Here is a 55,394-nt window from a genome sequence, read left to right as displayed (position 1 = left end):
TGGCGCTACCCATAGGGCTAACGCGGCGTTGACATCGATTGAGCCCCCTCTTATCTGTCCAACGACTTGGCGTCCAGAACCGTTTTCCGGGCGCTTTTTGCGTTTGTCCGCATTCACGCGGATTTGATGGGCCCGCCAGGTGCCTGTCGCAAACGGCCAAAATTGCTATCGAAAGGGACCATTGGATGGTCAGTCTCGGCGGTCTCGCCCGTAAGGTTTTCGGTTCTTCCAACGACCGCCGTGTCAAGTCGACCCGGCCCAGGGTCGAAGCCATCAACGCCATGGAAAACGAGATGCGGGCGCTTTCCGACGCCGAGCTCGCCGGGCGCACGGAGAAATTCCGCCAGGATCTGGCCAACGGCGCTTCGCTCGAAGATCTCTTGGTTCCGGCCTTCGCCACGGTACGCGAAGCGGCCCGCCGCGTGCTCGGCATGCGGCCTTTCGACGTCCAGTTGATCGGCGGCATGGTGCTTCACAATGGCGGCATCGCCGAGATGCGCACCGGCGAGGGCAAGACGCTGGTCGCGACCTTGCCCGTCTACCTCAATGCGCTCGCCGGCAAGGGCGTGCATGTCGTCACCGTCAATGACTATCTCGCCAAGCGTGACGCCGAATGGATGGGCCGCGTCTACAAATTCCTCGGCCTGACCGTCGGCATCATCGTCCACGGCCTTTCCGACGAGGAACGCCGCGAGGCCTACGCCTGCGACGTCACCTATGCCACCAACAACGAGCTCGGCTTCGACTATCTGCGCGACAACATGAAGTATGAGCGCTCGCAGATGGTGCAGCGCGGTCATTCCTACGCCATCGTCGACGAGGTCGATTCCATCTTGGTCGACGAAGCGCGCACGCCGCTGATCATTTCCGGTCCTCTCGAGGACCGCTCGGAAATGTACAACACCATCGATGCCTTCATGCTGAAGCTCGGCCCGGCCGACTACGAGGTCGACGAGAAGCAGAAGACGACGATCTTCACCGAGGACGGCACCGAGAAGCTGGAAAACATGCTGCGCGACGCCGGCCTGTTGAAAGGCGAGTCGCTCTACGACGTCGAGAACGTCGCCATCGTCCATCACGTCAACAACGCGCTGAAGGCGCATCTGTTGTTCCAAAAGGACAGGGACTACATCGTGCGCAACGGCGAGATCGTCATCATCGACGAGTTCACCGGCCGCATGATGCCTGGACGCCGTTATTCGGAAGGCCTGCACCAGGCCCTTGAAGCCAAGGAGCATGTGCAGATCCAGCCGGAGAACCAGACGCTGGCCTCCGTCACCTTCCAGAACTATTTCCGCCTCTACAAGAAGCTTGCCGGCATGACCGGCACGGCGCTGACCGAGGCCGAGGAATTCGCCAACATCTACAATCTCGAAGTCACCGAGATCCCGACCAACCTGCCGGTCGCCCGCAAGGACGAGGACGACGAGGTCTACCGGACGGTGGAAGAGAAATACAAGGCGATCGTCAAGGAAATCAAAGACGCGCGCGACCGTGGCCAGCCGATCCTGGTCGGCACCACCTCGATCGAGAAATCCGAGCTGCTTGCCGAGCGCTTGCGCAAGGAAGGCATCAAGGACTTCGAGGTGCTGAACGCCCGTCACCATGAACGGGAGGCATCCATCGTCGCCCAGGCCGGCAAGCCCGGCGCCATCACCATCGCCACCAACATGGCCGGCCGCGGCACCGACATCAAGCTCGGCGGCAATGCCGAGATGCGCATCGCCGAGGAACTCGGCGACATGCCGGCCGGGCCGGAGCGCGAGGCGCGGGAAAAGGAAATCCAGGATGATGTCGAGCGCCTGAAGGAAAAGGCGCTGGCCGCCGGCGGCCTCTATGTTCTGGCGACCGAACGCCACGAATCGCGCCGCATCGACAACCAGCTGCGTGGCCGCTCCGGCCGCCAGGGCGATCCGGGCCGCTCGAAATTCTTCTTGTCGCTGCAGGATGATTTGATGCGCATCTTCGGCTCCGAGCGCATGGACGGCATGCTGCAGAAGCTCGGCCTCAAGGAAGATGAGGCGATCATCCATCCGTGGATCAACAAGGCACTGGAGAAGGCGCAGAAGAAGGTCGAGGCGCGCAACTTCGATATTCGCAAGAACCTCCTGAAATATGACGACGTCTCGAACGACCAGCGCAAGGTGGTGTTCGAGCAGCGCATCGAGCTGATGGACGGCGAAGGCCTGTCGGAGACGATCGCCGAAATGCGCGAAGGCGTCATCGAAGAGATCGTCACCAAGAACATTCCCGAAAACGCCTATGCCGAGCAGTGGAACGTCGCCGGCCTCAAGGAGGAAGTGGCGCAGTATCTCAATCTCGACCTGCCGATCGAGGAATGGGTCAAGGAAGAGGGCATCGCCGAGGACGATATCCGCGAGCGCATCACCGCTGCGGCGGACGCCGCCGCCAAGGAGCGCGCGGACCGCTTCGGTCCGGACGTGATGAACTATGTCGAACGTTCGGTGGTGCTGCAGACGCTCGACCATCTGTGGCGCGAGCACATCGTCAATCTCGATCATCTGCGCTCGGTCGTCGGCTTCCGCGGCTACGCCCAGCGCGACCCGCTGCAGGAATACAAGAGCGAAGCCTTCGAGCTGTTCCAGGGCATGCTCGGCAATCTGCGCCAGGCCGTCACCGCGCAATTGATGCGCGTCGAGCTGGTGCGCCAGGCGGCCGACGCGCCGCCGCCCGAAGCCCCGGAGATGTTCGGCAGCCATATCGACGGCTCGACCGGCGAGGACGATTTCCAGGGCGGCGAGACCGCGCTTCTGATGCGTCAGGACACCAGCGCCGTCGTCGCGCCGGAAAACCGCGACCCGAAGAACCCTGCGAGCTGGGGCAAGGTCGGCCGCAACGAACTCTGCCCCTGCGGCTCCGGCAAGAAGTACAAGCACTGCCACGGCGCCTTCGCCTGACGCCTATTTCCTTCTCCCTGTTCAACGGGGAGAAGGTGCCCGAAGGGCGGATGACGGGCAGCGCCGGGGCCGGCGGTTTCCTGCAGGCGCAGAAAACAAGCCTCACACCAGGCCTGACGCGCGCGCCGCGGCCGCCGCCTCGCCGCGCGAGATGACTTCCAGCTTCTCCAGCACCGCCGAGACATGGTGATCGACCGTCTTGGGCGAAATCGTCAGATGCGCGGCGATCTTCTTGTTGGAAAAGCCTCGCTCGAGAAGTTCCAGCACTTCCATCTGGCGCTGCGTGAGGCCGGCCTGGTTGGCGCGTGTCGCCTGCCTTGGCCCTCTTGCAATGTGGATCAACCCGCTCTGCCGCATGAGGCCGCGCACATGCAGCGCCACCGGCCTTGCGCCGAGCGCCTCGAAACCATCGAGCGCCTCGCGCCGCGCTGCCTCGTCGCCCTTCAGCAACGCCAGCGCCCGCTCGAAGGGGGCGCCCATTTTCGCCCAGAGCGCGGCGGCGGCACGCCAGTCACCAAGCAGTTGCAGGCGATGCGGCACAGCCATTCCGTCGGTGTCGCCGGGATCGCTTTCAGGCAGCAAAAGCTGCCGCCATACCGCCAATTCGCCAAACACCGCCCGCGTCGGCGCAAGGCTTTCGGCAAGAGCGATGAGGCGCAGCGCTTCCTCCCTGTTCCCCTCGCCCAGCCATGCCAGTTCGGCCATCACCGAGGCGAAGGGCACAAGCCGTTGCAGCTCCATGCCCTTGTCGAGAAACAGCCTCATCTCGTCGAGAACCGGCTCGGCCGACGGGTCTCCCCTGCGGATGCGCAAGCGGGCCAGCGCGACGAGTGAGGGATAGCGTACCAACGGCGTCGTTGCTTCATCGTCGACAACCTCATGCGCCATGGCCGCGGCATCGTCCCAATGGCCGAGCCTGAGCAGAAGCTGCGCCTGCACGCCGCGCATGTAGTCGCGCCAGGTCGCGAGATCGTTCTCGACGCAATAGCCGATGCCGCGATCCAGGAACGCCGCCGCTTCGTCGAAGTTAAGCCTGTTCATCTCGACGCAGGCGCAGTTGGTGAAGGCGCGCGCGGCATGCTCCTGAAAGTTGCCCGACAGCGCAATTCCAAGGCTGCGGGCGAGATCGCGCCGCCCCTTGGCGAAATTCAGCCATTGCCCGGCCGCCCCAACATTGTTGAGGGCGTGGCAAAGGATGTCCGGTCGGTTGAGCCGCTCCGCCAGTTCGACGGCCTTGCCGCCGAACCTAAGCGTCTCATCGAGCCGCTCGGCCAGCATCGCCAGCTGCGAGAGATTGGAATAGGCCATGGCGAGTTCGGGACTGTCGGGCGCCGTTTCCAGAAGCTCCATGGCCTGTGATCCGAACCGGTCCGCCGACTCGCGGTCGCCGAGCAGATAGGCGAAGCGTGACAAGCACCTGAGGCTGTCGCCTTCCTTCAGCCGATCGCCCAGCGTCTGGCGCAGCTGGCGCGCGCGGCCTTGCGCTTCCATCGCCGTGTCGACGCGGCCGATCAGGTGGCACTCGAAGGCATGGCCTTCGTAAAGCTCCGCCTGCTTGTCGATCGGCAGAGTATCCGCGTAACGCAGGGCGACCTCGTAATAGCCCGCCGCATCGCGATGCGCGCCGACGCGGGATGCCTCACGCGCGGCGACCGGCGCGAGCTCGCGCACCACGTCCAGGTTTTGCGCTTCCACGGCATGATGCACCAACCTTGCGGTGGCGACCTGCGGATTGTCCCGCAGGGCTGCCAGGGCGCGCTCATTGTACTCCCGCCGTTTGCTGGGCGTCAGCGCCATCTCGATGGCCGTACGGGCGATCTCGTGCCGGAAGGCATAGCCATCGCCGAAATCCTCGAGCAGGCCGTGGGCCACGCATTCGGCGAGTTGGCCGGCGGCGGCAATTCCGCAAAGGCCGCTCAGCGCCCAGGCATCGGCGCGGCGCGGAAACACCGAGACCGCGTCGAGCATCGAGCGGGCGCCCGGCGACAATCTTTCGGCGCGCGCCAGCACGGCGTTGCGGACGCTCGCCGGCAACGCGCCATCGACTACGGCGGCGAGCAGCTCGGTGACGAAGAAGGCATTGCCCGCCGTTGCGCGGTAGATCGCGTTGCCGTCGCGCTCGGCCGCGGCGGCAAGCGAGAGCACCGCGCTTTCGCTGAGCAGCGGCACTTCTATGCGCTGGATATTGCCGGCGGGTATCTCGCCGAGCGCCCGGCGCACGCGCATCTGTCCTTCGCTGCGGTCGGTGCGCGCCGTGATCAGAAGCAGGATGTGCGTGTTTGCAATGCGCCGGCCGAGGAAACGCACGAAATCGAGCGTCGCGTCGTCGGCCCAGTGCAGGTCCTCGATGACGAGCAGGCATGGGCCTTTCGCCTCGAAGACGTCGAGCGCCTCGGAAAACAATGGCAGCCGCTGCACCTGGCGGTCGTCGATCGCCCGCGGCGGCTCCCACTGCGCCTCGCGGGCCAGATCGTAAAGCGGCCCCAGCGGATCCGGAATGGAGAGGTCCTCGCAGGCGCTGCGAAGCACGGTCAGTCCCTCGCCCAAGCGGCTTGCGAACGCCTCGGCCAGCGCCGTCTTGCCGGCGCCGGCCTCACCCGACAGGACCACGACGCGGCCGCGGCCGCCTGTTGCATCCGCCAGCAAGGCATTCATTTGCTGCAGTTGCGTCTGCCGTTCCAGAAGCATCGTCACTCTCTCACGAAATCAGAATTTCCATCGTGGCGGGCCGCCGCCGCGATAACGCGGGAAACGACACCGAAATGTGACTTTCCACACATTGAGGTGCCATCTTCCACATAAAACGTCGCAAAGATAGGGAATCGTCCCGGCCAATATGGGGAATGGCTCCGATGCGCGCCTTCCGCGAAGGTGATTTCTGCTGGGTCGCGCTTGAACCGAGCGCAATTCACCAATGAAAGGAAATCGATCGTGCCTCGTTACCTGATTGAACGTACCTTCCCCGATGGGCTTCACGTGCCGATGAACGATGCCGGCGCAACCGCGATGGGCGGCGTCATCGCCCGCAACGCAGAGAAAGGCGTCACCTGGGTGCAATCCTTCGTCTCGCCGGACAAGAGCAAGAGCTTCTGCATTTACGATGCGCCCTCGCCGGAGGCGATCCGCAGCACCGCGCAGAAGAATTCGCTTCCCGTCGACAAGATCACGGAGGTCCGGGTCCTCGACCCCTACTTTTATCGCTGATCGGGCAGACCATGTCGGGCAGACCATACCCGTCGCCGGCGGACCTGACGCCGTGCCAGAGGACGAGGCTGTATCCGCCGCGGCGGATAATGTCCCGCCACGGCGCGGCTTCATGCGGCGGGCTGTGTCGGCGTTGCTTTCGCCCCTGCGAAACCCGCGTCGCCTTCTGCCACCGCAGGACGATTACCTGAAGCGCGACATCGGCCTGCATGAGCGGGAAAACCCGCGCGAGTACTGGGAATATTGGTGGCATCATCGCTGATCCCGCACCGGGCAATTCCAGGAAAACTGCGCAGCGGTTTTCCGTGCGGAATTGCGCAAAACAAAGACTTGGAGCGGTTCGTTCGGTGAACCGCTCCGGTCGGGATCAGCGACCATCCTTTTTATCGACAAGCGCCGCCGGCGTTCGGGGTAGGCCTTACCGGCCGACTGCCGCCGCTTGCGCACCTCAATTGGAGAGACAAATGAACATTCAGACCTTGACCAAATGCGTTATCGGCGCTTCTGCCTCGATCATCATGCTGATGGCGGGCGCGGCCACGGCAGAAACCGTCAATCCGCTCGCCGAAAAGGTGCGGGCGCTCGACAGCCGCTTCGAGGACGTCGCGGTGGCGAAAGCCGAAGGCTACGCGCCGATCCCCTGCGCCAGCGGCCTTACCGGCGGCGCGATGGGCATCCACTACGTCAATGCCGCCTATCTGAAGGACGATGCCGTTGACGTCGCCAAGCCGGAAGCGGTGATGTACGAGCCGATGGCCGACGGCACGCTGAAGCTGATCGCGGTCGAATACATCACCGCGAAGGGCCCGGCCTCGCTCGAAGGCCATCTGTTCAACTTCAACACCGCGCCCAACCGCTACGGCCTCGGCCCCTTCTACGAGCTGCATGTCTGGGCCTGGAAGCAGAACCCCACCGGCGCCTTCGCCGACATGAACCCGAACGTGTCGTGCGATGCGATGAAGGGGATGTGAGCAGCGCCTTTTCCTTCTCCCCGTTTCACGGGGAGAAGGTGGCCCGAAGGGCCGGATGAGGGGCGGCGCCGGCGTTTGCGATTGGCCGCCCCTCGTATCTGACAGAGGATAATCACTCTGTTTAGGACCCCTCCCGCAAAGAGACCTCTTCGACACGCGGTTCATCCCAAATTTCCGAGGCGGGCGCCGCCCCTCATCCACCTGTCGGCACCTTCTCCCCGTGAAACGGGGAGAAGGAAAAGCCTGCGCCCCACCCACCCTTTCTTAAGGTGTTTCGGATAGACCGAAACCTTGGAAAGAGGCGGAAAACGGAGAGTATTCGGGGTGCGCTTTTCCGCGGCAACGACTGCCGGGCGGTTCCTGCCGCAGCGCTGGGCGCTGCGCATGAGGCCGTTGCTTGGCCGCATCGATGCCGTTCTGTTCACCGCCGACGAGCGCGGCGAAGCCGGGCGCATGTCGCTGATCGCCTTTTCCATCCGTATCATCAGCGCCTTCATCGCCTTCGTCAGCCAGGTGCTGATGGCACGCTGGATGGGTTCGTTCGAATACGGCATCTCGGTGCTGGTCTGGGTGACGATGGTCATCGTCGGCAATCTCGCCTGCCTCGGCTTCCACACCTCTGTCATCCGTTTCATTCCCGAATATCGCGAGCGCGGCATGTTGGCCGAGCTGCGCGGCATCGTGCAGGCGAGCCGCCTTTTCGTGCTCGTCGCCTCGACGCTGGTGGCCGGCCTTGGCGCGCTTGGCGTCTGGCTCGCCTCGGACTGGATCGAGAACTACTACGTCATCCCCTTCATCCTCGGCGTCATCTGCCTGCCGATGATCGCGCTCGGCGATCTTCTTCAGGGGCTGGCGCGCGCCAATTCCTGGGCGCTGCTGGCGCTGTCGCCCACCTATCTGGTGCGCCCGGTGCTGATCCTGGCGTTCATGGCGCTGATGCTTGGCCTGCACTATGTGCCCGACGCCAAGACCGCGATCTTCGCCTCAATCGCCGCAACCTATGTCACCACGCTCGGCCAGCTGATGGCCGTCACCTCGCGCATGGACAAAAAAATCCCGCCCGGGCCGATGACCGTGCATTTCGGCCAGTGGATCCTCGTCTCGCTGCCGATTTTCCTTGTCGAGGGCTTCTTCTTCCTGCTCACCAATGCCGACGTGCTGATGGTGGGCGCCTATCTCGATCCCAATGATGTCGCCGTCTATTTCGCCACGGTGAAGACGCTGGCGCTGGTGCATTTCGTCTATTTCGCGGTCAAGGCCGGCGTTGCACAGCGTTACGCCCAGTTCACCCATGGCGAGCCACATCGGCTTGCCGCCTTCGCCCGCGAGACCGTCTCCTGGACCTTCTGGCCATCGCTGCTGATGGCGCTCACGGTGCTGGCGCTGGGCGAGCCGATGCTGGTGCTGTTCGGTCCCGAATTTACCGCCGGCTATCCGCTGCTCTTCCTGCTGGTGCTGGGCGTCGTGGCGCGCGCCGCCGTCGGTCCCTGCGAGAGCCTGCTCACTATGAGCGGCAACCAGAACATCTGCGCCGGCGTCTATGCCATGACGCTTGCCCTCAACATCGGCCTCAACGTGATCCTCATTCCGCTGTTCGGCCTCTGGGGCGCGGCAATCGCCACCAGCCTCGCCATGGTCTTCGAGGCCAGCGCGCTCTCCTTCACCGTCTGGCGCAAGCTCGGCATCGTGATGGCGATCTTCGTGCCTGCAAAGAAGGAAATCGCTTGATGGCCGCCGTCCCGTTGCTCGAAGAGACCAGCGGCGGCCCCGCCGGCGCCATGGTCTCCAACCTTGCCGGCCTGGCGCGCGAGGCCGATCCGGCCCATATCGAGCTCTTCGCCAGCAACAGGCCGGAACGCAAGCTGGCCATCTACCCGGCCTCGGCCGGCTTCGACCTTGTCGAGGAGCTCGACTATCTCAGCGCCCGCACGATCGAGCCCAATGTCTTCTTCAACCCGCGCTTCCTGGCGCCGGCCATGCCGCGGCTGGAAGACCGCGAAGTGCGGCTGGCCGTCATCCGCGACGGCGACGAGTACCGCAACCGGCTGCGCCTTCTGGTGCCGTTCTCGGTCGAGAGGCCGGCGATCCCGCTCGGCATTCCGGTGATGCGCACATGGTCGAGCCCGTTCGGCCCGCTCGGCACGCCGCTGGTCGACCGCGACGATCCCATCGGCGTCATCGAGGATTTCTTCTCGATGCTGTCGAGGCCGCATCTCAAGCTGCCCAGGGTCTTCGTGATGCCCGATATGCGCCTCGACGGTCCGGTGGCGAGCCTGCTCACCTCCTTTGCCGACAGCCGCGGCTTGACCATGGTGACCACCGGCAAGGTCGAACGCCCGGTGCTTGAAAGCGACGCCGACGGCGAGGACTACCTCAAGGCCTCGCTGCGCGCGCATCACTATCGCGAATTCCGCCGGCTGAAGCGGCGTCTCGCCGACCTCGGCAAGCTCGAGCACACCGTGGCGCGCGGGCCGGACGAGATCCGCCACGCCATCGAAAGCTTCCTGACGCTGGAAGCGGCCGGCTGGAAGGGCCGCGAGCGCACCGCGATGGCGATCGACCGCTACCGCGCCGCCTTCGCCCGCGAGGCCGTGCACCGGCTGGCCGAGCAGGACATGTGCCGCATCCATCTTTTGACGCTCGACGGCCGCACCATCGCCTGCCTGGTCGTCTTCGTCGAGGCCGGCGTCGCCTACACCTGGAAGACGGCCTATGACGAGACGCTCTCCGCCTACTCGCCGGGCACGCTTTTGATGATCGAGGTGACCAGGCAGCATCTCGACGATCCGAACATCGTCATGACCGATTCCTGCGCGGTTCCGGATCATCCGGTGATGAGCCGCCTTTGGAGCGAGCGCAAGCCGATGGGCACGCTGGTGATCGGGCTGACGCCGGACGCCGACCGGCTGGCCCGTCAGGCCGCCTCGCAACTGCATCTCTATCGCGAGACCCGCAACATGGCGCGCATCCTGCGCAACCGCATGCGGAGCCTGCTGAAAAGACGCTAGATGGGCGGCGAGACACCGGCTATGGCTTGCGGCGGCCGGACCCGGCCGGCCTTCACCACAAAGCACTCCAAATGATCGATATCGTCCTGCGCTTCGCCCGCCTTTGTGCGCCGCTTGTCCTGCTCGCCATGTTTCCGGCTCGAGCCGTGGCCGACACCTGCCCGGAGGATTGCTCCGATCCGGCGCCTCCCGTCGTCAACATCTACGGCCAGACCACGGCCGGCCATCTGAGCCACGCCACGGCCGGCGCGCTGCCGCGCGTCTATGTGCCGAACCGTTCCTCCAATAGCGTCTCGGTGATCGATACCGTCACCTTGAAGGAGGTCGGCCGCTTCCCGGTCGGTAGCAAGCCGCAGCATGTCGTGCCGTCCTGGGACCTCAAGAGGCTGTGGGTCGCCAACAACGGCACTGGCAGGAACGGCAGCCTGACGCCGATCGACCCGACGACGGCCAAGCCCGGCCAGCAGATCCCGGTCGACGACCCCTATAATCTGTATTTCATGCCGGACGGCAGCGCCGCCATCGTCGTCGACGAGGCGATGAAGCAGCTCGATTTCCGCGATCCGCACACAATGGCGTTGAAGTCGAGCCTACCGACGCCGACCTGCCCCGGCATCAACCACGCCGACTTCTCTGTCGACGGCTCCTACGCGATCTTCACCTGCGAATATGGCGACGGCGGCCTGGCCAAGATCGACCTGAAGAACCAGAAGGTGCTCGGCCACCTCGACCTCTCCAAAATGGGCATGCCGCAGGACATCCGCCTCTCGCCCGACGGCAAGGTCTTCTACGTAGCCGACATGATGAATGACGGCGTATTCCTGGTCGATGGCGACAGTTTTCGGGAAATCGGCTTCATCCCGAGCGGCATCGGCACGCATGGCTTCGTCGTCAGCCGCGACGGCAAGCGGCTCTATGTCTCGAACCGCGGCTCGCACAAGATGGAGCAGGGCAAGGCCAAGGGCCCGGGCAGCGTCACGGTGATCGACTTCGCCACCCGTGCGGTGGTCGCGCAATGGCCGATCCCCGGCGGCGGCAGCCCCGACATGGGCAATGTCAGCGCCGACGGCAGGCAGCTCTGGCTGTCGGGTCGCTTCGACAGCGAGGTTTATATGATCGACACCACCAGCGGCGCCGTGACGAAAATCCGCGTCGGCGCCGAGCCGCATGGCCTCACCGTGTGGCCGCAGCCGGGGCGCTACTCGCAGGGGCATACGGGGAATATGCGGTAAGGCGTTCGCGATCGCCTGCATGCGAAGCTCGTTGGGGAAACGGCCTGCCATCCGAAGCTTCGTAAAGGATGGCCTGCCACCCGAAGCTCGTAAAGAATGGCTTGCCGTCCGAAGCTCGCAGAGCGAAGGGTGGTGCCCCTAGCCGGGACAGCTGGGGATTTCTAACCAGCGCTTCCGAGAACACTTTACTCTTGAAATACAAGTAGTTGAGTAGGTCGGCGCCCAAGGCTCCGATTGCTCGGTGTACCTGTTTGGTATCCGCTTGGTGTACCTTCGTCAAGCTAAACGCTCATAGTCGATTTTTTTGGAGCGCAATGCGATGAGGGAACCGTGTTTGCTCCTGGGCAGTTGAATACATTGAGCGACTGGCAATGCCGGTTGCCCCAGAGGACTTTGGCGCAATGCCTTACACCTTGCACAATGCAAAGGTAAGCGATTACTTTGAGGGAATACCATGTTGATTCAGCTAGACGTCGGCCAGATATTGATTCTGGGCGCGGCACTTTATACCGTTTTGTGTGCCATTTGCCATTTGGCTAATAGCTTGCGGCGATGGTGGCAGCGGCGCGTATAAGTGCAAAGGCCGAAGAAGCGCGACGTGGCTTAGACCGTCCGAATTTGCCATACTATCAGTGATGAAGACTTCGGGTCTGGCTACCCAAGCGAGCGGAGGTTGCCGAGAACGGCAGGAGCCCGCCGATGGGGATGACTTCACACCGACCTTGGCTATTCGTCCCGCCAGATCACCCGCTTCTCCCAGCGGATTTCGACGAGGCGCCTGTATCGGATGGTGTGCGCCTGCTCTCCGGTGGGATGAAAGAGCTGGGCGCTCATCCACTCTCGGCTTTTGCATTCCTGGCAGCGCACCTTGTGCCGAACCTCATCAATCGTGACGTTTCCGATCACCTCCCGAAGCTCCGTCGGCTTGTAGTATCGCGTGACGTTGCAGCGAGCGCAGCGGATGCTGGCTACTTGCCCCGCGTCGTGGGCATGGGTCAGCGTCCAGGCGGCACCTCTCGGCCACTTCTCGGGTTGCTCGGGCATAATCTGAAATGAGGAACACATTCCTGTCCGGTCAAGAGGTCGCTTGACACATTCGTTCTTATTTTGTTCACTATCGGCAAAATGGAGAACGGCCCGGCTCGAGGCCGCACCGGCAATTACACGGGCGATGATGCGAACGGGCAAATCCTCGAGTATCCAGTTTTCTTTATGCACCGTGAAGGGCCGGGTGACATGCACAAGGAGTATCGGGCTGAATGGGTGGCAGCGGGCTACGACCAGCGCATGGGAAGCGCAGAGGTGGTTAGGCCTCCAGGCAATGACTTCGTTCGAGCGTACTATCTTACGTCTGCGGAGTACGCGATCAGCAACATCGCCCTTGGAAGAATAAAGGTTTCGCGATTTTCTGACTTAAATGATCCGTTTGAATTGCTCGCATTGAGAGGTAGCAAGCGGCACGTAAGGGACTTTGGCCGGCTCTTGCGCGACGAATACGACAAATCCACGGGCCTCCTATGTTTCAGCAAGAATTGGATATCCCCGCCGTTGTGGAGCCACTATGCCTTGAGGCATAGGGGCATTTGCTTGGGGTTTGATATTTCACGTGCAACCTTGGCAGATGTGGTCTACGCCGAGGAGAGAGTGCTGCCGGACAAGTCGTGGCCGCCACCAGACATGATCTCGCAGGACCTTCGATCAAAACTTGCCACCACCAAGTTTCAGCAATGGGCCTATGAAGCTGAAACTAGGATGATTTTTCCCTTAGACAGCGCACTCCGAGAGGGCGGCCTGTTCTTTAAAGAATTCGCTCCGGACCTATCCCTAGCCGAAGTCATTCTAGGACCGCTTTGCGACATTCCACTTGCGGGCCTTCGATCGCTTGTCGGGGCCGTCCAGCCAAGGGCCGTGGTGTTCAGGTCTCGCCTTGCCTGGAACAGCTTTTCCGTTGTCCCTATGGAGAGCACCGTTAACTGGTGAGGATAGGATCACGTCCACTAAATGCCCTTTGCTTGGGCATAGGTCGATGGCCCTAGCGGGGTGTCGGCGACGCATTTCGTGAACTCGTGCTCTACGCTGGCAATAGCCAGGTCTTTGCCAGCCTCTCGCCCACACCGGCCCTCATGGTTGCGCCAACGCTGGTCAACGGAGTGAAGAAGCCAAGACCAATGCCCTGCGTATCTATGACCCGTCTCAGCCCTTATCTTACCAACCTCTGATCCGAGGAAACTGGCGCAATAGTCGCTGGGGGTGGATGGGTCCGCGACGGCGCGGCTCCAGTCGAGCTGGAAACGCGCTGCAAACCCTCGCACGTAACACGCCGCGTGGACGACGGTGGCACAAATGGCGATGCGCTTGCCGTCATAGTCAAGCACCTCATAACCCTCACCCACATCGCGGATTTTCAAGCGTTCTGCTGTCATGACTTTCTCCATGGCTTTTGAGGCCGCAGACGCCCATGAGCGGGCGGCAAGCCGTTGCTGTTCAAGGAGTGATGTCGGGCAGACCTTGGGTGCTGCTTCTTGGTTCTCTTCGACGTAAGGGCTTACCCGTCGTCGGTTATCACGCGGCTTGTCCAAAAGGTGCCAAGGGCCGGTTCTCTCAAGGCACTTGCAAAGTACTTGCCCCCTATAGGCAGTCAAGAGGCTGTCGCGCCGTCAACCTTCCTCCCGAAAATCCTTCAGCGACGCGTGGCGCAGCTTCTCCTCGCCCTTCAGGAACTTGACCCGCCCAACCAGTCCCGGCTTCAGCCATTCGGCCTTCTCCTTTGCCAAGCCCTTTGGTGGCGGAGCGCCGGCCTTGCCCTGAACACGATCCCATAGGGCCTGCCGCTTGTCGGCTTTGAAGGTGACGAAAGCGCCGCCCATGTAGTGGCCCTTATCAGCCATGAGCACCATAGCCGGTTTGCCGGTCTCGCGCTTGACGCCAATGATGTCCATCTCCGCTTCGACAAAGCACTTGACCTTGCGCCAGTTCATCGTTGAGCCGCTGCGGTAGAGGCTGTCCAGCCGCTTCGAGACGACGCCCTCCAAGCCCGCCTCGCAAGCCAAATGGTAGACAGCATCGCCAGTGCCGGGCAGCGCCTCGCTGAACTGGATATGGCCGCCGGCCGGGATCAGCTCTCGCAGGATTTCCCGCCGGTCTTTAAGCGGCATGTCGCGCAGATCGTGGCTGTTGAGATGCAGAAGATCGAAGGCAACGAGATAGAGGTCTTGCGGGCGTCTTGTGATGGCCGAGCGCAGCGCATGGAAGTTCGAAAGACCGGCCTCGTTGGTGACGATTGTCTCACCTTCGATGATGAAGGTCTCCGCCTCTATCGACCCCGCCTCACTGGCGAGCGGCCGGTACTTGGCCGTCCAGTCGAAGCCGTTCTTGGTGAAGAAGCGGATGCCGTCGGCGTCCTTGATGACCTGGGTCCGGTAGCCGTCAAATTTGACTTCATGGCCCCATTCGCCACCCTTCGGCGGCTGTTCGACCAGCTCCGGCTCCATCGGGCGGATGAATGACAACCGGACCCGGACGGCAGGCTTACGCATTGGAACCCCACGCAACTCGAATTTTATTCAATATCGCACAGCCGGAAGCGTTCCGTTAGCTCATGCTAAAAGAGCGTCGGGAACATTCGTGCGCGGGTGCGGTTTCTTCTCCACCAGGAGGAACAACCATGGCCGACGACACAACCAAGCGAGACTTCCGAGACCGGGAACGAGTGTCTGCGGACGAGGAATATGAGGTCCGCTATTTCGCCAAGCAGCACCGCATCACGCCGGAGCAAGTGCGGGAGTTGATCAGCCAGCACGGCAACGCTCGAAAGACGTTGGAACGCGAGGCAAGGAAACTGCGAGGATGACCAGACTTTCCGACCTCGGACCGCCGATCACGGGCAAGCCTCACGGTGGCGAGCCAGCAAGGGAAATCGACCATTTTTACTTCTGTCGTACCTGCGGCCAGGCAGTCGACAAGCGCGACCTTCGGCAGGTGATCTGGCATGAACAGCGGGAGCATAAGCCGCTAGAATAACGCCCCGGCACATTCGCTGCGCCGGAGCCTCTTTCAATTTCCGCCTGCTATGCGCTTAGGTTGCCGTAGCTGCTGCGGACTTCCGCGGCGTATTTCTCTGCGGAGGTCAGGCGCTTGGCGGCGGGTTGCGGGATGGCAGGGCGGCTTGCGGGCTCAGGAGGCTGCGCCACCGCCGGGACGGGCGCCGGAGCGGCTGGGAAGTAGAGACGCTCATTCGAGCCCGGACGGGTGACCGTCCAGTTGCCCCGCCCGTCGTGAGAGATGCGGTAGAGGTGGGCTACCCGTGCCCTCACGACCCGCGTCTGCCAGTCAAGCAACGCGCGGGGTTGGTGGATCGTTGAAGTCATAGCGACCGAACGTTAGCCCACGCGCACGGTGCCGGCCCGGAGAGCGGCACCGAACGACATGGCCTGCCGGCCGGGAACCTTCACGACCCACTCGCCGCTGTTCTCATTGAACGACAGGGCCTTGCGTTCCTTCGCCGGCATGTCTGCGATGAGCGCCTCGAAGGCACCGGGATCTTGGTACGGAAGTGTTTCCATGCGCCCCAACGCGGTGGTGCCGAAGTGAGCGAGCTTTTCCCGGTCGTTATGAATGGTCGCCATCCTGGCTTCGCGAAGCTCGGCCGGGGAGAGCGTCTCCAGCAACATGTCCACCGATGCCACGCCAGCCGGCAGGGCGTTCAAGACGGAATTGGCCTGGGCCATGAAGCCCTCGACAATCGCGTTGACGGCGTCTTTCGTCACCCCTTGCGGGATGCTGCTTTCAACGTCGCCGGTCTCGGCGGCCTGCCAGATGCCGGTTTCGACAGCTTCGGCCCCAAGGGCACCCGCTAGAGTCTGCATAACGTCTGCGGCGAGGTCCGTTGCGTCGCCGGTCGTGCCTTCAGCGGCCGCGCCCTGGTCGCCTTTCGACTGCTGCTCTGCGCCCTGCTGGTTGCCTGCCGGGGCAGCGGCGGACTGACCCCCGACAGGCTCATTAAAACCCGGAGGGAGCAACCCAGCGGCCTTTGCAGCCGCTATGGTGGTCTCACCGACACCTGGAATGATGACGTTGCCGGGACGGACTTGCCGATCGGCCGCCACGGTGCGGGCGCTTAGGTCTTTCGCGACCTGTCGGCCGTCGCCATAGACATCCACTTGAACCTTGCGGCTGGTCTGGACGGACGGGGCGGCTGCGGGAGTGATGCGAGCCTGTGCGGCTGCGGCCATGTCGTCGGCGGCAGTGTCGGCGCTGGCCTGATAGGAAGAATAGTTAGCCATGGTGGGGTGTGTCTCTCTTGGGTTTATGCGTGGTTGTGGTTGCTGATTTGAAACGAACCGTGGGAGGGCGCTTGCCTCCGCGCGGTAAGTTCTAGCTCTGGAGTGCTCCGAGCCTCTGGAATGCCCTCACCAGACGGAAAAGGGACGTGCTTCTTACGTCTTGGGGCGCCGGTCTCGGTGTCGCTCCAATCCTCTCCGGCCCAAGTCGATAGTTTGCGGTCTCGCTTGAAGACGGGGACGCCGTCGCGGACGACGTGCATCCGGGCGGCAGGGTCGAAGCCTTGGTGAATGAGAAGGCGGGCCAACGGGCCAAGAGGGTCTTTGGGTGCCTTACGGCTGGCAAGGTCGATTGTGTGGCCGCTGTGTCGTGCTCCGTATGAGCCGAACAGCTCGACGGTGATCGGAGTCGCGGCGCGGACGCCGTGAATTTGGGTGGAGATACCTTGCTCCTTTCGAGGGTTAGGGACGGGGGTCGAAGATGTCGTGGGCCGTCTTGTAGGACGGAGGCAGCACCCGCCTTTCCGGCGTGGGGCGGGTGTGGACCACTTGGTGGTCGAAGATGGGCTCGGGGAAGCGCTCTGGCAGATGGGCCAGGGCGTCGTCCACGGTCTGCTGTGTAATGCAGTGGTCGCGGACATAGCCGCTGTGCATGAGGGGCCGCGCCACCTTGGACAAGCCCTCACGGGAGCGGACGATGGAAGCAACGGAGAACCAACGCCCGTGCCCTCCGCCCCGCGCTCGGCGCTTCTGGAGGGACCAGCCGAAGCCCTTGCGGTCTGCAATGACGCGGTAAAGGGGGCCTAAGGTGGCGACGACGGCCTTGTAGTCGTCCGACCACTCACACGTATCTATCAAGCTCATCGTGTCGCGGCCTCCAAATAGTGGTGGCGCTGTCGCTGCTGTGCCGCCATGACGCTGTTGGGGGTCTTGATCGGCTTAAGGCGGAGATTGGTGGACCGAAGGTCGAGCGGGTCGCCGCAGAGGTTTAGGACACGCTCTCCGGGCTTGGCACCCATGATCAGACGGGAGACCACGACCATGTCGCGGGAATGTCCCACGCGAACGGAGAAGTGCATGTCGTTCGTGCGCTTACCTTCCATGACGACGGCCCAAGCCATGTTACGGAGGTGGCCGGGGAGATTGTCGAAGGCCCGCTCCTCCACCTTGGCAAAGAGCATGCGGCCCCGCTTGGGGTCGTTGATGGGGACGAGGACGACGGCCTCACTCACCAATCCTCGGCGGTAGGGTCTGAAGTGATCGTTCGGGATGCGCTGGTAGGTTTTGGGGTGGCCCGGAGTGGGCCTTGAGGGGTTCGTCATTGTGTTTGGTGGTCCAATCTACGGAAGGCAAAAATATCAGGGACGGGTGAGACTACGGGCCGGGAGGAAACAGAGAGGCTCACACAGGCGCATCCTCTGCGGTGGCAGGGCCGGGAACCTCCGCCACCAACGCGCCGGCTACGGGATGCAAAAAAGAGGCGCAGGACGCTGGGGAAACTAATGAGCCATCGATTTCCCGCCGAAGGAACCTCTGGAGACACCCGAAAAGGTCGTCGTCGGCTTAGGTTTGGATGAAGGGTGAAGGGTGGCGTCCTGTGCCTGAAGGGGAAGCCATGGCTGCAACCCGTCAACATCGTCGGGGAGCCTTGGCTGATATGCGGAGAGAGGAGAGAGGGAGCAGTAGCCGTTCAGGCCACGCGCTGAAGCCGATCAGGTTCAACGCCCATACACGTGTATAGGCAACCGGGGGACGGCTGGTTCCTGAATGAGGGGGTAATCAACCGGGAGGGCCTATCCTGGGGTGCGGCCTAATCACGTTAGGTGCAACCGGAGAGCCATTCCTGGGTGGTGTCGTAATCACCCGGCAGGCTCACAGGCCACGCTCATAAGCATGTAATGCGACCGGAGGCCCCTTTCCTAAGTGGAGGGGTAATCAACCGGGAGGGCCTATCCTAGGGCTGGGGGTAATCACCTTACGGCCAACCGGGATTGCCATTCCTGAAGCGTGTCGCAATCACATTGGGAACACGCCACGGGTGCGGCATTCCTAAGGTGTGGAGTAATCACGATATGCACAACCGGGGGCACCCCTTTCCTAAGTGAAGTCGTTATCACCGAAGGCCTCGTTCCTGAAGCAGGGTGTGTACCCGTTAGGAACGCGACGGGGCGGCCATTCCTGGGGTGAGGGGTAATCGACGCCCCACTCCCATAAGCATGTTTAGACCCATGCACGGGGCCGCCATTCCTGAAGCAGGGCGTAATCGACTTCCTGTCTGGTTCGGCCCATACAGACGCGTTCGGGTCCGGCCGGTACAATCTACCCGCCGAACCCTCGAAGCCCCTGAAAGGGCCACACCAGACAGAGATTAGACCCCCCAGCGTCGCCGAACGGGCGGCGCCTCTCGACCCGACAGCTTCCGGAGCACCTCGGCGTACTCCTCCTCCGGGATCATGCGGACCACGTCGGCAAGCTGGCCATCCGCCATAACGACGTACCGAAGTCCGTCCGCCGACGACAGGGACGCCCCAGCCGCCAGCGCCTCTAGCGCCTGGGTGACTGATTCCGCGACCGCCGACAGCCGCCTAACGGCCTCCCGCGTCATGGAGCCGCCCTCTTCGGCGGTCTGGTCAATATTCCGGCCGCCCTTCTGCCGCCTCTCCCGCTCTCGGGACGCCCGCGCCAGCTTGTCATATTCAGACAGGCTCTCCCCGGTCCACCCGAGAGGCTCCAATGTGTATGGCGCGTGAAGCTCCCGGCCGGACGCCACGGCCTTAAGGGCTGTCGTTACGCCGCTTATGGCCCGCGCAAGGTGGCCTACCGCTTCGCTTTCGTGGTCCGAAAGGGGCGGGCCGGCGTGGTCGGAAACAGGCGCTTTGTCGGTTTCGTCGGTGGTGGTGTTCTGTGGCATTGCTGCGGTCCTCGCTTGTTGAATAAGACGGCCAACGGATGCAGAGAGGTTTTCGACGTCGCAAGCAATATAAACGTCCCGTTTCCGGGCCAATACTTGATATTCCCGTTTCCGGGACAAATATTCGTAAGGTCTAAGCGGCCGGTTTATCCGATCCCGGCTGACATCGTCCCGGCAACGGGAGCGTCTGATACAACCCTATTCTTGCCTCTGGACCAACATTCAAGCCGTGACTGCCCGATCGATAACACGCGAAACCTGCTTGGCGGTCCACCGTCCCCCTCTGGAGGTCGCAACGCCAGTCCGGTTGAGGGCCTCCGCGATGGCCGTCAGCGTCTCCCCTCCTGTCCGCATCGGGCCGATAACTGCCATTGCCGGCGCCGCCTCTGCCCGCGCCTTCGCTTGGATGGCGGCATTGCGGGCCATGGTCTTGTCTCGAAGACCCCCGAGCGTCTTCCCCTTGGCCTTTGCTTCCTTCAACGCCGCGACCGTGCGGGCCGAGATAAAGTCCCGCTCCTGCTCTGCCAGCGCGGCGTATATGTGGAGCTGAAACTTGTCCGCGTGGGGCATCTGGGCCACCCGAAGGCGCACCTTGGGGTCTTCCATCAGCGCCGCGATAAAGGCCACCTTGCGGCTCAAGCGGTCGAGCTTCGCCACAAGCAGCTCCGCTCCAGTCTTGCGCACCAACGCCAGCGCCTGTCCCAACTCGGGCCGATCATCCGTCTTCCCGGAGAGCACGTCGCAGAAGTGGCCGAGCACCTCGAAAGGGACCTCGGTGAACCTCTCCAGGAAGATGTCGATGTCTCGCCTCTGCGCGTCCAGCCCGTGGCCCGACTTGCCTTGGTCCTCGGTGGAAACCCGAGTGTAGATGACGTATCGCTTCATTTGTCGAACCCGCCCGTTGTGCCTGACAAGCTCTGTAGAATGGCGCTTGTCTAATGTCAACGTTCGTTGTGCCTGACAAATAACCATGGCTGGAGCAGCGTTAGGACCTGTCCGATGTCCTACACTACCCAACCCTCGGAAGCCGCTCCAGCCGCTGTCCGGGCACCGAAAGAGCGCCCTGGCGGCCGAGCGTGGCCCTCGGGTATTAGCCTGGCGCGGCCCCGGCGGGGGGGTATCGCGCTGCCGCAACTGTCGAATTCTACCCTTCGGATTTTTCCGCCAGATTGAAATTGGCCCTTGTTCATGCTCACTATGCTCCAAACAAGAGGGAGAGGATTTCATATGACGACCGCTGGGGACGAAAAGGAAAGCGAGAACCGGGCTGGTAAATCTGGAGACAGCGATGTTCCGCCGGTTGGACCGGTGAATGACTGGTTTCTCCAGAGTTTGGTCGACATGGTGAATACTGGCGGCTTGACCTTAAAGATTACACTCACTGTGGGCGGCTCTTTAGTTAGCGGCGAACTTACATCTGGAAAGCAGTATTTCGAGGAATTTGGGAAGGCGGTCGCAGATGGATTGCGGGAGAACGCTCCCGATTTGGCGACCCAGCTAGCGGAACTGTACGCAAGTCACGGCGACCTCTACAATTCAGACCCCGAAGACAGCACGCCTAAGACGCCGCCGAATTTCATTCACCTCAAAAACGCACACATATATTTTGGCCCAAGCCAGGGCATCCCAGTCAATGAGGGAGCGTGGTGGGCGCGGCAGGATTTGCGAAGTTCAAGGGTTCCTCATGGGCACCTTAACGGGAGACGAGTGAACGGCCTCCGCTAAGCCCCGTTGGCGAAGCTGGAGCGCACTAGTATTAACGGGGCATCGATCCAGCGGGGTAATGGCAATGCAACATAAAGGTCTCGTGGCGTTCGACGCGGCTGGTAATCGGCAGGGCATCATATGGGTCACGCGCGGCGACTTTGCCGACATGAACGCGGCTGAAGGAGTTGGGAATAGCAGTGCCGGCGGGCGCTACTTTCTAGGTCACATAGACGGGCCGGAATTGCATCTCGTGTCAGAGTATGTCCTTGAAAACCATGCGACCGGCGAGACGTATTCGCTTGTGAAGCCGCAGAGTTGAAGCCTCTTTGACCTGGCTCCAAACCAGCGGCCGAATCCTGCATCCTTCCCGGTGACATCGCGCACAGTCTTCGACAGCGCCCGGTACGTGACACACGCTGGCTCAAAACTTTTTTGGGTAAATCGGCTGGACCCTATTGAAATATTGCGGGCGAAATTCCTACTTCGTTCGCAGATACACTTTGAGGGCGTGGGATGGCTAACTCAAAACGTACCCCTATTGACGGGTTCTATACTGCTTACTTTTCGGGATTGGCAGGAAACTCGATTGGCATATTCGTGTTTAAGGAGGGTCTCGTCGTCGGTGCGGACGCCGGCGGGGGCCGATATGATGGCGAGTACGCCTTGACTGACGATGGCAAGCATATCGAAGCCAAAATCCATTTCACCCCGGCTATGGGCAACCAAACGATTACCGGCATATCTGCCGACGCCGAACCGGGGGGCGTAGAGGTTCCGCTACGGCTCCCTGTCGAATTCAATCGCACGGACGTACACCGGATCGAGACGCCCATCGGGCCAATCAACGCTAAGTTTGACAAAATCAGGAGCGCTTAACGTGGACGCCGTTGTGTTCCTTGGATTGCGGTGGATAGACATAGCGACAATAGCCGCAATTATTTTAGGGCCAATTCTGGCTGTAGCGATTGACCGATTTCAGCAACGCTGGACCGACAGGAAGCGGCGCCGGTTGAAGGTTTTCCAGGACCTAATGGGAACACGGAGGGCGAGGCTCGATCCGGTTCACGTCGCAGCCCTCAACCTTGTGGATCTTGAATTCTATGGCGTCGAGAATGTCATGGCGCCCTTCAGAGACTATCTCGCCCATCTATCGGCGCCCTTACCGATGCCGGAGGGACAGGATCGGCACTCTGATCAACGAGAAGACCTATTTGTCTCAATGCTACACGCCATGGGGCGGGAGTTGGGTTACAAATATGACAAGCACGATTTGGCCAAGCTGTCCTATGGGCCGAACGGGTGGAATAACGATCAGAACATGCAGCGCCACAATATGACGCTCTTGAATGAGTTGCTCCAAGGTGTTCGGGCGTTGCCAGTCACCCCGATGCAGCCGCCGTCGCAGAACCCGTTTCCCCCGGTTCCCACAAAATGACGGATGAGAGCGACGACCTACCCAACACGTACTTCGAGGCCTTTTGAAGCACCGAGAAGCCATGGTGGAGCTTCGGTCGGACCAACTGGCCACTTTGGACAAGTCGCTTCTAAGCATATCGAGCGGAGCTCTCGGCATATCGATTGTCTTCATGGACAAGATCGGGGGAGGCGCAGCCGTCAGCCACTTCCTGCTCGCTTCCTGGCTTTGTTTCGGCGCTGCCATATCGGCGAATATCATCTCCTACTTTACGGGGGGAGAAGATGCGCAGCGAGAAATCAAGAAAATAGACAAGTGCCTCATCACTGCGACGGCGTATGAAAATGGTGGAAATCCATTCAGGGGGACAACTCGGGCTCTCAATATCGCCGCGCTTGTGCTATTTCTGCTCGGCGTTTCTTTCTTGACGCTTCACGCCTACACGAGCACGAGAAATATCCCCAATGGCACAGCCACCCCGTCCGCCAAGCCCCTTTCAAAAGGGAACCCCCAGCCCAACGCCAGCCCCAGCAGTCCCTAGGGGCGGGGTGGGCGGCGGCAAACCATCATCTCCCCCGCCTCCACCACCAACTCGGCCGACAAAGAAGTAAGCTACTCGGTCGCGGCCTTCCTCATTGCTTCCATCGCCACCCTAAGCCGCGCCTCGTCACTCCCGTAGGTCTCCCCAACGCCCCCGCTTGCGTGCCCGAGGATCATGTCTTGGGTCGCCTTCGGCACCCCTCCCACCCGGAGGCGGTCCTTCATGTTGTGCCGAAGGGAATGCACCGCCGCCTTGCGATCTTTGACGACAGCCCGAACATGCTTCATGAGAGCACCAGATGCGCTCGTGGGGCCGGTAGCCCCGCCGTAGCGAGGAAACAGCAACGCGCCCTCCCCGGCCGTCTTCAGCGCGGCCTTTGCCGCCTCCAGCGCCTCGCCCACCAAAGGCACCTTTCGGCGCGAGGAGTGGGTCTTAATACGTCGCCCTTCGTGCCACTGGACGCTGATATGGGGAAGCTCTCCGTCCACTACTACGTCAACGGTCCGGGCACCCGTGACCTCCGCAAGGCGACACCCAGTCCCCTCTAGGATGCGCCAGAGGTGCTTAAGGTCATCGGTGCGGGACAGCGTGTCAATCCGCGTACGAATGGCGGCAAGCTCCGCCTGAGTAAGCGAACGCCGCTTGTCCTTGGCCGTCTCGCTGTCATCCGCGCTTCCGACTTCCAGCCCAGTGAACGGGTTAGCGATGCGGCCGAGGTCCATTTCTTTGAGGGCGTGATTGATGATCGCCCTGATGTCGTTCAAATACCGCTCGACCGTGGACGGGCTGTTGACGACGCGAAGCATGTGGTCGAGCACGGTACGGGCGTCTGCCCGGCGCAGCTCTGTAAGGTCGGGGTTCTTGCCGAGGGCCTCGATGACGTGACCGACGACACGCTCTGCCCGCTGCTCGTCTTTCTTCCGCGCCAGGTCGCCGCCCCTAGAGCGCTTTGCTCGGTCTGCTAGGTAAAGCCTCTTGGCGTCCTCCAGCGTCGGGAGCGGCGACTTTCCCAGCCCTGAATGGAGCGCCGAGATTAGGGCCGTCTCCACCGGCGCAACATCCAAGGGATAGCCCGTCTGCGGGTCCGTCGGCCTCCCGGCAACCAAGCTCTCGGCCACGGCGGAGCGTTGGAACCACTCGGCCTCACTGGCAGGTGCCTCCGGATCAAATCCCAGCGCCCTCACGGCGTCACGTGTTTTGAAAAAACGGTCCAAGGGTGTTTCGATGCGCGGCGGAATCTGACCCCGCGCCTCGGCCAGCCGGAGCTTTGCATCGGCCAAAGTCTGCTCGGCTGCCCCATGCACCCGGCCATACCGCCTGATGGCCTCCTGTTCGCTTCCACCCAGCGGCGCGACCAGTTCGCCCTTACCGAGTATCTCCCGGAGCGGACCGGGAACCTTCCGCCTGTAGCGCCAAATCTCGCCCCGCTTCTGGACGTGCTTCAAAACCAATCTCATTCGATTTGTACCCCTTGGTGTACCTGAATGTGTACCTCGGGGAACGCGGAAGTCCTTGCAACCCTTGGCTTTCAAGGCTTCTCGGGTGGGAAGTGGTGCCCCTAGCCGGGATCGAACCAGCACTCCTTGCGGAACTCGATTTTGAGTCGAGCGCGTCTACCAATTCCGCCATAGGGGCTCAGGCCGGGCGGCCTGGATGGGCGCGGACTATACGGGCGGATGGGTGTTCGTCAACTGGCCTGTTGCGGATTTGCCCGCGCGGCCAGTGGCATTGCCCATCCTTCGGCCATCGTGGCGACGCAGGACATTGTGCGGCGCGGAAAATCTTTCTAGACAGGCGAAGCGTTGAGCGCCTCGCATCCGGAAGCTGGGATGCGGCGCTTTGGGTCCTTGTCTTCCTGCCTGCCGTTGCCCAAAACCGCCAAGCGTCTCGGGTGACATTGATCAGAGCAATTCCAGGAAAAGTGCGCTGCGGTTTTCCGTCCGGAATTGTGTCGACTGCATTAGGAGAGCCGATGCTTCGCGGACTTTACGACTGGACCCTGTCGCTGGCGGCGCGCAAGTCCGCCGAATGGTGGCTGGCCTTCATCGCCTTCGTCGAAAGCTCCGTGTTTTTCATACCGGCCGACGTGCTGTTCCTGCCCATGGCGTTGGCGGCGCCCAAACGCGCCTATCGCTACGCGCTGACGGCTACGGCTGCTTCCGTGCTGGGCGGCATAGCCGGCTGGCTGATCGGCTATTATGCCTACGACACGATAGCACGGCCGATCCTGGAGCATTTCGGCGGCCTTGATACGTTCGAGAGGTGGCAGTCGTCCGGCGCGGGGCTGATGCTGGTGCTGCTCGTCACATCCGGCGCTGCACACATGCCGCCGATCAAGGTCGTCACCATTCTGGCCGGGGCGCTTCACGTCAATCTTTTGGTCTTCGTCGTCTCGGCCATCGTGGCGCGCGGCGCGCGTTTCCTGCTGCTTGCCTGGCTGCTGCGCCGCTATGGCGAGGAGATCAAGGAGTTCATCGAAAAGCGCTTGGGATTGATTGTCGGCGGCGGCGCCGCCGCCCTGATTTTGCTCTATATCCTCGTCAGATACGCCCACGGATAGCAACGCAGCGACGGACCCGATAGATGACCGCGACCATGAATGCCGACACCGGACGCCAGCGCACCCGCGCGGCGCTCTTTCTCGCCATCGCCATGGCCGCGACCGTCGGCTCCGCGCTCGCCTTCCAATACATCGGCGGCTATATCCCCTGCCATCTCTGCCTCGAGCAGCGCACGCCCTACTATATCGGCGTGCCGCTGATGGTGCTGGCGGCGATCGCCTCGATGCTGCGTGCGCCCGCCTGGGCGACGCGCGGGCTGCTTGCGATCGGCGGCCTGTTGATGCTCTACGGCCTCTATCTCGGCGTCTACCATTCGGGCGTCGAATGGGCGTGGTGGCAAGGTCCGGCCGACTGCACCGCCGGGGCCGGCCCGGTCGACACCGGCGGCAAGGGCGTGCTCGACGCGCTCGACAAATTCGTGCCGCCCTCCTGCGACAAGGCGGCGCTTCGCATCCTCGGTCTGTCGCTCGCCGGCTGGAACGCCATCGCCAGCCTCGTCCTCGCCGCCGTCGCCTTCCGCAGCGCGTTGTCTCGCGACTGAGCCAATTGATCGAGAAACGCGACGCAGAGTTCGAGCAAAAATTCGGCAGGCTGACGCGGATGGCGCGGCCGTCGACGTCCGAGCCAGGTCGACCCCCACTCCGTCTCGGCTTCGCCGAGCCACCTCTCCCCCGATCGACGGGGTAGAGGAACGGCGCGAGCCCATCGTAGCCAGCGCTCCTTCAAACAAGCTCCCTTCCTCTCCCTCCGGAGGGGGGAGAGGTGGCGCTGCGAAGCAGCGACGGAGTGGGGGAAGCCCGTCCTTAAACGCGAAGCCATCGAAAAGTAAGGATGAGCGAGCTGGTCCGGTATGGGGGTGTGTCTGATAATCACACGGTCTGGTAGGTCCGTGAGCATCGCAAGCGCAGACAATCGCTCCAGACGGCCAGCCTCCCGAATTCTCGAACGATCTCAAGGTTCGAGTTCGACATCCCAGTAGAGATAATCCATCCAGCTTTCATGCAGATGGTTGGGCGGGAACAGGCGGCCGTTGTTGTGCAGGTCGTGCACCGTCGGCTGATAGGGTTTTTGCAGCGGCCACATCTTGGCCTGGGCCGGCATCATGCCGCCCTTGCGGAGGTTGCAGGGCGAGCAGGCGGCGACGACATTCTCCCAGGTCGTCGCTCCGCCGCGATGGCGCGGGATGACATGGTCGAACGTCAGATCCTCGGGCGTTCCGCAATACTGGCACTGGAAGCGGTCGCGCAGGAAGACGTTGAAGCGGGTGAAGGCGGGATGCCTGGACGGCTTCACATAGGCTTTGAGGCTGACCACGCTCGGCAGCTTCATCGAGAAGGTCGGCGAAGAGACGGCGTGCTCGTATTCGGCGACGATGTTCACCCGGTCGAGGAAGACGGCCTTGATGGCGTCCTGCCACGACCAGAGCGACAGGGGGTAGTAGCTGAGCGGACGGTAGTCCGCGTTCAGCACCAGCGCGGGAAGCCCATCCGGAGATACGGCAACCGTCACGTCCTTCGCCTCCTTGCTTCTAGAACCGAACGGCGCGGATACTGTAAGCCCGACATGACAGGGATGTGAAGCGGATTGTCGTGCGTCGAAATCGCCAAAACCGAATGATTTTCAGGCTTTTTTGGTCATTTCGGCGGAGGGCGCCGCGTCCCTGCCCTTCAGTTCCCGATAATAGGCCCAGAAAAGCCGCGACGCGACACCCCGCCACGGGCTCCATGATTCGGCCAGCCGGATAAGCATTTTCTCCGGCGGACGCGGCTCGATGCCCAGCGCATGACCGACCGCCGTCTGCAGCGCGACATCGCGCGCAGGAAACACATCCGGGTGGCCGGCGGCAAACAAAAGGTAGCATTCGGCCGTCCATGGGCCGATGCCGGGCACGGCCGTCATCGCCGCGATCGCGTCGCCGGCGTCAAGCGTGCACAGGTGATCGAGATCGAGCCCGCCGGCCACCGCTTCGGCGACGGCGAGCAGCCCGCGCTGTTTCGGCCGCGACAGCCCGGCCTCGCGAAACACGTTCTCGCCGGCGGCAAGGATTGCTTGCGGCGTCAGCGGGTCGACGAGCTTCACCAGCCGCCCGAAGATGGCGTCGGCGCTCGCGCGGGAAACTTGCTGCGAAACGATAATGGAAGCGAGGCTTTGAAAGCCAGGTTCCGACAGCCGGAGCGGCACCTCGCCAGCCTTGCCGCGCACGGTCGCCAGCCGCGGATCGATCCGGCAGAGCGCGTCGAGCCCTGCCGCAATGTCGTCGAGCGAGGCGATGCGTTGCACGTTGCTTGTTCCCAGGGCGCCCGCGAAGTGGCAATTGATGGCTAACTAGCAACCGGCGGAAGCGCCTTTCAACCCGAATACCGCCCGAGAGATGACACTCCTGACATTCCGCTTCGCGCCGAGCCCCAATGGCGAATTGCATCTTGGCCATGCCTACTCGGCTCTGCTCAACCAGCGCATGGCGGCGCAGGTTGGCGGGCGCCTGCTGCTGCGCATCGAGGATATCGATGTCCTGCGCTGCACGCCCGAATTCGAGGCCGGCATTTTTCGCGATCTCGAATGGCTGGGGTTGCGCTGGGAAGAACCGGTGCGTCGCCAGTCCGAGCATTTCGCCGAATACAGGGACGTGCTCGAGCGGCTGATCGCCGAGGGACTCGTCTATCCCGCCTTCATGAGCCGGGGCGAGATCCGCGCCTTCATCGCCGAGACCGGCGGCCGCGACTGGCCGCGCGATCCGGACGGCGTGCCGCTCTACCCGCCGCTCGACAGGGCCCTGTCGGCCAGCGAGCGCAAGCGGCGCATCGCGGACAACATGCCCTTCGCCTGGCGGCTCGATGTCGAGGCGGCGATGGCGCGCGTCACGGCCGGCCTGTCATGGGTGGAGTTCACCAATGAGACGATGTCGGCGACGCGAGCGATCGAAGCGCAACCGCGGGCCTGGGGCGACGTCATCGTCGCCCGCCGCGACATCCCGACCAGCTACCATCTCGCCGTCGTCGTCGACGACGCTCTGCAGGGTGTCAGCCACGTCGTGCGCGGCCAGGATCTTTATTCGGCGACAAGCGTGCAGCGTCTGCTGCAGCAACTTCTCGGGCTGCCGCAGCCACGCTATTTCCACCACCGCCTGATCCTCGGTCCGGACGGCAGGAAACTGTCCAAGAGCTTTAAGGACACCGGCCTTGCCTCCCTCCGGGCGGCGGGCATGACGCCGCAGGACGTCAGAAGATTGATCGGCTTTTAGCTGGCTAGAGGCGCGCCATCCCGGCCTTGATCAGCGCCAGCACGCTGATGAAGGCAAAGGCGCCGCCCAGCCCGCAGGCAACCGCCAGCTTGAGATCGCTCAGGCTGATGCCGTGCTTGTTGGCTATCACCATCGCGACGAAAAAGCCGAAGATGAACAGCAGTGTGTTGCCGGTCGGGCCGAAGCCGCTCTCCTTCATGATCGCGTCGAGCGCAGTGCCGAAGAAGAAGCCGAAGGCGGCGATGATCGCGAAGGCGAACAAGAGCCAGGTCGTGTCCAGATGCAAAAACATGCCTCACCATGGCGCGGCGACGCGCCATGCCCCTCTTGGCACGGTTTGATGAATTCAATTTAGCTTATGGATCAACCGTTTCGTTTTGCTTGCGCGATTGAACAGCATTAGAGCAATTGCCGTCATCAACCGTTCACCCCGGCAGCCTCCCCCCATGCAGAGCATCAAGCGGTTCATTCCCGCCTCCTTCGTCGTTCTGTGGGCGACTGGCTTCATCGGCGCGCGCTATGCCATGCCTTGGGCGGAACCCTTCACCTTCCTTGCCATCCGCTTCGTGATCGCGGCGATCCTGTTTGCCAGCCTCACCATTCTGCTCGGCTCGCGCAAGGCAACGCGCGATGAGGCGCTGCACGCCACGGTGGCCGGCGTCCTCATGCACGGCGTCTATCTCGGCGCCGTCTTCTGGGCGATCCACAGGGGCATGCCGGCCGGGTTTTCGGCTCTGATCGTCGGCCTGCAGCCGCTGATCACCGCCGTGCTTGCCGGAAAATTCCTGGGCGAAGCGATCCTGCCGCGCCATTGGGCAGGCCTTGCCGTCGGCCTGCTCGGCGTCGTCATAGTGCTCTGGCCGAAGCTCGGCATGCTGGGCGGCGGCGTCACGCCGGCGACGCTGACCGCCTCGCTCGTCTCGGTGCTCGGCATGAGCGCCGGCACCATCTGGCAGAAGCGCTATGCCTCCGGCGGCGATCTGGTGTCGGCGACGATGTGGCAATATGTCGGCGGCTCCGTCGTGATGATCCTGGGCTCGCTCGCCTTCGAGACGCGCGCCGTCACCGTCAATGGCGAGCTGATCTTCGCCATGGCCTGGCTGGTCCTGGTGCTGTCGGTCGGCGCCATATTCCTGTTGATGGTGATGATCAGGGACGGCGAGATGTCGAAGGTCGCCTCGCTGTTCTACCTGGTGCCGGCCGTAACCGCGGTCATCGCCTGGGTGCTTTTCAACGAGCAGCTCAACCTGCTGCAGATAGCCGGCATGGCGATCGCCACGCTCGGCGTGGCCCTGGCGACGGCGCGGCAGGCGAGGAAAGGGGAACTGGGGAATTGAAGAACTGGGGAACTGAGGAACTGGAGAACTAAAGAAGAGCCACAGCGCCGGCTGTTGCCTGCTTTTTTCTTCAATTCCTCAGTTCTTCAGTTCTCCAGTTCCTCAGTTCCCGGCGCCAACTCAGCCGACCCGCGCTCGGGCTTCGAGATAGCGGCTGATCGCGGCGTTGAGTTCGCCGCCTAGGATGAAGATCGCCGAGATGATGTAGAGGAAGACGACCGCGATCATGATCGAGGCGAGCCCGGCATAGGTCGTCACATAGGACGAGAAATGGTCGAGATAGGTGGCGAAGATCGTCGACCCGACCAGCCAGGCGACCAGCGTGAAGACGATGCCGGGTATGATCGAGACGAAGCGCCGCTTGCCGGCCGGGAGCCAGATATGCACCGAGAACAGCCCGATGACGATGACCGTCGAGGCGATCACGTAACGCCAGATGGTGATCGTGCCCATATAGGGCTTGATCCACTCCAGATGCGCCTCCGCCAGCCGTGCGAGCAGCGGCGCGAACACCAGAAGCACGCTGATGGCGAGAAAGCAGGCGGTGGCGATCAAGACGAAGATGATGCTTTGCACCCGGCGGTGGATGATGCCGCGCGTTTCGGTGACCCGATAGGCACGGTTGAGCGAGGTGCGCAGGGCTTCGATGCCGTTGGAAGCGAAATAGGCCGCAAGCAGCACGCCATAGGTCAGAAGGTCGGTACGGCGCACCGTGAGCACGTTCTGCACCTCATGGGCGATCGGCTTGGCGATCTGCTCCGGCCATGTGTCGAAGACCAGATGCACGGCCGTGTCGGCGAAGGCGCGCGCGCCGAGGAAGCTGGCAAGCGTGGTGGCGAAGATCAGGAACGGAAACAGCGCCATCAGCGAGGTTATCGCCAGATGGCTGGCCATCGCCCAGCCGTCATCGGTGGTGAAATGGCCTATTGCATCGTAGAGCACGCGCTTGAGGGCGACGATATTCCGCAGCAAGGGCCCGCGCTCCGCTCGATTGTGTCAACGCCGCGAATATGGGAAGTGATTGCGGCAAATGGCAACCCCAGGTCCCACAATGCGCCTCGCCGCCGAAGAGTTGCGCACCGTCATCGTCACCGGCGCCTCCTCCGGCATCGGCGCCTATTGCGCGCGGGCGTTGAAAGCCGAAGGCTGGCGGGTGTTCGCCACGGCGCGCAAGCCGGCCGACATCGCAACCCTCGAGGCCGACGGCCTGGAGGTTTTCTACCTCGACTACCGTGAGCCCGAATCCATCGCGGCATTGGTCGATGCGGTGCTGGAGCGCACCGGCGGCACGCTTGACGCGCTCTTCAACAACGGCGCCTACGCCCAGCCTGGCGCCGTCGAGGACCTGTCGGTCGCAGCACTGCGCGAGCAGTTCGAGGCCAATTTCTTCGGCTGGCACGACCTCACCCGGCGGATCGTGCCGGTCATGCGCCGCCAGGGGCACGGCCGGCTCGTCCACTGCTCCTCGATCCTCGGACTGGCGCCGGTCCGCTTCAGAGGCGCCTATTCGGCCTCCAAGCACGCCATCGAAGGCCTGATGCTCTGCATGCGCCAGGAACTCGAAGGCAGCGGCATCCACCTATCCCTGATCGAACCGGGACCGGTGACGTCGAAGATCGCCAGCAACGGCCTTACCTGGTTCCTGAAAAACATCGACATCGAAAATTCCGTCCACCGCGCCGACTATCAGGCGCAGCTTGCGCGGCTTCAGGCCGGCGGCAGCGTGTCGAAGCTGAAGCCCGGGCCGGAGATCGTGCACAGGGCTCTGCGCCACGCGCTTCTGTCACAGCGCCCGCGCCCGCACTATGTGGTAACGCTGCCGGCCAGGATCGGCGCGGCACTGAAACGCATCCTGCCGGCATCCCTGCTCTATCGCGTGCTCGCCAGGCGCGCCTGACCGAACCTGAACCGGAGCCAGCCAGATGCTCATCGTCTTCAAGATACTCGCCATCATCGCGATGGCCGCCGTGGTGATCGTGCTGGTCCGCGGCCTGATCAACATGATGCGCGGCGGCTCGGGCATCACCTCGAACAAGCTGATGCAGGCGCGCATCATGCTGCAGGCCGTGGCCTTGGCGCTGCTGTTGCTGGTGGTCTATTTCACGCGCAAATAGAGGATCTTAAAGAGGACGGCGTGGTCAAGCTCAACAAGATCTACACCCGCACCGGCGACGACGGCACGACGGGGCTCGGCAACGGCGAGCGGCGGCTGAAATCCGACCTGCGCGTCGACGCCTACGGCACCGTCGACGAGGCCAATGCCTGCATCGGCATGGCCCGCATCCACACCGCCGCCGGACATCCCGCGATCGACGCCATGCTGTCGCGCATCCAGAACGACCTGTTCGATCTGGGCGCCGACCTTGCCGTGCCGGACAACGGCAAGCCCCTGGAATACGAGCCGCTGCGCATCGTCGCCGCCCAGACCGACCGCGTCGAACACGAAATCGACGCGCTCAACAAGGAGCTGCAGCCGCTGAAATCCTTCGTGCTGAACGGCGGCACGCCGGCCGCAGCCGCGCTCCATCTTGCCCGCACCGTGGCGCGCCGCGCCGAGCGCCTGATGGTGGCGCTGGCGCAGGATCCGGCCGAGCATGTCAACCGCGAGGCGCTCAAATATATCAACCGCGTCTCGGATTTCCTGTTCGTCGCCGCCCGTGCGGTCAATGACAATGGAAAGGCCGACGTGCTATGGGTTCCCGGCAAGAACCGCTGAATCCGCAGGCGGGAGGGTCCGATGTTCATCCCGCTCTACGACACCAACAGGCTGCGCCATATCCGGCTGCAATATGTCACCATCGGCCTGATCGTGGCGAATGTGCTGGTCTATCTGGCGACCACGCTTGGCGGTGAGAACTTCACCAATGCCGCGGTTCTCGGCCTTGGCTTCATCCCGTCGGTGGTTCACGACAAGGTCGAGCTGTCGCCCGAATTCGTCGTCATCCCCGAGAGCCTCAGCTACCTCACCTACTCGTTCCTGCATGCCGACATCTTCCATCTCGGCGGCAACATGCTGTTCCTCTGGGTGTTCGGCGACAATGTCGAGGATGCGCTCGGCCACATACGTTATCTGATTTTCTACTTGGCCTGCGCCGTCGCCGGCGCCTTCTTCCAGGGGCTGGTGGCCTGGGATTCGCAGGTGCCGCTGATCGGCGCCTCGGGCGCAATCGCCGGCGTCGTCGCCGCCTATCTGATCCTCTATCCCCGGGTGAAGGTCTGGGTGCTGGCCTTTGCCCGCATTCCGTTGCGCATCCCGGCTTTCATTCCGCTGATCCTGTGGATTCTGTTCCAGATCGTGATGTTCGCCGCGGCCGGCGAGGACCAGATCTCCTGGGCCTGCCATATCGGCGGCATCATCGCCGGATCGATCCTGGTGCTGGTGCTGCGCAGCCGGGGCGTGCCGCTGCTGGCCGGCGCCGACGGCGAGCCGGATCCGACGCCCAACATCCAGCAGCCGCCTGTCCCCGTCGAGCCGGCCGCTGGCGATCCCGCGCGGCCGGCCTCGCAGTGGGGCCGTGGAGCAGCGACGCCCCGCGATTGAACCGATTTGGGTGCGCCGTGGGATATTGACGCGTCGGTTTGCCGCCACTACGGAAACGGCACCGCTGGGCGGATATTCCGCCCGTAATGTCGGCTTTCGACAACTCTGACAGGGCGCACGCTGCTATAGCGCTCCGACTATCTCAGGAGAGGTGACAGGAAAATGAAGATCCTTGTGCCCGTGAAGCGGGTTGTGGATGCCAACGTCAAGGTCCGGGTGAAGGCCGACGGATTGGGCGTCGAGCTTGCCAACGTCAAGATGGCGATGAACCCGTTCGACGAGATCGCGGTCGAGGAAGCGATCCGCATCAAGGAAGCCGGCAAGGCGGAAGAAATCATCGTCGTCTCGGTCGGCCCGCAGCAGGCGCAGGAGACGCTGCGCACCGCGCTCGCCATGGGCGCCGACCGCGCAATCCTGGTCAAGACCGACGAGCAGACCGAACCGCTCGGCGTCGCCAAGGTGCTGAAGGGCGTCGTCGAGGCCGAGAAGCCCGGCCTCGTCATCCTCGGTAAGCAGGCGATCGACGACGATTCGAACCAGACCGGCCAGATGCTGGCGGCGTTGCTTGGCTGGGCTCAAGGGACCTTCGCCTCAAAAATTGAGCTCGCCGGCGACAAGGCCAAGGTGACGCGCGAGGTCGACGGCGGCCTGCAGACCGTGGATCTGAAGATGCCGGCGATCGTCACCGCGGACCTTCGCCTCAACCAGCCGCGCTATGCCTCGCTGCCCAATATCATGAAGGCCAAGAAGAAGCCGCTCGACGAGAAGAGCCCGGCCGACTACGGCGCCGACGTCAAGCCGCGCCTCAAGGTAATCAAGACCGAGGAACCGGGCGGCCGCAAGGCGGGCGTCAAGGTGAAGTCGGTGGCCGAGCTGGTCGAGAAGCTGAAGAACGAAGCCGGCGTGCTTTAAAGCGATCGGGAAAGGACAAAGAAAATGGCAATTCTCCTCATCGCCGAACATGACAATGCAAGCCTTTCCGACCAGACCGCCAAGACGCTGTCGGCGGCCCTCCAGATCGGCTCGGATGTCGACGTGCTGGTGGCCGGCAAGGGCGCCAAGGGCGCGGCCGATGCCGCCGCCAAGCTGAAAGGCGTCCGCAAGGTGCTGCTCGCCGAGGCCGACGAGCTTGCCGAGCGTCTCGCCGAGCCGATGGCGGCGCTGGTCGTCTCGCTGGCGGGCGGCTACGACACGATCATCGCGCCCGCGACCTCCGCCGGCAAGAACATCGCCCCGCGCGTCGCCGCCCTGCTCGACGTCGCCCAGGTCTCCGAGATCATCGAGGTGGTCTCGCCGGACACATTCAAGCGGCCGATCTATGCCGGCAACGCCATCCAGACCGTGCAGTCGACCGACGCCAAGAAGGTCATCACCGTGCGAACCGCGTCCTTCTCGGCAGCGCCGGAAGGTGGTTCCGCCTCGGTCGAGACGGTCGGCGCCGCCGCCAACCCCGGCCTGTCGTCTTTCGTCGAGAACAAGCTTTCCGAGAACGACCGTCCGGAGCTGACCTCGGCCAAGATCATCATCTCGGGCGGCCGCGCGCTCGGCTCCTCGGAGAAGTTCCAGGAAGTCATCCTGCCGGTGGCCGATAAGCTCGGCGCCGCTGTCGGCGCCTCCCGCGCCGCGGTCGACGCCGGCTATGCGCCGAATGACTGGCAGGTCGGCCAGACCGGCAAGGTGGTCGCGCCCGATCTCTACATCGCCGTCGGCATCTCCGGCGCCATCCAGCACCTTGCCGGCATGAAGGACTCGAAGGTCATCGTGGCCATCAACAAGGACGAGGAAGCGCCGATCTTCCAGGTTGCCGACTACGGCCTGGTCGGCGACCTATTCGTCATCCTGCCGGAGTTGCAAAAGGCGCTTTGACGCCGCCGGCTCTGGCATATTAAAATCCGAAGGGTGGGGTAGACGAAGTCGCCCCGCCCTTTTAGTTTGCACTGCACAAAAAGCAGGCCGCCAAGGTCTGAGCCATTCCGGCGGTTTGCGTTCGGGATTGCGAGAAACAAACACACAGGAGCGTTCCCGCTTCAAGGAAGCGGAACTGCTCCGGACGGGATCGGGGTCATGAGCAAGATCGAGACGATCGGCATTGTCGGCGCGGGTCAGATGGGTGGCGGTATCGCCCATGTCTCGGCGCTGGGCGGCTACAAGGTCCTGATCCACGACATATCGGCTGACCGGATCGAGAAGGGCATCGCCACCATAAGCGGCAACATGGCCCGCCAGGTCGGCTCCGGCAAGCTCGAGGAGAAGGCGCGCAACGAAGCGATGGCGCGCATCTCCGCCGCTCCGGCCATGGCCGACCTTGCCGCCGCAGATCTGGTGATCGAAGCGGCGACCGAGGATGAGACGGTGAAGCGCAAGATCTACGCGCAGCTCTGCCCGCAGCTCAATCCGGAAGCGATTCTGGCGACCAACACCTCATCGATCTCGATCACCCGGCTTGCCGCCCAGACCGACCGTCCGGAGCGCTTCATCGGCATTCACTTCATGAACCCGGTGCCGGTGATGAAGTTGGTCGAGCTGGTGCGCGGCATCGCCACCGAGGACCAGACCTTCGAGGCCGCCAAGACCTATGTGAAGCACCTCGACAAGACCATTACCGTCTCGGAGGATTTCCCGGCTTTCATCGTCAACCGCATCCTTTTGCCGATGATCAATGAGGCGATCTACACGCTCTACGAAGGCGTCGGCACGGTCGACGCCATCGACACCGCCATGCGGCTCGGCGCCAACCACCCGATGGGACCGCTGCAGCTCGCCGACTTCATCGGCCTCGATACCTGCCTGTCGATCATGCAGGTGCTGCATGAGGGCCTGTCGGACTCGAAATACCGCCCCTGCCCGCTGCTGGTGAAATATGTCGAGGCCGGCTGGCTCGGCCGCAAGACCGGTCGCGGCTTCTACGATTATCGCGGCGACCATCCGGTGCCGACGCGCTGATCTTGTGCGGCTGAACCCTTTCGACGTGGCTCAAGACGCCGCGGCGAGCGGCAGTGGTGCCAAATCTTTCGAAGCTTCGTCGGGCGCGGCAGAAACGCAGCCGCGGCCGGCGGCCTTGGCGGCGTAGCAGGCGGCGTCGGCGCGGGCGATGATCTCGTCCACCTCGCCGCAGCCGGCGCGGATCGGCGCGAGCCCGATGCTGGCGCCGATCGAATGCAGGCGCCCGTCCCAGCTGAAGTCGAGGTTGCGGATGGTATCGATGATCGAGCGCGCCGCGCTCGGCCCGCGCTCCGCGGCGCCCGATTTGAGGATGACGGCGAATTCGTCGCCGCCGAGCCTGGCGACGATGTCTTCCGCACCGAGCACGCTGCGCAACGTGTCGGCCACGCGCTTGAGCAGCGCATCGCCCGCGGCATGGCCGCCGGTGTCGTTGACCGCCTTGAAGTGATCGAGATCGACGAACATGAACTGATGCTCGCCGCCATTGAGGCGGCACTGGTCGACCAGGTCCTCCATGGTGCGGATGAAGCTCGAGCGATTGGCGAGCCCGGTCAGCGCGTCGTGGGCGGCGGCATAGGCCAGCTGGCGCTGCAGGGCGCGCGCGTCGCTGAAATCCTGGAAGACGATGACGAGGCCGCAGAACTCGTGGCGGTCGTTCATGATCGGCGACACCACCTGGCGGATGCTGCAGCGCGTGTCGTCGCGCCGGACAAGGACAGCGCGCGTGTTCTGGTCGCAGTGCGGCTGCTCGCCCGCCGAAGGACGCGTCAGCCCGATTCTGTGCCCGCTTTCCTCGTCGACCGCCCAATAGACATGGCCGAGCACCTTTCCCAGCGCCTCGCCGACCTCAACGCCGGTGAGCTTTTCCGCGATCGGGTTCATGAAGGTGATGCGGTTGGCGGCATCGGTGCAGATCACGGCGTCGCCGATCGAGTGCAGCGTCACTCTGAGGCGCTCCTTCTCGTCATTCAGCAGCGCCGCCGAAACCATCAGCCGCGCCTCAGCCTCCTTGCGTTCCGTGATATCGGTCAGGCTGCCGATTGCCCGGATCAGCCGGCCCTCACCGTCGCGCTCGATCGCCTTGCCGCGGTCGAGGATCCAGACCCAGTGCCCGTCCTTGTGCCGCATCCGGAACTCGGCCTCGAAAAAGGGCGTCTCGCCGGCAAGATGCGCGCGATCCGCCTCGGCGACGCGTTCCTGATCGTCGGGATGGATCATGGTCAGCCAGCGATCGGGGTGGCCGTCGAGCTCGCCATCGGCATAGCCCAGCATCTTCACCCAGGTTTCGGAATAGGTGGTGCCGCCCTTGCGCATATCGAGGCTCCAGATACCCTGTCCGGCACTGGTGAGCGCGAAATTCCACCGGTCCTCTGCCTCGGCGATGCGCGCTTCGGCCTGCTTGCGCGCATCGATGTCCTCGATCTGCGACACCAGATAGAGCGGACGACCTGTCTCCTCTTCACGGATGACCGAGCCGGCGAGCTGCGCCCAGACCGGGGTGCCGTCCTTGCGCAGATAGCGCTTCTCGAAATGGAAGGAATGGATCTTGCCTTCCTTCAGGCTCGTCATCGTCTCGCGGCCGATCTGCAGATCGTCGGGATGCGTGATCTGGAAGAAGGTCAGCGCCTCGATTTCCACGCGGGTATATCCCAGCATGTCGGCGAAGGCGGGGTTGGCCTGCAGGATGCGGCCGTCGAGGCCGACAATGGTGACGCCGATCGCCGAATCCTCCATGGCCCGGCGGAAGCGTTGCTCGCTCTCGGCAATCTGCCGGCGGTCGTCGATGATCTTGCGGATGAACAGCGCCGAGACAAACAGCGTGACGGCCGCGACGGCGACGGATATCTGCAGGCAGACCTTCAACGCGTCCGGGTCGAGTTCCAGCGCCGGCAACAGGATCGATGCAGTCAGGGCAATGAGTCCTGCTGTCATCAAGACGGGCACAGCGCGCTTGCCGGCCCGCCGACCTTTCCAACTCAACCACCACGCCACAATGCGATCCCACCCAATGCGCGACTGCGCGTTGCCACACCCTGGCGGATCGATTTTAAGGAATGGTTGCGTGAGCGGCAGCGGCCGGTCCGATAACCGGCAAACGATTGCCGGTATGATTAAGGTACTGTTTCAAAACTGTACCGAAGGATCGGTGTGCAATCCTACCAGCGGACGAAAAACCGCCCACCAAGCGCGCCGAGCAGCGTCAGGAAGGCGATCGCGATCGTATACCAGGTGGCGACGAAGAGCGGCGAATCGTCGAAGCAATGCGCGGCATAAAAGGTTGCCGCGAGCCCGCCCGCGAGCAGGCCGGCCACCGCGCCCGCGAACACCGGCCGCGTCGGCGCGCCATAACGCAGCATGCCGAGGAAGATAGCCAGCGGACCAATGCCGATCAGCGGGATGAAGCTCATGCAGATCATCATGTTCGAGCCGATAAGCCGCTTGCCCCAATCGGCCTCGGGCACGACGAAAAGCTCCAGAACCACCGCCAGCACCACCAGAAGCGGCGCGGCGATCATCCAGGCCATCGCCCGACTGGTCGAGGCACCCGGCACCGACAGCGCTCGGATCAGCGCGAAGGCGCTGGCCGCGAGCACCAGCGTGAACACGAATTTCGACATGAAGCGCATCGTGTGCATGGCCGGCATGATGTCGGGACGCGGCCCAATGGTCGCAAAGAAGACCGCCCCCGCGATCACCACGGCCACGCCGACCGCCAGCCACCAGGCCTTGCCGAGCGGCATTGCCTTGTCGCGGGCATCGGCGTCGAGCGCCTTGATGAGATCCTCTGTCCTCATGTTGCTGTTCGTCCAAACCGTTTGGCGATCGCGGCGAGGCCGCGATGCAGCGACACGCGCACCGCCGTCTCGCTGATGCCGAGCTTCGCCGCCGTCTCGCCGATCGACTGCCCGTCGACCGAGATCGATGACACCACGGAGCGTTGCGCCGGCGGCAGCCCGTCGAGCGCCCGGTTGATGTCGCGCTCGCTCACCGTTTCCGTCTCCGGCTCGGCGAAGGTTTCGGCGATCTCGTCGATCTCTACCTCAATGCGCCGCCCGCGACGGCGGAACGCGTCGATCAGCTTGAAGCGGGCGATCGCATAGACCCAGGGCAGCACCGGCGCGTCAGGCCGCCAGGTGTGGCGTTTGACATGAATGGCCAGCAAGGTTTCCTGCACGATATCCTCGGGATCGACCCCGCCCTGAACGATCTTGCGCCGAACAAAACCGCGAACGAGGGCGGCGATGCGGTGCAGAAAGTCGGCATAAGCCCTTTCGTCTCCCGCGATCGCGGCCCTGAGCAGCCGGGAAAGCTCGGCCTCGTCCTTGCCGGTCACAAGAGTTTACCCCCAATGTTCGCGTCTCGGCCCTGGTTTGTTACGTGGCCGGCCAAATAATGTCCAAGCCAAACTGCCGCAAAATCACGAAAGTTTGCGGCGCAGCGACCGATTGAAGCAGGGTCACAATGTTGACCGCAACACTCATGTATTGATAGGTGCAGCCGTGCCCGAACCCTTGTCTCCAGTTTTAAGGACGATACCCATGAAAATTGCCCTTTCCACACTTGCCGGCGCCGCGCTGGCGCTCGGCCTGGTCGCCGGCCCGGCCATGGCCGAGGATCAAGGCATCATCGTCTACAATGCCCAGCATGAGAGCCTGGCCAAGGAATGGGCGAAGGGGTTCACCAAGGAAACCGGCATCAAGGTGACGCTGCGCAACGGCGGCGACAGCGACTTCTCCAACCAGATCGTCGCCGAGGGCGCGGCCTCGCCGGCCGACGTCTTCCTGACCGAGAACTCGCCGGCCATGGCGCTGGTCGAGGCGGCCGGCCTGTTCGCGCCGGTCGATGCCGAGACCCTCGCCCAGGTCCCGCAGGAATACCAGCCGTCGACTGGCAAATGGGTCGGCGTCGCCGCCCGCAGCACCGTCTTTGCCTACAACAAGGACAAGCTGAAGGAAGACCAGCTGCCGAAGTCGCTGCTCGATCTCGCCGACCCGAGCTGGAAGGGCCGCTGGGCGGCCTCGCCGTCCGGCGCCGACTTCCAGGCCATCGTCAGCGCGCTGCTCGAGCTCAAGGGCGAAGCCGCCACCGCCGACTGGCTGAAGGCGATGAAGGAGAACTTCATCGCCTATAAGGGCAACTCGACGGTGATGAAGGCCGTCAATGCCGGCGAGATCGATGGCGGCGTGATCTATCACTATTACTATTTCGGCGATCAGGCCAAGACCGGCGAAAACAGCCGGAATGTCGCCCTGCATTATTTCAAGAACCAGGATCCGGGCGCCTTCGTGTCGATCTCCGGCGGCGGCGTGCTGGCGTCGAGCAAGCACCCGAAGGAAGCCCAGGCGTTCCTGAAGTGGGTGACCGGCAAGGGCGGCCAGGACGTGCTGAAGACCGGAACGTCCTATGAATATGCGGTCGGCAAGGATGCCCTGTCCAACCCCAAGCTGGTGCCCCTGGCCGATCTGCAGGCGCCGAAAGTCGATCCGGCGAAATTGAATTCCAAGAAGGTCATCGAGTTGATGACGCAAGCCGGCTTGCTTTAGTTCCCGTTCGTCCTAAAAGGGCGAACGACCGTGCTCCCGCGGCAATTCGCCTTCCGCGGGAGCGTTTTTGTTTGGAGATCGCCCCGTCGATGACAGTCGACCGCGCTTCGACCCGCCTGAGTGGCACATCGCACCGCTTCCGCCGGCAGGCAGAGGCGACCCAGCGGCCTGCCTGATGCAGTCGGCGATCGACATGACGCCGGCAAGACTGCCTGCGGCCCGGATGAAGGAGCGCCGGCCTACCTCATGGATCACGCTCGCAGCGGCTCTCATCTCGCTCGTTGCGCTGCTGCCGCTCGCCTTCATGGTCTGGATCGCGATCCAGACCGGCTGGGACACCGTGGTGGCGCTGATCTTCCGCCCGCGCGTCGGCGAATTGCTGGTCAACACCGTGCTCCTCGTCGTCGTCACGGTGCCGATCGCCATCGTGCTCTCGGTGGCGCTGGCCTGGCTGACAGAGCGCAGCGACCTGCCGGGCAACCGCTGGTGGTCCTGGCTGTCGGTCGCGCCGCTCGCCATCCCCGCTTTCGTGCACTCCTATGCCTGGATCAGCTTCGTTCCGGGCCTGCACGGGCTCTGGGCCGGCGTGCTGGTCTCCGTCATCGCCTATTTCCCGTTCCTCTATCTGCCGATCGCCGCCGCGCTGCGCCGGCTCGATCCGGCGCTGGAAGATGCGGCCGCGGCGCTTGGCCTTGGCCCATGGCGGGTTTTCGCGCGCGTCGTGCTGCCGCAGCTGAGGCTCGCCATCTGCGGCGGCTCGCTGCTGGTCGGCCTGCATCTCTTGGCCGAATACGGCCTCTATGTCTTCATCCGTTTCGACACGTTCACGACCGCGATCGTCGACCAATTCCAGTCGACCTTCAACGGTCCGGCCGCCAACATGCTGGCCGCCGTGCTGGTGGTCTGCTGCCTTTTCCTGCTCGCCCTCGAGGTGATGATACGGGGCGAGGAGCGCTATGCCCGCGTCGGCTCCGGCGCCGCGCGCAAGCAGCAGCGTGCCCGCCTCGGCCGCGCCACCCTGCCATGCCTGCTTTTGCCGGCCGGCGTCGCGCTGCTGTCGCTCGGCGTGCCCTTCGTCACCGTAAGCCGCTGGCTGCTCGCCGGCGGCACGGAAGTTTGGCGTTGGGACGAGATCAGCCTGGCGCTCGGCCAAACGCTCTTCCTCGCCATTGCCGGCGCGGTGCTTGCAACGCTGGCCGCCATGCCGATGGCCTGGATTTCGATCCGCGCGCCTGGGCCGCTGCAGCGCCTTCTCGAGAGCTGCAACTATATCGTCGGCGCGCTGCCGGGCGTGGTCACCGCGCTGGCGCTGGTGACAATCACCGTGCGCGTCGTGCTGCCGCTCTACCAGACGCTGTTCACCATCCTGTTCGGTTACGCGCTGATGTTCCTGCCGCGCGCGCTGGTCAGCCTGCGTGCCTCGATCGCACAGGCGCCGGTGGAGCTGGAGCGCGCCGCTTCCAGCCTCGGCCGGTCACCGGTCAAGGCGCTGTGGTCGACAACCGTCCGCCTGTCGGCGCCGGGTGCTGCGGCCGGCATGGCCATGGTGGCGCTCGGCATCACCAACGAGCTCACCGCCACTCAGATGCTGGCTCCCAACGGCACCCGCACGCTGGCGATGGCTTTCTGGTCCTACAGCGGCGAGATCGACTACGCCTCCGCCGCACCTTACGCGCTGATCATGGTGGCGATGTCGCTGCCGATGACCTGGTGGCTCTACATCCAGTCGAAGCGGATGGCCGGACGATGAGCTTTCTCGAACTCAGCGGCGTCGCGAAAAGCTACGGCCCGGTGACGGCGCTCGCCGGCGTCGACTTGGCTGTCGAAAGCGGCAGCCGCACAGCGATCGTCGGGCCGTCCGGTTGCGGCAAGACCACCTTACTCAGGCTGATCGCCGGCTTCGAGGCGCCGGACCGCGGCCGCATCACGCTCGACGGCAAGGTGCTGGCCAATGGCGGCGCCGCCGTGCCGGCGCATCGCCGCGGCATCGGCGTGGTCGCCCAGGATGGCGCCCTCTTCCCGCATCTCAGCATCGCCGACAATATCGGTTTCGGCATGGCGCGCAGCGAAGACAGGCGCAACGAGCGCATCGTCGAGCTTGCCTACATCGTCGGATTGGACAAGGCGGTTCTCAAGCGCCGGCCGCACGAGCTGTCCGGCGGCCAGCAGCAGCGCGTCGCGCTCGCCCGCGCCATGGCGATGAAGCCGAGGCTGATGCTGCTCGACGAGCCGTTCTCGGCCCTCGATACCGGGCTTCGCGCCTCGATGCGCAAGGCGGTGGCCGAGCTTCTGGAAGAGGCGGGCATCACCACCATCCTGGTCACCCACGACCAGGCCGAGGCGCTGTCCTTCGCCAGCCAGGTGGCGGTCATGCGTGACGGCCTTTTCTCACAGGTCGGCACGCCGCGCGAGCTCTATTTCCAGCCCAGGGACAGGATGGTCGCTGAGTTCCTCGGCGACGCCATCATCCTGCCGGCGAAAATCGCCGACGGCTTCGCCATGTCGCCGCTCGGCCGCATCGCGGTCGACACAAAGGAACGACGCGATGTCGCGCGCATCATGCTGCGGCCCGAGCAAATCCTCCTCAAGCGGACCTCGCGCGAGGGCATGTCGGGCACACCGGACATGCTGTTCGGCGAAGTGACGGATTGCGAGTTCGCCGGCTCGGTCTGCACCGTCGCGGTACGGCTCCTCAACAGCCCCGATCCGCCCGATGCGGCCGCCATCGGCAACACCCCGCTCATCCTGCGCAAGACAGGCATGGACGCGCCAGCGGTCGGCGAGATCGTGCGCCTCACCGTCACCGGCAAGGCGCATGTGTTTGCTTGATCTCCGCCTTGAAAATAATGTAATTCTGCATTATTTTTAGCGCAGAGCAATTCCAGGAAAAGTGCGAAACGGTTAGGCTCGGCGCCTCGCCGTAGCCTTCCGTCAGGAATTGCGTCAAAAGAAGGAGATAGGGCGGTTCGCTGTTCGGTCAAACGGTGAACCGCCCTAGCAGGTCACATCATGACGACACTGACGGTTACTGCGCGGGGTCAGGTCACATTCCGGAAGGACGTGCTCAAGCACCTCGGCATCCAGCCCGGCGACAAGATCAGGCTCGATCTTCTACCCGGCGGGCGGGCGGAGCTGAAAGCCGACCAGGGCAAGGGCTCCTGGCAAGAGCTGAGCGGGATGCTCAAGACCAAGACGAACGGCGCACGGCTCTCGATCGATGAGATCAACGATGCGATCGCCGACGCCGGCGCTTCGAGCGGGATGCGCGGAATCGAGCGCAAGTGAAGATCGGCCTCGACACCAACGTGCTGTTGCGCCTTGTCGTCGGGGACGACGAAGCGCAGCAACGGAACGCAGCCGAGACCCTGGAACGGGCCGAGTTGGTCGCGATCAGCGTTCAAGCGCTCTGTGAGTTTGTTTGGGCGCTGGATAGAAGTTACCGGGTCGCGCGGCCCGACATATCCGCCTCGATCCGCCGCATCCTCGATATGCGCAACGTCGTAGCCAACCGACCAACGATCGAAGCGGGCCTGGCTGTGCTCGATGCCGGCGGCGATTTCGCGGATGGCGTGATCGCGTTCGACGCTCAGTGGCTCGGTGGCGAAACCTTCGTGTCCTTCGACAGGAAATCCGCGAAGCTCGTCGAAGGGCTGGGAACGCCCACGCTGTTGCTCGAGTGATCTACCGCACGCGCTGCCCGCTCGCCGGCGACCACAGCGGCCAGCTCTCCAGGAAATCGTGGCTGTGGATGACGACGCGCTGGCCCTCGATCAGGATGATCGAATAGGCGGGCGGTGCCTGCTCGACAACCTCATCCCCGATGAGATCGAGCATGAAGCGGGCATGCAGGCCGCGCTGCGCCGAGAACGGGATACCGGCGACGGTGCCGGCTATGTCGCGGTGGACATGGCCGAAGAAGATGTAGCGGACATTGCCGTGGCGCGTCAGGACATCGATCAGCCGCTGCGGCTGTTCGAGGCCGAGCGGGTCGAGAATCGTCAGGCCAAGCTCGACCGGCGGGTGGTGCAGGAAGACATAGGCCGCCTTAGCTGCCGCCTCGCCAAGCCGCGCGTCGAGCCAGGCAAGCCGGCTGTCGCACAACTCGCCGGTGACGCGGCCTTCCGCCAGACTGTCGAGGAAAACCAAGCGCCCTTCCGGCGTGTCGAGCACCGACTGCACGAAGCCGTTGCCGTCGGTCCCGTTGTCCGGAAAGGCGGCGATCAGATTGGCGCGCCGGTCGTGGTTTCCGGGCAGCAGTCGGTAAGGCACCATGAGCCGGCTCAGCGCCGCCTTCAGGTCGGCATAGGCTTGCGCTTCGCCGGCATCCGTCAGGTCGCCGGTGAAGATGCAAAGAGCCGCGTCGCCATGGCGGGCATTGATATGGTCGATGCAGCGGTCGAGCCGCTCATGCAGATCGGCGCCGTAGCGGATTTCGCTCCGACGGCCGAGATGGACGTCGGTCACCTGGATGATCTTCATTCCGTGAACCCTCAATCGAATTTCGCGAAGTCGCCGATCGCCTTACAGCGCTGGCTCCGGCACCGAGGCCTTGAACACGTCGAGCCTGCCGCCTGTCTCCGAGGAGAAGAAGTGTAGGTCTGTCTCGGCGAACTGCAGGCCGACCGTGCTGCCCGGTTCGGGATGGACGGTCTCCGACGTCACGATGGAGAACGGCGCGCCGTCGAGATCGACATAGATGACGCGGCCGGCGCCCAACTCCTCGATGAGGTCGACGGTCGCCGCGAGCGCTCCGGGCGCGCCCGGCGCCACCATGCGCACCGCCTCCGGCCGGATGCCGACAGCGACTTTCGCGCCGACGGGCAGGCCTGTGCGCGACACGTTGAGCCTGCGGCTGTCGCCGAGCAGAGACAGCCCGTCCAGCGTGACCGTGCCCTCGAGCATGTTCATCGCCGGGGCGCCGACGAAGGTCGCCACGAAGCGGCTTGCCGGCCGGCTGTAGACTTCCGCCGGCGTGCCGACCTGCTCGACGCGGCCGCCATTCATCACCACCAGCCGGTCGGCCAGCGTCATCGCCTCCACCTGGTCATGCGTGACGAAGACCGAGGTGGCGCTGAGGCGCCGGTGCAGCTTGCGGATCTCGGAGCGCATCTGCACGCGCAGCTTGGCATCGAGGTTGGAGAGCGGCTCGTCGAAGAGGAACACCTTCGGCTCGCGGATCATGGCGCGGCCCATGGCGACACGCTGGCGCTGGCCGCCGGAGAGCGCCATCGGCTTGCGGTCGAGCAGGTGCTCCAGCTCCAGGACGCGCGCCACCGCCTGGACACGCTGGGCGCGTTCGGCCGAGGGAATGCCTGCCACCTTCAGCGAGTAGCCGATGTTCTGGGCCACGCTCATATGCGGGTAGAGCGCGTAATTCTGGAACACCATGGCGCAGCCGCGCTCGCGCGGCTCGAGCTTGTTGACCACCGTGCCGTCGATCGCGATCGTGCCGTCGGAAATCTCTTCCAGCCCGGCGATCATCCTGAGCAGCGTGGACTTGCCGCAACCCGACGGCCCGAGGATGACGACGAATTTGCCCGAAGCGAAGTCGAGGTCGACGCCGTGCACGACCTGCGTCTTGGCGTAGTTCTTCTTGACGCCGCGAATGGTGATGGAGGCCATTTTTGTCTCCTTATTTTTCGGTGGCGATGAGGCCGCGCACGAACCAGCGCTGCATCAGAACCACGACGATCAGCGGCGGCAGCATGACGATCAGCGTGCCGGCCATGGCGATATGCCATTCCGGCGCCCCGCCGACATTGGGAATGAGCTGCTTCAGCTCTGTCACCGCCATTGCATGCGACTGGTCCGTGGTGATGAGCAACGGCCACAGATACTGGTTCCAGGCCCACAGGAACATGATGGTGCCGAGCGCCGCCATGTTGTTGCGCGACAGCGGCAGGAGGATATCGACGAAGAAGCGCAGCGCGCCGGCGCCGTCCATGCGCGCGGCCTCGGTCAATTCGTCCGGCACGGTCAGGAAGAACTGGCGGTAAAGGAAGGTGCCGGTGGCGGTGGCGACCAGCGGCAGGATCAGGCCGCTATAGGAATTGAGCAACCCCAGGCTGAGCTGGACCTGAACGCCTGATATCTTCTCGATCAGCCAGGACAGTCCCGTCAGATCCATGATCGTCTGATAGGGCTCCAGCACGTTGGCGACCACCGCATATGTCGGGACGATGCGCACTTCGAGCGGCAGCATCAGCGTGATGAAGATCAGCCAGAAGATCAGCGTGCGGCCGGGATAGCGGAAATAGACGATCGAGAAGGCCGTCAGCGCCGACACGATTACTTTGCCGGCGGCGACGCCGAACGCCATGATGAAGGAGTTCAGCAGCTTCGGGCCGAGATCGGCCGTCGTCCAGGCCGTCTTGATGTTGACCCAGAAATCGCTGCCCGGCAGCAGCGACATCGGCACGTCGTTGACGTCCTTCAGATTGTGCGAGGCGGCGATCGCTACGATGACGAACGGCGCCACGCAGAATACGAAGCCGGCAAACAGGATCAGATGCGTGAAGAAATTGAGGATCGGGGTGCGCTCGACCATGGCCCGCCTCAACGGTAATGCACGCGCCGCTCGATGAAGCGGAACTGGACGATGGTCAGCGCGACGATGAGCAGCATCAGGATGATGCTCTGCGCGGCGGCGCCCGAATAATCGAGGCCTTTGAAGCCGTCGGAATAGATCTTGTAGACCATCAGATTGGTGGCGTTGGCCGGTCCGCCTGCGGTCATGATGTCGACGATGCCGAAGGAGTCCTGAAAACTCTCGGTGATGTTGATGACCAGCAGGAAGAAGATCGTCGGCGTGATCAGCGGGAACTGGATGTCCCAGAAGCGCCGGATGACTCCTGAGCCGTCCATGGCGGCCGCCTCGATCAGCGAACGCGGGATCGCCTGGAAGGCTGCGAGGAAGAAGATGAAATTATAGCCGACATATTTCCAGGAAAAGGCGATGATGATCGAGGCCATCGCGTCGGCGCCGTCGAGGCCCGGGTCCCAGAAGCCCGGCCAGACCTGGTTGACGACGGCCATGAAGCCGGCTTCCGGCGCCAGAATGAAACGAAATGCCAGCGCCAGAGCCGGCGCGGCGATGCCGTAGGGCCAGATCAGCACCACGCGATACAGCCATGAGCCGGCAAGCTGCCGGTCGGTCAAGGCGGCGAGCACCAGCGCGATGACCATCGCAAGGCCCGTGCTGATGCCGGCGAAGACCATGCTGGCGGTGATGGAATTCCAGTAGTCGGCATTGGCGAGGATCGAGCGAAAATTGTCGAGCCCGACCCAGATGTTGCCGCCGCCCCAGGGCTGCTGCAGCGTCAGCGACCAGTAAATCGCCTGGCCGGCCGGCCAGTAGAAGAAGGTGAAGATCAAAAGAAGTTGCGGCACCGCGAACAGGATGCCGATCGTCCATCTGCCGAAAGTGACGCGTTTTTCCATCGATCCGCCGATGCCGTTGAACCGTCAGCCCACCTTCACCGTAAACCTAGATGTGAAATGGCCGCCCGTCGATTCCCGACGGGCGGCCGTTCCAACATCCGGGATCAGGGCAGGGTCTTACCCGGATAGGTCTGCTGGAAGCGCTCGAGGATCGCGTCGCCATTCTTGACCAGAGTGTCGAGGCCTTGCTGGACGCTGACCTTGTTGGCGAAGATCGCCTGCATCTGCGTGCCGAACTCGGCGCGGATCTGGGTGAAGTTGCCGAGGCGGATGCCGCGGGTGATCTCGGTCGGCTCCGACGCGGTCAGGCTCTCGATGGCCACTTCACGGCCCTTGTAAGGTGCCTTGTCGTAGAAGCCGTTTGACTTCATGAAATCGAAGCCCGACTTGGTCACCGGAATATAACCGGTGTTGGTCGACCAGAACAAAGCGGTCTTGGGATCGTGGATGAAGTTGAGGAAAGCGGCCGCGCCCTTGTATTCGGCGTCCGACTTGCCGGACAGCACCCACAGCGAAGCGCCGCCGACCAGCGAGTTCTTGCGCTCGGTGCCGGCGTAGACCGGCAGCTCGGCGACGTCCCACTTCATGCCTTCCTTCTGGGTGCGGCCGACCGTGCCGTGGTCGCCGACCGAGGTCAGGATGAGCTGGCAGGTGCCGGTGGCGAAGGCCTGCACCATATCCTGGCCGAGATCCTTCGACTTGATCTTGATAAGGCCTGCGTCATACCACTTCTTCAAGTCGGTGACGTACTGGACGAACTTCGTCTTGTTGACTTCCAGACGCGCGTCGAGACCGTCATAGCCGTTGTTCTTGGTGGCGATCGGCTGGTTGTGCAGCGCCGAGAACTGCTCCATCAGCTGCCAGCTCTCGTTGGCCGAGATGTTGATCGCCATCGGGCAATCATAGCCGGCGTCCTTCAGCGCCTTGAGGTCGGCGCCGACGTCTTCCCAGGTCTTCGGCGCCTCGGTCTTGCCGATCTTGGCGAAGGCGTCCTTGTTCCAGTACATCAGCGCCGTTGACGAGTTGAACGGGAAGGACAGCATCTCGCCCTTCGAGGTCGCGTAATAGCGGGCGATGCCGGGGAAATAGTCGCTATAGTCGATCTTGTAGCCGTTCTCTTCCATCAGCTTGTCGGCGGGCTTGTAGGCGCCCGACAGCATCATGGTGGCGGTGCCGACGTCATAGACCTGGACGACGGTGGGCTGCTTGCCGGCGCGGAAGGCGGCGATCGTGTTCTGCAGCGTGGCGTCGTAATTGCCCTGGCTGGTGCAGACGACCTGATAGTCGTTCTGGGAATCGTTGAAGTTCTTGCACAGCGTGTCGACGACGCGGGCGAGGTCGCCCGAAAGACCGAACCAGAAATCGAATTTGACCGGCTCGGCAGAAGCAGGAACCGCAAGCGCGGTGCTGAGCACGCCGGCGGCAAGGGCAGCGAAGCCCCGCTTGATGATCGTCATGGTTTTCCCTCTTGAGTGGCAGTGTGACAGGGTTTTGCGCAAGTCCTTGCCCGCTCTCATAGAGAAGGTATGTGACAGTTCTGTTGTGGGCCCGAAGCCCCTGTGGACAGCCAGTCTCTCCTCCCCTGGCAGCGGTCGCGCCGGCATGAAAACGTCACATCGGCGCTCTAGAGAGCTAGTGCGCCGCCAAGCGGCGAAAAGACCTCCGTGATTAACCGGCTAACTGGATGAGAAGAGACATGCTGGTTCCGCAGCTCACGCACGTGCCTCTCGCCATCCGCAACGCGATGCGGGACGGACCGCGCGACAGCGCCACCCATCTGCGCCACGCTGCCGCCGTTCCCGCCCTCGGCGAGATCGAGATCGGCGGCAAGGCGTCGCGCGAGAGTGCCGGCGAGAGCCTGACCGTCATGGCCTGGAACGTCGAGCGGCTGCGCCATGTCGATGCCATCGCCACTACGATCGCCGCCCAGGCGCCGCACGTCGTGCTGCTTTCGGAAGTCGACAAGGGCATGGCGCGCTCCGGCAACGGCCATCTTTTGAGCCGGCTTGCCGATCGTCTGGGCCATTCCTATGCCTATGGCGTCGAGTTCCTCGAACTCGGCACCGGCAATGAAGCGGAGCAGGCGGCAAATGGCGGCGCGGAGAACATTGAGGGCTTCCACGGCAACGCCATAACCAGCGCCGTCCCGTTGCTGCGGCCCTTCCTCGTTCGGCTGGACGCCGCCGGCGCCTGGTTCCTGCCGGAGCACGGCCAGCCCCGGATCGGCGGCCGCATGGCGATCGGCGGCCAGGTAGCGGTGGGCGAGCGCCGGGTCACCGTCGTTTCAGTGCATCTCGAGAACCGCACCGCGCCCGCCGGCCGTGCCGAACAGACGCGCCACCTCCTTGACGCCATCGACAGATATGACGCGGAAGCGCCGGTCCTGATCGGCGGCGATTTCAACACGCTGACCGCGACCTATGAAGAGCGTCACGCCGATCCGGCCGTATGGCAGGCCCGCATCGATGCCGAGCCGGACCGGCTGATGTGCCCCGAACGTCACGAGCCCCTCTTCGCCATCATGGCCGAACGCGGCTACGAATGGCGCGACGCCAACGCGTTCGACAAGCCGACGCAGCGGCGCACGGCGGGCGACGCCACCCCTGCCGGCCATATCGACTGGTTCTTTACCCGCGGCCTCGCGGCAAGCGCGCCGGCGACATTGCCGGCGGTGTTGCCGGACGGCAGCCCGAGCGCCGACCACGAGGCGCTGGTGGTTGCGGTGCGGGTAAGATAGCGGTCGCGATTAGGGTTCGAGCGCCGCTTCCACCAGCCGCTTGGCGTCGGGGCTCGACCATTCGGCTGGGCCGTTCATATGTGCGATCAGGCAACCATCCGCGTCGATCAGCATGGTCACCGGAAGCCCGAGCGCCAGGCCGCGCGTCTTTGCCTCGTTGAACAGCGCGATCGTCGGGTCCCGATAGAAACCGAGCGTCTCGACGCCGATTTCCTTGAGGAACTTCTTCGGCTTCGTATCGTCGCCGGTGTCGACATTGACCGCGATCACCTCGAAGGCATTGCTGCCCTTTTCCTTTTGCAGCGCGTCGAGCGCCGGCATCTCGGCGCGGCACGGCGCGCACCATGTCGCCCAGAGGTTGAGCAGCACGGTCTTGCCGGCATGGTCGGCGATTGTCATCGGCTTGCCGTCCGGGCCGTTGAAGGCCAGGCTCTTCAGCGATTGCGGCGGGTCGGCCGGCTGCAGCGCCGCGACCTGGCCGACGGCCTTGGCGGCGATTTGCTTGGCCCGGTCGGCCTTGGCCGCGCAGGCTGCATCGTCCTTGCCGGCGGCCGCGACGGCCTTCTCGGGAGCATTGTTGCCAGAACCGCTCTCGCTGACATATACCGCGACCGCGCCGGCCAGCACGCCCGCCACCAAAGCGGCGAGGATGAGGCGCGTAGCCGGAAAAAAATATCTCTTGCCGTCTGCCATTTTCAAAACTGCTCCGGAGCACGGGTTATAGCGATGAGCGACAAGAAGGCCAGCAACCAGATGTGGGGCGGACGTTTTGCCTCGGGTCCGGCCGCGATCATGGAAGCGATCAACGCGTCGATCGGCTTCGACCGCAAGCTCTATGCGCAGGACATAAACGGATCGATCGCCCATAGCGAGATGTTGGCTGAAACGGGCATTATTTCGGCGGCCGATCAAGAAAAAATCGCTCACGGGCTGAACACGATTCTGAAAGAGATCGAGGCCGGCACGTTCGAATTCTCGACGAAGCTCGAAGACATTCACATGAATGTCGAGGCCCGCCTTGCCGACCTGATCGGCCCGGCGGCGGGACGCCTGCACACCGCCCGCTCGCGCAACGACCAGGTGGCGGTCGACCTCAGGCTCTGGGTCAAGCAGGAATGCCAGCGCGTCGCCCAGGCATTGAAGGACCTGATCGCCGCGTTCCTGGAACGCGCCGAGGAGCATGCGGCGACCGTCATGCCCGGCTTCACCCATATGCAGGCGGCGCAGCCGGTGACCTTCGGGCATCACTGCATGGCCTATGTCGAAATGTTCGGCCGCGACCTCTCGCGCGTCCACGACGCCATCGAGCGCATGGATGAAAGCCCGCTGGGCGCGGCCGCCCTTGCCGGCACCAGCTTTTCCATCGATCGCTACATGACGGCGAAGGCGCTGGGTTTCCGCGAGCCGACGCGCAATTCGCTGGACAGCGTCTCGGACCGCGATTTCGCGCTCGAGTTCCTGAGCCTCGCCGCGATCTGCGCGACGCACCTCTCCAGGCTCGCCGAGGAGATCATCATCTGGTCGACGCCGCAATTCGGCTTCATCCGCCTGTCGGATTCCTTCTCCACCGGCTCCTCGATCATGCCGCAGAAGAAGAACCCGGACGCCGCCGAGCTGGTGCGCGGCAAGACCGGCCGCGTCAACGGCCATCTCGTCGGCCTGCTGACCGTGATGAAGGGCATGCCGCTGACCTATGGCAAGGACATGCAGGAGGACAAGGAAGCGGTCTTCGACGCCGCCGAGACGCTCGACCTGATGCTGGCGGCGACCGCCGGCATGGTGCGCGACATGACCGTCAACGCCGCCGCCATGAAGAAGGCCGCAGGCGCCGGTCACGCCACCGCGACCGACCTTGCCGACTGGCTGGTGCGCAATCTCGGCCTGCCCTTCCGCGAGGCCCATCATGTCACCGGCCGCGCCGTGGCGCTCGCCGAGGAGAAGAAGGTCTCCCTGGAAAAGCTCTCGCTGGACGACCTGCGCTCCATTCACTCCGGCATCACCGACGATATCTTCTCGGTGCTTGCCGTGCAGAATTCGGTGAAGAGCCGCACAAGCTTCGGCGGCACCGCGCCATCGGAAGTGCGAAAGCAGGTCCGCTACTGGAAAAAGCGGCTCGCAAAAGCTTAATGCAGGTCGCCCAGAAGTGTGCAGCGGTTCTGGGACAACGACATGCATCAAACAATTGCCGGGATGCAAAGCGCTGAAAACTCGGCTAAAAGCGGCGGCACAAGAAACAGTTTCGAACGGATGGATCGATGACCCGTAGCAGGATTTTGGTGACGCTGGCACTGCTGGCGGCGGTTGTCACCGTCACCGCCTGCGGCAGGAAGACCGGCCTCGACACGCCCTATGAGGCGGCCGTGCAGGCGCGCAAGGATGCGGAAAAAGCCAAGCAGCCGGTGCCGCCCGAGCCGGAAAAACCGGTCAAGGACAGGAAATTCATCCTCGATCCCCTGCTCTAGAGCCGGTGAGATCGACCCGATCTCATCGAGCTGCAACTTTCCGGAACCAACACCCGTGAACCATTTCGATTACCGCGATGGCGTTCTCCATGCCGAGGACGTCGCCATCCCCGACATCGCAGCTGAGGTCGGCACGCCCTTTTATTGCTATTCGACGGCGACGCTGACCCGGCATTTCCGCGTCTTCAAGGAGGCCTTCGCCGGCCTCGACGCGCTGGTCTGCTACGCCATGAAGGCGAATTCCAACCAGGCCGTGCTGAGGACGCTGGCCAGGCAGGGCGCAGGCGCCGACGTGGTCTCCGAAGGCGAATTGCGCCGCGCTTTGGCCGCCGGCATCCCGGCCAGCAAGATCCTGTTTTCCGGCGTCGGCAAGACCGCGCGGGAAATGGACTTTGCCCTCAATGCCGGCATTCTCTGCTTCAACGTCGAATCCGAGCCTGAGCTGGAGCTTTTGTCGGCGCGCGCCGTGGCCCTCGGCAAGGTGGCGCCGGTCTCGCTGCGCATCAATCCTGATGTCGATGCCAGAACGCACAAGAAGATCTCGACCGGCAAGGCCGAGAACAAGTTCGGCATTCCCTGGCAGCGCGCGCGGCAGGTCTATGCGCGTGCCGCGCAATTGCCGGGCATCAAGGTGACCGGCATCGACACCCACATCGGCAGCCAGATCACCGAGCTGCAGCCTTTCGACGATGCCTTCGCGTTGCTCGTCGAACTGGTGGGCGTGCTGCGCGCCGACGGACATGCGATCGAGCATGTCGATCTCGGCGGCGGCCTCGGCATTCCCTACCGCGTCGACAACAACCCCCCGCCGCTGCCCGACGCCTATGCCGAGATCGTCAGGAAGCACGTCACCAGGCTGGGCCTGAAGGTGATGTTCGAGCCCGGCCGCCTGATCGTCGGCAATGCCGGCATTCTGGTGTCCGGGGTCATCTACGTGAAGGAAGGCGATGCCAAGAACTTCCTCGTCGTCGACGCCGCCATGAACGACCTGATCCGGCCGACGCTCTATGACGCCTTCCACGACATCAGGCCGGTGGTGCAGCCGCCCGCCTCCACGCCGCGCATGAAGGTCGACGTCGTCGGCCCGGTCTGCGAGACGGGCGATTTCATCGGCCTCGATCGCGATTTGCCGAAGCTGAAGGCGGGCGACCTGATCGCCGTTTCGACAGCCGGCGCCTATGGCGCGGTGCAGGCCGGCACCTATAACACCAGGCTTCTGGTGCCGGAGGTGCTGGTCGACGGCGACCGCTTCCATGTCGTGCGGCCGCGCCAGACCTATGAGGACCTGATCGGACTGGATTTGGTCCCCGACTGGCTGAAATAGCCCGCTAGAGTCTTTCATGTTTTGACGGAAGCGTATCCGGCGTTTTCGAAGTAGTTCTTGCATTCGGTTGCCTCGATGG

At 63.4% G+C, this 55,394-nt stretch carries 58 protein-coding genes and 1 tRNA gene; 35 read left to right on the top strand and 24 right to left on the bottom strand.

The features are described from left to right. Nucleotides 1-185: 185 nt before the first annotated feature. Complete coding sequence (gene secA, locus LB565_RS24965; protein WP_224588607.1) at nt 186-2,918, top strand: preprotein translocase subunit SecA; 2,733 nt, start codon at nt 186-188, stop codon at nt 2,916-2,918. A gap of 102 nt (nt 2,919-3,020) precedes the next feature. Here secA and LB565_RS24960 read toward each other — a convergent pair whose 3' ends face one another. Beyond that, nucleotides 3,021-5,606 carry a helix-turn-helix transcriptional regulator gene (locus LB565_RS24960; protein ID WP_224588605.1) on the bottom strand — a complete coding sequence of 862 codons (2,586 nt, stop codon included), beginning with the start codon at nt 5,604-5,606 and terminating at the stop codon, nt 3,021-3,023. 243 nt (nt 5,607-5,849) lie between these two features. On the opposite strand from LB565_RS24960, the gene LB565_RS24955 reads away from it, so the two are divergent. The 6 genes from LB565_RS24955 (at nt 5,850) to LB565_RS24930 (ending at nt 11,333) form a co-directional block, all read left to right on the top strand. Beyond that, nucleotides 5,850-6,122: a DUF4242 domain-containing protein gene (locus LB565_RS24955; protein ID WP_095767571.1), complete on the top strand. Its 273-nt coding sequence runs from the start codon at nt 5,850-5,852 to the stop codon at nt 6,120-6,122. A 52-nt stretch (nt 6,123-6,174) separates the two neighbouring features. Further along, entirely contained in the window at nt 6,175-6,384 is a 210-nt protein-coding gene (locus LB565_RS24950; RefSeq protein WP_224588603.1) for a hypothetical protein, read from the top strand. Nucleotides 6,385-6,640: 256 nt separating this feature from the next. Next, nucleotides 6,641-7,093 (top strand): hypothetical protein, encoded by a 453-nt coding sequence (locus LB565_RS24945; RefSeq protein WP_224588658.1) that lies wholly within the window; start codon nt 6,641-6,643, stop codon nt 7,091-7,093. A 324-nt stretch (nt 7,094-7,417) separates the two neighbouring features. Further along, the gene (locus LB565_RS24940; protein ID WP_224588602.1) at nt 7,418-8,821 is read left to right on the top strand and encodes a lipopolysaccharide biosynthesis protein; all 1,404 of its coding nucleotides are present in this window, start codon (nt 7,418-7,420) and stop codon (nt 8,819-8,821) included. Then, complete coding sequence (locus LB565_RS24935; protein ID WP_224588601.1) at nt 8,821-10,101, top strand: GNAT family N-acetyltransferase; 1,281 nt, start codon at nt 8,821-8,823, stop codon at nt 10,099-10,101. The genes LB565_RS24940 and LB565_RS24935 overlap by 1 nt, the downstream gene beginning before the upstream one ends. Nucleotides 10,102-10,172: 71 nt before the next feature. Beyond that, the gene (locus LB565_RS24930; protein ID WP_224588600.1) at nt 10,173-11,333 is read left to right on the top strand and encodes a YncE family protein; all 1,161 of its coding nucleotides are present in this window, start codon (nt 10,173-10,175) and stop codon (nt 11,331-11,333) included. A 726-nt stretch (nt 11,334-12,059) separates the two neighbouring features. Here the strand turns inward: LB565_RS24930 and LB565_RS24925 are convergent. Next, a complete protein-coding gene (locus tag LB565_RS24925; protein ID WP_224588599.1) occupies nt 12,060-12,575 on the bottom strand; it encodes a hypothetical protein in 516 nt (171 codons plus the stop codon). On the opposite strand from LB565_RS24925, the gene LB565_RS24920 reads away from it, so the two are divergent. Further along, a complete protein-coding gene (locus LB565_RS24920) occupies nt 12,570-13,313 on the top strand; it encodes a DUF2971 domain-containing protein (protein WP_224588596.1) in 744 nt (247 codons plus the stop codon). The two genes, LB565_RS24925 and LB565_RS24920, sit on opposite strands and share 6 nt — an antisense overlap. A gap of 17 nt (nt 13,314-13,330) precedes the next feature. Here the strand turns inward: LB565_RS24920 and LB565_RS24915 are convergent, their stop codons facing one another. Together LB565_RS24915 and LB565_RS24910 are read right to left on the bottom strand one after the other, a co-directional pair. Beyond that, the gene (locus LB565_RS24915; RefSeq protein WP_224588594.1) at nt 13,331-13,756 is read right to left on the bottom strand and encodes a hypothetical protein; all 426 of its coding nucleotides are present in this window, start codon (nt 13,754-13,756) and stop codon (nt 13,331-13,333) included. A gap of 234 nt (nt 13,757-13,990) precedes the next feature. Further along, on the bottom strand, nt 13,991-14,869 hold the full coding sequence (locus tag LB565_RS24910; protein WP_224588592.1) for an ATP-dependent DNA ligase: 879 nt from the start codon (nt 14,867-14,869) through the stop codon (nt 13,991-13,993). A 128-nt stretch (nt 14,870-14,997) separates the two neighbouring features. Here LB565_RS24910 and LB565_RS24905 point away from each other — a divergent pair, with 128 nt between their 5' ends. Both LB565_RS24905 and LB565_RS24900 read left to right on the top strand, forming a co-directional pair. After that, on the top strand, nt 14,998-15,183 hold the full coding sequence (locus LB565_RS24905) for a DUF3606 domain-containing protein (RefSeq protein WP_224588591.1): 186 nt from the start codon (nt 14,998-15,000) through the stop codon (nt 15,181-15,183). After that, the gene (locus LB565_RS24900) at nt 15,180-15,353 is read left to right on the top strand and encodes a hypothetical protein (RefSeq protein ID WP_224588590.1); all 174 of its coding nucleotides are present in this window, start codon (nt 15,180-15,182) and stop codon (nt 15,351-15,353) included. The genes LB565_RS24905 and LB565_RS24900 overlap by 4 nt, the downstream gene beginning before the upstream one ends. Nucleotides 15,354-15,712: 359 nt before the next feature. On the opposite strand, the gene LB565_RS24895 is transcribed toward LB565_RS24900, so the two are convergent. The 5 genes from LB565_RS24895 to LB565_RS24875 all read right to left on the bottom strand — a co-directional run bounded on the left by LB565_RS24895 (nt 15,713) and on the right by LB565_RS24875 (nt 20,408). Then, a complete protein-coding gene (locus tag LB565_RS24895; RefSeq protein ID WP_224588588.1) occupies nt 15,713-16,615 on the bottom strand; it encodes a hypothetical protein in 903 nt (300 codons plus the stop codon). Nucleotides 16,616-17,074: 459 nt separating this feature from the next. After that, on the bottom strand, nt 17,075-17,476 hold the full coding sequence (locus tag LB565_RS24890) for a hypothetical protein (RefSeq protein ID WP_224588586.1): 402 nt from the start codon (nt 17,474-17,476) through the stop codon (nt 17,075-17,077). After that, complete coding sequence (locus tag LB565_RS24885) at nt 17,473-17,844, bottom strand: hypothetical protein (protein WP_224588584.1); 372 nt, start codon at nt 17,842-17,844, stop codon at nt 17,473-17,475. The genes LB565_RS24890 and LB565_RS24885 overlap by 4 nt, the downstream gene beginning before the upstream one ends. A gap of 1,136 nt (nt 17,845-18,980) precedes the next feature. Then, the gene (locus LB565_RS24880) at nt 18,981-19,523 is read right to left on the bottom strand and encodes a hypothetical protein (RefSeq protein WP_224588582.1); all 543 of its coding nucleotides are present in this window, start codon (nt 19,521-19,523) and stop codon (nt 18,981-18,983) included. A 222-nt stretch (nt 19,524-19,745) separates the two neighbouring features. Then, nucleotides 19,746-20,408 carry a recombinase family protein gene (locus LB565_RS24875; RefSeq protein WP_224588580.1) on the bottom strand — a complete coding sequence of 221 codons (663 nt, stop codon included), beginning with the start codon at nt 20,406-20,408 and terminating at the stop codon, nt 19,746-19,748. 342 nt (nt 20,409-20,750) lie between these two features. On the opposite strand from LB565_RS24875, the gene LB565_RS24870 reads away from it, so the two are divergent. From LB565_RS24870 to LB565_RS24850, 5 genes are all read left to right on the top strand, one after another. Next, nucleotides 20,751-21,248, top strand: coding sequence for a hypothetical protein (locus LB565_RS24870; RefSeq protein WP_224588579.1), 498 nt, complete (start codon nt 20,751-20,753; stop codon nt 21,246-21,248). Between the two features lie 64 nt (nt 21,249-21,312). Then, entirely contained in the window at nt 21,313-21,549 is a 237-nt protein-coding gene (locus LB565_RS24865; protein WP_224588578.1) for a hypothetical protein, read from the top strand. Nucleotides 21,550-21,743: 194 nt separating this feature from the next. Continuing rightward, nucleotides 21,744-22,106, top strand: coding sequence for a hypothetical protein (locus LB565_RS24860; protein WP_224588577.1), 363 nt, complete (start codon nt 21,744-21,746; stop codon nt 22,104-22,106). Between the two features lies 1 nt (nt 22,107). Beyond that, the gene (locus tag LB565_RS24855) at nt 22,108-22,665 is read left to right on the top strand and encodes a DUF6680 family protein (RefSeq protein WP_224588576.1); all 558 of its coding nucleotides are present in this window, start codon (nt 22,108-22,110) and stop codon (nt 22,663-22,665) included. Between the two features lie 151 nt (nt 22,666-22,816). Further along, nucleotides 22,817-23,185 (top strand): hypothetical protein, encoded by a 369-nt coding sequence (locus LB565_RS24850; protein WP_224588575.1) that lies wholly within the window; start codon nt 22,817-22,819, stop codon nt 23,183-23,185. A 71-nt stretch (nt 23,186-23,256) separates the two neighbouring features. Here the strand turns inward: LB565_RS24850 and LB565_RS24845 are convergent, their stop codons facing one another. Then, complete coding sequence (locus LB565_RS24845) at nt 23,257-24,630, bottom strand: tyrosine-type recombinase/integrase (protein ID WP_224588574.1); 1,374 nt, start codon at nt 24,628-24,630, stop codon at nt 23,257-23,259. 105 nt (nt 24,631-24,735) lie between these two features. Beyond that, nucleotides 24,736-24,820 (bottom strand) — tRNA-Leu (locus LB565_RS24840). A gap of 337 nt (nt 24,821-25,157) precedes the next feature. Here LB565_RS24840 and LB565_RS24835 point away from each other — a divergent pair. Both LB565_RS24835 and LB565_RS24830 read left to right on the top strand, forming a co-directional pair. Further along, a complete protein-coding gene (locus LB565_RS24835) occupies nt 25,158-25,745 on the top strand; it encodes a YqaA family protein (RefSeq protein ID WP_224588573.1) in 588 nt (195 codons plus the stop codon). Between the two features lie 23 nt (nt 25,746-25,768). Next, nucleotides 25,769-26,287, top strand: a complete 519-nt coding sequence (locus tag LB565_RS24830; RefSeq protein ID WP_224588572.1) for a disulfide bond formation protein B — start codon at nt 25,769-25,771, stop codon at nt 26,285-26,287. A gap of 410 nt (nt 26,288-26,697) precedes the next feature. On the opposite strand, the gene LB565_RS24825 is transcribed toward LB565_RS24830, so the two are convergent. Together LB565_RS24825 and LB565_RS24820 are read right to left on the bottom strand one after the other, a co-directional pair. After that, entirely contained in the window at nt 26,698-27,255 is a 558-nt protein-coding gene (locus tag LB565_RS24825) for an HNH endonuclease (protein WP_027167440.1), read from the bottom strand. A gap of 111 nt (nt 27,256-27,366) precedes the next feature. After that, entirely contained in the window at nt 27,367-28,026 is a 660-nt protein-coding gene (locus tag LB565_RS24820; RefSeq protein ID WP_224588570.1) for a DNA-3-methyladenine glycosylase family protein, read from the bottom strand. 91 nt (nt 28,027-28,117) lie between these two features. Between LB565_RS24820 and gluQRS the strand changes: the two genes are divergently transcribed. Next, nucleotides 28,118-28,987 (top strand): tRNA glutamyl-Q(34) synthetase GluQRS, encoded by an 870-nt coding sequence (gene gluQRS / locus LB565_RS24815; RefSeq protein WP_224588568.1) that lies wholly within the window; start codon nt 28,118-28,120, stop codon nt 28,985-28,987. A gap of 4 nt (nt 28,988-28,991) precedes the next feature. On the opposite strand, the gene LB565_RS24810 is transcribed toward gluQRS, so the two are convergent. Next, nucleotides 28,992-29,279, bottom strand: coding sequence for a hypothetical protein (locus LB565_RS24810; protein WP_224588567.1), 288 nt, complete (start codon nt 29,277-29,279; stop codon nt 28,992-28,994). A 154-nt stretch (nt 29,280-29,433) separates the two neighbouring features. On the opposite strand from LB565_RS24810, the gene LB565_RS24805 reads away from it, so the two are divergent. After that, nucleotides 29,434-30,324, top strand: a complete 891-nt coding sequence (locus tag LB565_RS24805) for a DMT family transporter (protein ID WP_224588566.1) — start codon at nt 29,434-29,436, stop codon at nt 30,322-30,324. A 120-nt stretch (nt 30,325-30,444) separates the two neighbouring features. On the opposite strand, the gene LB565_RS24800 is transcribed toward LB565_RS24805, so the two are convergent. Next, on the bottom strand, nt 30,445-31,296 hold the full coding sequence (locus LB565_RS24800; protein ID WP_224588564.1) for a YihY/virulence factor BrkB family protein: 852 nt from the start codon (nt 31,294-31,296) through the stop codon (nt 30,445-30,447). A gap of 58 nt (nt 31,297-31,354) precedes the next feature. Here LB565_RS24800 and LB565_RS24795 point away from each other — a divergent pair, with 58 nt between their 5' ends. From LB565_RS24795 to LB565_RS24765, 7 genes are all read left to right on the top strand, one after another. Further along, nucleotides 31,355-32,221: an SDR family oxidoreductase gene (locus LB565_RS24795; protein ID WP_224588562.1), complete on the top strand. Its 867-nt coding sequence runs from the start codon at nt 31,355-31,357 to the stop codon at nt 32,219-32,221. A 25-nt stretch (nt 32,222-32,246) separates the two neighbouring features. Further along, a complete protein-coding gene (locus LB565_RS24790; RefSeq protein WP_224588560.1) occupies nt 32,247-32,438 on the top strand; it encodes a twin transmembrane helix small protein in 192 nt (63 codons plus the stop codon). Between the two features lie 20 nt (nt 32,439-32,458). Further along, on the top strand, nt 32,459-33,040 hold the full coding sequence (locus tag LB565_RS24785; protein WP_224588558.1) for a cob(I)yrinic acid a,c-diamide adenosyltransferase: 582 nt from the start codon (nt 32,459-32,461) through the stop codon (nt 33,038-33,040). A 21-nt stretch (nt 33,041-33,061) separates the two neighbouring features. After that, nucleotides 33,062-33,865 carry a rhomboid family intramembrane serine protease gene (locus LB565_RS24780; protein WP_224588556.1) on the top strand — a complete coding sequence of 268 codons (804 nt, stop codon included), beginning with the start codon at nt 33,062-33,064 and terminating at the stop codon, nt 33,863-33,865. A gap of 162 nt (nt 33,866-34,027) precedes the next feature. Beyond that, nucleotides 34,028-34,777, top strand: coding sequence for an electron transfer flavoprotein subunit beta/FixA family protein (locus LB565_RS24775; RefSeq protein WP_224588554.1), 750 nt, complete (start codon nt 34,028-34,030; stop codon nt 34,775-34,777). 24 nt (nt 34,778-34,801) lie between these two features. Beyond that, nucleotides 34,802-35,731: an electron transfer flavoprotein subunit alpha/FixB family protein gene (locus LB565_RS24770; protein WP_224588547.1), complete on the top strand. Its 930-nt coding sequence runs from the start codon at nt 34,802-34,804 to the stop codon at nt 35,729-35,731. A 198-nt stretch (nt 35,732-35,929) separates the two neighbouring features. Then, a complete protein-coding gene (locus LB565_RS24765; protein WP_126081053.1) occupies nt 35,930-36,808 on the top strand; it encodes a 3-hydroxybutyryl-CoA dehydrogenase in 879 nt (292 codons plus the stop codon). 30 nt (nt 36,809-36,838) lie between these two features. Here the strand turns inward: LB565_RS24765 and LB565_RS24760 are convergent, their stop codons facing one another. The 3 genes from LB565_RS24760 to LB565_RS24750 form a co-directional block, all read right to left on the bottom strand. Continuing rightward, a complete protein-coding gene (locus LB565_RS24760; protein WP_224588545.1) occupies nt 36,839-38,740 on the bottom strand; it encodes a PAS domain S-box protein in 1,902 nt (633 codons plus the stop codon). Between the two features lie 224 nt (nt 38,741-38,964). Continuing rightward, nucleotides 38,965-39,603, bottom strand: a complete 639-nt coding sequence (locus LB565_RS24755; RefSeq protein WP_224588543.1) for an NrsF family protein — start codon at nt 39,601-39,603, stop codon at nt 38,965-38,967. After that, the gene (locus LB565_RS24750) at nt 39,600-40,142 is read right to left on the bottom strand and encodes a sigma-70 family RNA polymerase sigma factor (protein ID WP_224588541.1); all 543 of its coding nucleotides are present in this window, start codon (nt 40,140-40,142) and stop codon (nt 39,600-39,602) included. The genes LB565_RS24755 and LB565_RS24750 overlap by 4 nt, the downstream gene beginning before the upstream one ends. A 205-nt stretch (nt 40,143-40,347) precedes the next feature. On the opposite strand from LB565_RS24750, the gene LB565_RS24745 reads away from it, so the two are divergent. From LB565_RS24745 to LB565_RS24725, 5 genes are all read left to right on the top strand, one after another. After that, entirely contained in the window at nt 40,348-41,352 is a 1,005-nt protein-coding gene (locus LB565_RS24745) for an iron ABC transporter substrate-binding protein (protein ID WP_224588540.1), read from the top strand. Nucleotides 41,353-41,527: 175 nt separating this feature from the next. Beyond that, complete coding sequence (locus LB565_RS24740; RefSeq protein ID WP_224588538.1) at nt 41,528-43,102, top strand: ABC transporter permease; 1,575 nt, start codon at nt 41,528-41,530, stop codon at nt 43,100-43,102. Further along, the gene (locus LB565_RS24735; RefSeq protein WP_224516613.1) at nt 43,099-44,181 is read left to right on the top strand and encodes an ABC transporter ATP-binding protein; all 1,083 of its coding nucleotides are present in this window, start codon (nt 43,099-43,101) and stop codon (nt 44,179-44,181) included. The genes LB565_RS24740 and LB565_RS24735 overlap by 4 nt, the downstream gene beginning before the upstream one ends. A gap of 180 nt (nt 44,182-44,361) precedes the next feature. Next, nucleotides 44,362-44,637, top strand: coding sequence for an AbrB/MazE/SpoVT family DNA-binding domain-containing protein (locus LB565_RS24730; protein ID WP_224588536.1), 276 nt, complete (start codon nt 44,362-44,364; stop codon nt 44,635-44,637). Further along, the gene (locus LB565_RS24725) at nt 44,634-45,032 is read left to right on the top strand and encodes a type II toxin-antitoxin system VapC family toxin (protein ID WP_224588534.1); all 399 of its coding nucleotides are present in this window, start codon (nt 44,634-44,636) and stop codon (nt 45,030-45,032) included. Before LB565_RS24730 ends, LB565_RS24725 begins: the two co-directional genes overlap by 4 nt. Before the next feature lies 1 nt (nt 45,033). Here the strand turns inward: LB565_RS24725 and LB565_RS24720 are convergent, their stop codons facing one another. The 5 genes from LB565_RS24720 to LB565_RS24700 form a co-directional block, all read right to left on the bottom strand. Continuing rightward, complete coding sequence (locus LB565_RS24720) at nt 45,034-45,831, bottom strand: phosphodiesterase (protein ID WP_224588533.1); 798 nt, start codon at nt 45,829-45,831, stop codon at nt 45,034-45,036. Between the two features lie 42 nt (nt 45,832-45,873). Next, entirely contained in the window at nt 45,874-46,974 is a 1,101-nt protein-coding gene (gene ugpC, locus LB565_RS24715; RefSeq protein ID WP_224588531.1) for a sn-glycerol-3-phosphate ABC transporter ATP-binding protein UgpC, read from the bottom strand. Nucleotides 46,975-46,984: 10 nt separating this feature from the next. Continuing rightward, nucleotides 46,985-47,899, bottom strand: coding sequence for an ABC transporter permease subunit (locus tag LB565_RS24710; protein WP_224588530.1), 915 nt, complete (start codon nt 47,897-47,899; stop codon nt 46,985-46,987). An 8-nt stretch (nt 47,900-47,907) separates the two neighbouring features. Continuing rightward, complete coding sequence (locus LB565_RS24705; RefSeq protein ID WP_224588529.1) at nt 47,908-48,792, bottom strand: carbohydrate ABC transporter permease; 885 nt, start codon at nt 48,790-48,792, stop codon at nt 47,908-47,910. Between the two features lie 104 nt (nt 48,793-48,896). After that, complete coding sequence (locus LB565_RS24700; RefSeq protein WP_224588528.1) at nt 48,897-50,249, bottom strand: extracellular solute-binding protein; 1,353 nt, start codon at nt 50,247-50,249, stop codon at nt 48,897-48,899. 239 nt (nt 50,250-50,488) lie between these two features. Here LB565_RS24700 and LB565_RS24695 point away from each other — a divergent pair, with 239 nt between their 5' ends. Continuing rightward, nucleotides 50,489-51,529 (top strand): endonuclease/exonuclease/phosphatase family protein, encoded by a 1,041-nt coding sequence (locus LB565_RS24695; protein WP_224588527.1) that lies wholly within the window; start codon nt 50,489-50,491, stop codon nt 51,527-51,529. Nucleotides 51,530-51,538: 9 nt separating this feature from the next. On the opposite strand, the gene tlpA is transcribed toward LB565_RS24695, so the two are convergent. Continuing rightward, on the bottom strand, nt 51,539-52,222 hold the full coding sequence (gene tlpA, locus LB565_RS24690; protein ID WP_224588526.1) for a thiol:disulfide interchange protein TlpA: 684 nt from the start codon (nt 52,220-52,222) through the stop codon (nt 51,539-51,541). A 33-nt stretch (nt 52,223-52,255) separates the two neighbouring features. On the opposite strand from tlpA, the gene argH reads away from it, so the two are divergent. The 3 genes from argH to lysA all read left to right on the top strand — a co-directional run bounded on the left by argH (nt 52,256) and on the right by lysA (nt 55,315). After that, nucleotides 52,256-53,656, top strand: a complete 1,401-nt coding sequence (argH, locus tag LB565_RS24685; protein WP_224588525.1) for an argininosuccinate lyase — start codon at nt 52,256-52,258, stop codon at nt 53,654-53,656. 128 nt (nt 53,657-53,784) lie between these two features. After that, nucleotides 53,785-53,991 carry a lipoprotein gene (locus LB565_RS24680; RefSeq protein ID WP_040989264.1) on the top strand — a complete coding sequence of 69 codons (207 nt, stop codon included), beginning with the start codon at nt 53,785-53,787 and terminating at the stop codon, nt 53,989-53,991. Nucleotides 53,992-54,046: 55 nt separating this feature from the next. Further along, nucleotides 54,047-55,315 carry a diaminopimelate decarboxylase gene (lysA, locus tag LB565_RS24675; protein ID WP_224588524.1) on the top strand — a complete coding sequence of 423 codons (1,269 nt, stop codon included), beginning with the start codon at nt 54,047-54,049 and terminating at the stop codon, nt 55,313-55,315. Nucleotides 55,316-55,394: the final 79 nt, after the last annotated feature.

The sequence above is a fragment of the Mesorhizobium sp. CA14 genome, from assembly GCF_020165195.1.
Classification (GTDB): Bacteria; Pseudomonadota; Alphaproteobacteria; order Rhizobiales; family Rhizobiaceae; genus Mesorhizobium.
Note: the sequence above shows the minus strand (reverse complement) of the source record. Positions and strands in the feature narration are given on the sequence as shown.

What these genes read in the sequence shown, in the direction of transcription:
- secA (WP_224588607.1), top strand. Translation starts at nt 186, where the DNA reads ATGGTCAGTCTCGGCGGTCTCGCCCGTAAGGTTTTCGGTTCTTCCAAC.
- LB565_RS24960 (WP_224588605.1), bottom strand. Translation starts at nt 5,606, where the DNA reads ATGCTTCTGGAACGGCAGACGCAACTGCAGCAAATGAATGCCTTGCTG.
- LB565_RS24945 (WP_224588658.1), top strand. Translation starts at nt 6,641, where the DNA reads ATGCTGATGGCGGGCGCGGCCACGGCAGAAACCGTCAATCCGCTCGCC.
- LB565_RS24935 (WP_224588601.1), top strand. Translation starts at nt 8,821, where the DNA reads ATGGCCGCCGTCCCGTTGCTCGAAGAGACCAGCGGCGGCCCCGCCGGC.
- LB565_RS24930 (WP_224588600.1), top strand. Translation starts at nt 10,173, where the DNA reads ATGATCGATATCGTCCTGCGCTTCGCCCGCCTTTGTGCGCCGCTTGTC.
- LB565_RS24920 (WP_224588596.1), top strand. Translation starts at nt 12,570, where the DNA reads ATGCACAAGGAGTATCGGGCTGAATGGGTGGCAGCGGGCTACGACCAG.
- LB565_RS24915 (WP_224588594.1), bottom strand. Translation starts at nt 13,756, where the DNA reads ATGACAGCAGAACGCTTGAAAATCCGCGATGTGGGTGAGGGTTATGAG.
- LB565_RS24910 (WP_224588592.1), bottom strand. Translation starts at nt 14,869, where the DNA reads ATGCGTAAGCCTGCCGTCCGGGTCCGGTTGTCATTCATCCGCCCGATG.
- LB565_RS24905 (WP_224588591.1), top strand. Translation starts at nt 14,998, where the DNA reads ATGGCCGACGACACAACCAAGCGAGACTTCCGAGACCGGGAACGAGTG.
- LB565_RS24900 (WP_224588590.1), top strand. Translation starts at nt 15,180, where the DNA reads ATGACCAGACTTTCCGACCTCGGACCGCCGATCACGGGCAAGCCTCAC.
- LB565_RS24895 (WP_224588588.1), bottom strand. Translation starts at nt 16,615, where the DNA reads ATGGCTAACTATTCTTCCTATCAGGCCAGCGCCGACACTGCCGCCGAC.
- LB565_RS24890 (WP_224588586.1), bottom strand. Translation starts at nt 17,476, where the DNA reads ATGAGCTTGATAGATACGTGTGAGTGGTCGGACGACTACAAGGCCGTC.
- LB565_RS24880 (WP_224588582.1), bottom strand. Translation starts at nt 19,523, where the DNA reads ATGCCACAGAACACCACCACCGACGAAACCGACAAAGCGCCTGTTTCC.
- LB565_RS24875 (WP_224588580.1), bottom strand. Translation starts at nt 20,408, where the DNA reads ATGAAGCGATACGTCATCTACACTCGGGTTTCCACCGAGGACCAAGGC.
- LB565_RS24870 (WP_224588579.1), top strand. Translation starts at nt 20,751, where the DNA reads ATGACGACCGCTGGGGACGAAAAGGAAAGCGAGAACCGGGCTGGTAAA.
- LB565_RS24865 (WP_224588578.1), top strand. Translation starts at nt 21,313, where the DNA reads ATGCAACATAAAGGTCTCGTGGCGTTCGACGCGGCTGGTAATCGGCAG.
- LB565_RS24860 (WP_224588577.1), top strand. Translation starts at nt 21,744, where the DNA reads ATGGCTAACTCAAAACGTACCCCTATTGACGGGTTCTATACTGCTTAC.
- LB565_RS24850 (WP_224588575.1), top strand. Translation starts at nt 22,817, where the DNA reads ATGGACAAGATCGGGGGAGGCGCAGCCGTCAGCCACTTCCTGCTCGCT.
- LB565_RS24835 (WP_224588573.1), top strand. Translation starts at nt 25,158, where the DNA reads ATGCTTCGCGGACTTTACGACTGGACCCTGTCGCTGGCGGCGCGCAAG.
- LB565_RS24830 (WP_224588572.1), top strand. Translation starts at nt 25,769, where the DNA reads ATGACCGCGACCATGAATGCCGACACCGGACGCCAGCGCACCCGCGCG.
- gluQRS (WP_224588568.1), top strand. Translation starts at nt 28,118, where the DNA reads ATGACACTCCTGACATTCCGCTTCGCGCCGAGCCCCAATGGCGAATTG.
- LB565_RS24810 (WP_224588567.1), bottom strand. Translation starts at nt 29,279, where the DNA reads ATGTTTTTGCATCTGGACACGACCTGGCTCTTGTTCGCCTTCGCGATC.
- LB565_RS24805 (WP_224588566.1), top strand. Translation starts at nt 29,434, where the DNA reads ATGCAGAGCATCAAGCGGTTCATTCCCGCCTCCTTCGTCGTTCTGTGG.
- LB565_RS24795 (WP_224588562.1), top strand. Translation starts at nt 31,355, where the DNA reads ATGGCAACCCCAGGTCCCACAATGCGCCTCGCCGCCGAAGAGTTGCGC.
- LB565_RS24790 (WP_224588560.1), top strand. Translation starts at nt 32,247, where the DNA reads ATGCTCATCGTCTTCAAGATACTCGCCATCATCGCGATGGCCGCCGTG.
- LB565_RS24780 (WP_224588556.1), top strand. Translation starts at nt 33,062, where the DNA reads ATGTTCATCCCGCTCTACGACACCAACAGGCTGCGCCATATCCGGCTG.
- LB565_RS24775 (WP_224588554.1), top strand. Translation starts at nt 34,028, where the DNA reads ATGAAGATCCTTGTGCCCGTGAAGCGGGTTGTGGATGCCAACGTCAAG.
- LB565_RS24770 (WP_224588547.1), top strand. Translation starts at nt 34,802, where the DNA reads ATGGCAATTCTCCTCATCGCCGAACATGACAATGCAAGCCTTTCCGAC.
- LB565_RS24765 (WP_126081053.1), top strand. Translation starts at nt 35,930, where the DNA reads ATGAGCAAGATCGAGACGATCGGCATTGTCGGCGCGGGTCAGATGGGT.
- LB565_RS24760 (WP_224588545.1), bottom strand. Translation starts at nt 38,740, where the DNA reads ATGACAGCAGGACTCATTGCCCTGACTGCATCGATCCTGTTGCCGGCG.
- LB565_RS24755 (WP_224588543.1), bottom strand. Translation starts at nt 39,603, where the DNA reads ATGAGGACAGAGGATCTCATCAAGGCGCTCGACGCCGATGCCCGCGAC.
- LB565_RS24745 (WP_224588540.1), top strand. Translation starts at nt 40,348, where the DNA reads ATGAAAATTGCCCTTTCCACACTTGCCGGCGCCGCGCTGGCGCTCGGC.
- LB565_RS24740 (WP_224588538.1), top strand. Translation starts at nt 41,528, where the DNA reads ATGCAGTCGGCGATCGACATGACGCCGGCAAGACTGCCTGCGGCCCGG.
- LB565_RS24735 (WP_224516613.1), top strand. Translation starts at nt 43,099, where the DNA reads ATGAGCTTTCTCGAACTCAGCGGCGTCGCGAAAAGCTACGGCCCGGTG.
- LB565_RS24730 (WP_224588536.1), top strand. Translation starts at nt 44,362, where the DNA reads ATGACGACACTGACGGTTACTGCGCGGGGTCAGGTCACATTCCGGAAG.
- LB565_RS24720 (WP_224588533.1), bottom strand. Translation starts at nt 45,831, where the DNA reads ATGAAGATCATCCAGGTGACCGACGTCCATCTCGGCCGTCGGAGCGAA.
- ugpC (WP_224588531.1), bottom strand. Translation starts at nt 46,974, where the DNA reads ATGGCCTCCATCACCATTCGCGGCGTCAAGAAGAACTACGCCAAGACG.
- LB565_RS24710 (WP_224588530.1), bottom strand. Translation starts at nt 47,899, where the DNA reads ATGGTCGAGCGCACCCCGATCCTCAATTTCTTCACGCATCTGATCCTG.
- LB565_RS24705 (WP_224588529.1), bottom strand. Translation starts at nt 48,792, where the DNA reads ATGGAAAAACGCGTCACTTTCGGCAGATGGACGATCGGCATCCTGTTC.
- LB565_RS24700 (WP_224588528.1), bottom strand. Translation starts at nt 50,249, where the DNA reads ATGACGATCATCAAGCGGGGCTTCGCTGCCCTTGCCGCCGGCGTGCTC.
- LB565_RS24695 (WP_224588527.1), top strand. Translation starts at nt 50,489, where the DNA reads ATGCTGGTTCCGCAGCTCACGCACGTGCCTCTCGCCATCCGCAACGCG.
- tlpA (WP_224588526.1), bottom strand. Translation starts at nt 52,222, where the DNA reads ATGGCAGACGGCAAGAGATATTTTTTTCCGGCTACGCGCCTCATCCTC.
- argH (WP_224588525.1), top strand. Translation starts at nt 52,256, where the DNA reads ATGAGCGACAAGAAGGCCAGCAACCAGATGTGGGGCGGACGTTTTGCC.
- LB565_RS24680 (WP_040989264.1), top strand. Translation starts at nt 53,785, where the DNA reads ATGACCCGTAGCAGGATTTTGGTGACGCTGGCACTGCTGGCGGCGGTT.